This is a genomic window from Streptomyces sp. NPDC107654 (genome assembly GCF_055639035.1).
Window position 1 is genome coordinate 1 of record NZ_JBVKBI010000018.1, and the last position, 55,982, is coordinate 55,982.

The 55,982-nt window shown below is 72.6% G+C and carries 51 protein-coding genes (1 of these 51 running past the window's edge); 23 read left to right on the forward strand and 28 right to left on the reverse strand.

What is annotated here, in order from left to right; translation table 11 throughout:
- Positions 1-520: 520 nt before the first annotated feature.
- Positions 521-1,546 carry a tryptophan--tRNA ligase gene (trpS, locus tag ACZ7N4_RS27225; RefSeq protein ID WP_471362597.1) on the forward strand — a complete coding sequence of 342 codons (1,026 nt, stop codon included), beginning with the start codon at positions 521-523 and terminating at the stop codon, positions 1,544-1,546.
- Positions 1,547-1,606: 60 nt separating this feature from the next.
- On the opposite strand, the gene proC is transcribed toward trpS, so the two are convergent.
- The 3 genes from proC to ACZ7N4_RS27240 all read right to left on the reverse strand — a co-directional run bounded on the left by proC (position 1,607) and on the right by ACZ7N4_RS27240 (position 3,531).
- Positions 1,607-2,419 carry a pyrroline-5-carboxylate reductase gene (gene proC / locus ACZ7N4_RS27230; RefSeq protein WP_471362600.1) on the reverse strand — a complete coding sequence of 271 codons (813 nt, stop codon included), beginning with the start codon at positions 2,417-2,419 and terminating at the stop codon, positions 1,607-1,609.
- Positions 2,420-2,519: 100 nt separating this feature from the next.
- Positions 2,520-3,062: an EamA/RhaT family transporter gene (locus tag ACZ7N4_RS27235; protein ID WP_471362603.1), complete on the reverse strand. Its 543-nt coding sequence runs from the start codon at positions 3,060-3,062 to the stop codon at positions 2,520-2,522.
- 151 nt (positions 3,063-3,213) lie between these two features.
- Positions 3,214-3,531, reverse strand: coding sequence for an SH3 domain-containing protein (locus tag ACZ7N4_RS27240; protein ID WP_471362605.1), 318 nt, complete (start codon positions 3,529-3,531; stop codon positions 3,214-3,216).
- 153 nt (positions 3,532-3,684) lie between these two features.
- Between ACZ7N4_RS27240 and ACZ7N4_RS27245 the strand changes: the two genes are divergently transcribed.
- Positions 3,685-5,829, forward strand: coding sequence for a serine/threonine-protein kinase (locus tag ACZ7N4_RS27245; RefSeq protein WP_471362608.1), 2,145 nt, complete (start codon positions 3,685-3,687; stop codon positions 5,827-5,829).
- 88 nt (positions 5,830-5,917) lie between these two features.
- Here the strand turns inward: ACZ7N4_RS27245 and ilvD are convergent, their stop codons facing one another.
- From ilvD to ACZ7N4_RS27265, 4 genes are all read right to left on the reverse strand, one after another.
- On the reverse strand, positions 5,918-7,771 hold the full coding sequence (gene ilvD / locus ACZ7N4_RS27250) for a dihydroxy-acid dehydratase (protein WP_471362611.1): 1,854 nt from the start codon (positions 7,769-7,771) through the stop codon (positions 5,918-5,920).
- Positions 7,772-7,866: 95 nt separating this feature from the next.
- Positions 7,867-8,604: a TetR/AcrR family transcriptional regulator gene (locus tag ACZ7N4_RS27255; protein WP_471362613.1), complete on the reverse strand. Its 738-nt coding sequence runs from the start codon at positions 8,602-8,604 to the stop codon at positions 7,867-7,869.
- On the reverse strand, positions 8,601-9,425 hold the full coding sequence (locus ACZ7N4_RS27260; protein ID WP_471362616.1) for a sugar phosphate isomerase/epimerase family protein: 825 nt from the start codon (positions 9,423-9,425) through the stop codon (positions 8,601-8,603). Before ACZ7N4_RS27260 ends, ACZ7N4_RS27255 begins: the two co-directional genes overlap by 4 nt.
- Positions 9,426-9,569: 144 nt before the next feature.
- Complete coding sequence (locus tag ACZ7N4_RS27265) at positions 9,570-10,502, reverse strand: Ppx/GppA family phosphatase (RefSeq protein WP_471362619.1); 933 nt, start codon at positions 10,500-10,502, stop codon at positions 9,570-9,572.
- 71 nt (positions 10,503-10,573) lie between these two features.
- Between ACZ7N4_RS27265 and ACZ7N4_RS27270 the strand changes: the two genes are divergently transcribed.
- Positions 10,574-11,449: a DUF3109 family protein gene (locus tag ACZ7N4_RS27270; protein WP_471362622.1), complete on the forward strand. Its 876-nt coding sequence runs from the start codon at positions 10,574-10,576 to the stop codon at positions 11,447-11,449.
- Between the two features lie 112 nt (positions 11,450-11,561).
- Here ACZ7N4_RS27270 and ACZ7N4_RS27275 read toward each other — a convergent pair whose 3' ends face one another.
- Complete coding sequence (locus ACZ7N4_RS27275; RefSeq protein WP_471362625.1) at positions 11,562-13,460, reverse strand: BACON domain-containing protein; 1,899 nt, start codon at positions 13,458-13,460, stop codon at positions 11,562-11,564.
- Between the two features lie 241 nt (positions 13,461-13,701).
- On the opposite strand from ACZ7N4_RS27275, the gene radA reads away from it, so the two are divergent.
- Together radA and disA are read left to right on the forward strand one after the other, a co-directional pair.
- A complete protein-coding gene (gene radA / locus ACZ7N4_RS27280) occupies positions 13,702-15,111 on the forward strand; it encodes a DNA repair protein RadA (protein ID WP_471362627.1) in 1,410 nt (469 codons plus the stop codon).
- Between the two features lie 80 nt (positions 15,112-15,191).
- Positions 15,192-16,316, forward strand: a complete 1,125-nt coding sequence (gene disA / locus ACZ7N4_RS27285; RefSeq protein ID WP_471362630.1) for a DNA integrity scanning diadenylate cyclase DisA — start codon at positions 15,192-15,194, stop codon at positions 16,314-16,316.
- 88 nt (positions 16,317-16,404) lie between these two features.
- Here the strand turns inward: disA and ACZ7N4_RS27290 are convergent, their stop codons facing one another.
- On the reverse strand, positions 16,405-17,247 hold the full coding sequence (locus tag ACZ7N4_RS27290; RefSeq protein WP_471362633.1) for a hypothetical protein: 843 nt from the start codon (positions 17,245-17,247) through the stop codon (positions 16,405-16,407).
- 147 nt (positions 17,248-17,394) lie between these two features.
- On the opposite strand from ACZ7N4_RS27290, the gene ACZ7N4_RS27295 reads away from it, so the two are divergent.
- The 5 genes from ACZ7N4_RS27295 to cseC all read left to right on the forward strand — a co-directional run bounded on the left by ACZ7N4_RS27295 (position 17,395) and on the right by cseC (position 21,923).
- Positions 17,395-18,303, forward strand: coding sequence for an HhH-GPD family protein (locus tag ACZ7N4_RS27295; RefSeq protein WP_471362636.1), 909 nt, complete (start codon positions 17,395-17,397; stop codon positions 18,301-18,303).
- Positions 18,304-18,579: 276 nt separating this feature from the next.
- A complete protein-coding gene (locus ACZ7N4_RS27300; RefSeq protein WP_055703482.1) occupies positions 18,580-19,119 on the forward strand; it encodes a SigE family RNA polymerase sigma factor in 540 nt (179 codons plus the stop codon).
- Positions 19,107-19,760: a hypothetical protein gene (locus ACZ7N4_RS27305; RefSeq protein ID WP_471362639.1), complete on the forward strand. Its 654-nt coding sequence runs from the start codon at positions 19,107-19,109 to the stop codon at positions 19,758-19,760. Before ACZ7N4_RS27300 ends, ACZ7N4_RS27305 begins: the two co-directional genes overlap by 13 nt.
- A gap of 80 nt (positions 19,761-19,840) precedes the next feature.
- On the forward strand, positions 19,841-20,545 hold the full coding sequence (gene cseB / locus ACZ7N4_RS27310; protein WP_471362642.1) for a two-component system response regulator CseB: 705 nt from the start codon (positions 19,841-19,843) through the stop codon (positions 20,543-20,545).
- A 13-nt stretch (positions 20,546-20,558) separates the two neighbouring features.
- On the forward strand, positions 20,559-21,923 hold the full coding sequence (gene cseC / locus ACZ7N4_RS27315; protein WP_471362645.1) for a two-component system sensor histidine kinase CseC: 1,365 nt from the start codon (positions 20,559-20,561) through the stop codon (positions 21,921-21,923).
- Between the two features lie 284 nt (positions 21,924-22,207).
- On the opposite strand, the gene ACZ7N4_RS27320 is transcribed toward cseC, so the two are convergent.
- Entirely contained in the window at positions 22,208-23,779 is a 1,572-nt protein-coding gene (locus tag ACZ7N4_RS27320) for an MDR family MFS transporter (RefSeq protein WP_471362646.1), read from the reverse strand.
- 129 nt (positions 23,780-23,908) lie between these two features.
- On the opposite strand from ACZ7N4_RS27320, the gene ACZ7N4_RS27325 reads away from it, so the two are divergent.
- Positions 23,909-24,505 (forward strand): TetR/AcrR family transcriptional regulator, encoded by a 597-nt coding sequence (locus ACZ7N4_RS27325; RefSeq protein WP_471362649.1) that lies wholly within the window; start codon positions 23,909-23,911, stop codon positions 24,503-24,505.
- A gap of 26 nt (positions 24,506-24,531) precedes the next feature.
- Here ACZ7N4_RS27325 and ACZ7N4_RS27330 read toward each other — a convergent pair whose 3' ends face one another.
- Positions 24,532-25,083, reverse strand: coding sequence for a M23 family metallopeptidase (locus ACZ7N4_RS27330; RefSeq protein ID WP_471362652.1), 552 nt, complete (start codon positions 25,081-25,083; stop codon positions 24,532-24,534).
- Positions 25,084-25,545: 462 nt separating this feature from the next.
- Here ACZ7N4_RS27330 and ACZ7N4_RS27335 point away from each other — a divergent pair, with 462 nt between their 5' ends.
- The gene (locus ACZ7N4_RS27335; RefSeq protein ID WP_471362655.1) at positions 25,546-26,181 is read left to right on the forward strand and encodes an HAD family acid phosphatase; all 636 of its coding nucleotides are present in this window, start codon (positions 25,546-25,548) and stop codon (positions 26,179-26,181) included.
- Positions 26,182-27,115: 934 nt separating this feature from the next.
- On the opposite strand, the gene ACZ7N4_RS27340 is transcribed toward ACZ7N4_RS27335, so the two are convergent.
- Positions 27,116-29,641: an ATP-dependent Clp protease ATP-binding subunit gene (locus ACZ7N4_RS27340; protein WP_471362658.1), complete on the reverse strand. Its 2,526-nt coding sequence runs from the start codon at positions 29,639-29,641 to the stop codon at positions 27,116-27,118.
- A 448-nt stretch (positions 29,642-30,089) separates the two neighbouring features.
- Here ACZ7N4_RS27340 and ACZ7N4_RS27345 point away from each other — a divergent pair, with 448 nt between their 5' ends.
- Entirely contained in the window at positions 30,090-30,743 is a 654-nt protein-coding gene (locus ACZ7N4_RS27345; RefSeq protein WP_471362660.1) for an SCO3374 family protein, read from the forward strand.
- On the opposite strand, the gene ACZ7N4_RS27350 is transcribed toward ACZ7N4_RS27345, so the two are convergent.
- The 10 genes from ACZ7N4_RS27350 to ACZ7N4_RS27395 form a co-directional block, all read right to left on the reverse strand.
- The gene (locus ACZ7N4_RS27350; RefSeq protein WP_059251614.1) at positions 30,722-31,057 is read right to left on the reverse strand and encodes a histone-like nucleoid-structuring protein Lsr2; all 336 of its coding nucleotides are present in this window, start codon (positions 31,055-31,057) and stop codon (positions 30,722-30,724) included. The genes ACZ7N4_RS27345 and ACZ7N4_RS27350 overlap by 22 nt on opposite strands.
- 203 nt (positions 31,058-31,260) lie before the next feature.
- Positions 31,261-31,794, reverse strand: a complete 534-nt coding sequence (locus tag ACZ7N4_RS27355) for an amino-acid N-acetyltransferase (RefSeq protein ID WP_467930839.1) — start codon at positions 31,792-31,794, stop codon at positions 31,261-31,263.
- A gap of 9 nt (positions 31,795-31,803) precedes the next feature.
- Complete coding sequence (locus ACZ7N4_RS27360) at positions 31,804-32,226, reverse strand: BlaI/MecI/CopY family transcriptional regulator (RefSeq protein WP_471362931.1); 423 nt, start codon at positions 32,224-32,226, stop codon at positions 31,804-31,806.
- Between the two features lie 183 nt (positions 32,227-32,409).
- Positions 32,410-32,586, reverse strand: coding sequence for a hypothetical protein (locus ACZ7N4_RS27365; RefSeq protein WP_471362664.1), 177 nt, complete (start codon positions 32,584-32,586; stop codon positions 32,410-32,412).
- Positions 32,587-32,739: 153 nt separating this feature from the next.
- Positions 32,740-33,393 carry a hypothetical protein gene (locus tag ACZ7N4_RS27370; RefSeq protein ID WP_471362933.1) on the reverse strand — a complete coding sequence of 218 codons (654 nt, stop codon included), beginning with the start codon at positions 33,391-33,393 and terminating at the stop codon, positions 32,740-32,742.
- A 160-nt stretch (positions 33,394-33,553) separates the two neighbouring features.
- Complete coding sequence (locus ACZ7N4_RS27375) at positions 33,554-34,351, reverse strand: type III pantothenate kinase (RefSeq protein WP_467930836.1); 798 nt, start codon at positions 34,349-34,351, stop codon at positions 33,554-33,556.
- Between the two features lie 5 nt (positions 34,352-34,356).
- Positions 34,357-35,343: a carboxylating nicotinate-nucleotide diphosphorylase gene (nadC, locus tag ACZ7N4_RS27380; RefSeq protein WP_471362667.1), complete on the reverse strand. Its 987-nt coding sequence runs from the start codon at positions 35,341-35,343 to the stop codon at positions 34,357-34,359.
- A gap of 25 nt (positions 35,344-35,368) precedes the next feature.
- Positions 35,369-37,066 carry an L-aspartate oxidase gene (locus tag ACZ7N4_RS27385; protein WP_471362669.1) on the reverse strand — a complete coding sequence of 566 codons (1,698 nt, stop codon included), beginning with the start codon at positions 37,064-37,066 and terminating at the stop codon, positions 35,369-35,371.
- Complete coding sequence (panC, locus tag ACZ7N4_RS27390) at positions 37,063-38,055, reverse strand: pantoate--beta-alanine ligase (protein WP_471362671.1); 993 nt, start codon at positions 38,053-38,055, stop codon at positions 37,063-37,065. Before panC ends, ACZ7N4_RS27385 begins: the two co-directional genes overlap by 4 nt.
- Complete coding sequence (locus ACZ7N4_RS27395) at positions 38,052-39,026, reverse strand: Rossmann-like and DUF2520 domain-containing protein (protein WP_471362673.1); 975 nt, start codon at positions 39,024-39,026, stop codon at positions 38,052-38,054. Before ACZ7N4_RS27395 ends, panC begins: the two co-directional genes overlap by 4 nt.
- Before the next feature lie 183 nt (positions 39,027-39,209).
- Between ACZ7N4_RS27395 and ACZ7N4_RS27400 the strand changes: the two genes are divergently transcribed.
- Entirely contained in the window at positions 39,210-40,409 is a 1,200-nt protein-coding gene (locus ACZ7N4_RS27400; protein ID WP_471362674.1) for a threonine aldolase family protein, read from the forward strand.
- Here ACZ7N4_RS27400 and ACZ7N4_RS27405 read toward each other — a convergent pair.
- Positions 40,406-40,612 (reverse strand): hypothetical protein, encoded by a 207-nt coding sequence (locus tag ACZ7N4_RS27405; protein WP_471362676.1) that lies wholly within the window; start codon positions 40,610-40,612, stop codon positions 40,406-40,408. The genes ACZ7N4_RS27400 and ACZ7N4_RS27405 overlap by 4 nt on opposite strands.
- A gap of 162 nt (positions 40,613-40,774) precedes the next feature.
- On the opposite strand from ACZ7N4_RS27405, the gene ACZ7N4_RS27410 reads away from it, so the two are divergent.
- The gene (locus ACZ7N4_RS27410; RefSeq protein WP_471362677.1) at positions 40,775-41,878 is read left to right on the forward strand and encodes a DUF5937 family protein; all 1,104 of its coding nucleotides are present in this window, start codon (positions 40,775-40,777) and stop codon (positions 41,876-41,878) included.
- Between the two features lie 325 nt (positions 41,879-42,203).
- On the opposite strand, the gene ACZ7N4_RS27415 is transcribed toward ACZ7N4_RS27410, so the two are convergent.
- Together ACZ7N4_RS27415 and ACZ7N4_RS27420 are read right to left on the reverse strand one after the other, a co-directional pair.
- On the reverse strand, positions 42,204-42,875 hold the full coding sequence (locus tag ACZ7N4_RS27415; RefSeq protein ID WP_356151294.1) for a response regulator transcription factor: 672 nt from the start codon (positions 42,873-42,875) through the stop codon (positions 42,204-42,206).
- Between the two features lie 71 nt (positions 42,876-42,946).
- Positions 42,947-44,152, reverse strand: coding sequence for a sensor histidine kinase (locus ACZ7N4_RS27420; RefSeq protein WP_471362679.1), 1,206 nt, complete (start codon positions 44,150-44,152; stop codon positions 42,947-42,949).
- Between the two features lie 118 nt (positions 44,153-44,270).
- Here ACZ7N4_RS27420 and ACZ7N4_RS27425 point away from each other — a divergent pair, with 118 nt between their 5' ends.
- Positions 44,271-45,557, forward strand: a complete 1,287-nt coding sequence (locus tag ACZ7N4_RS27425; RefSeq protein ID WP_471362681.1) for an SAM-dependent methyltransferase — start codon at positions 44,271-44,273, stop codon at positions 45,555-45,557.
- 45 nt (positions 45,558-45,602) lie between these two features.
- Here ACZ7N4_RS27425 and ACZ7N4_RS27430 read toward each other — a convergent pair whose 3' ends face one another.
- Positions 45,603-46,754: an NADH-quinone oxidoreductase subunit D gene (locus ACZ7N4_RS27430; protein ID WP_471362683.1), complete on the reverse strand. Its 1,152-nt coding sequence runs from the start codon at positions 46,752-46,754 to the stop codon at positions 45,603-45,605.
- Between the two features lie 31 nt (positions 46,755-46,785).
- Here ACZ7N4_RS27430 and ACZ7N4_RS27435 point away from each other — a divergent pair, with 31 nt between their 5' ends.
- Both ACZ7N4_RS27435 and ACZ7N4_RS27440 read left to right on the forward strand, forming a co-directional pair.
- Positions 46,786-47,301, forward strand: a complete 516-nt coding sequence (locus ACZ7N4_RS27435; RefSeq protein ID WP_471362686.1) for a PH domain-containing protein — start codon at positions 46,786-46,788, stop codon at positions 47,299-47,301.
- Positions 47,298-48,635 (forward strand): PH domain-containing protein, encoded by a 1,338-nt coding sequence (locus ACZ7N4_RS27440; RefSeq protein WP_471362689.1) that lies wholly within the window; start codon positions 47,298-47,300, stop codon positions 48,633-48,635. Before ACZ7N4_RS27435 ends, ACZ7N4_RS27440 begins: the two co-directional genes overlap by 4 nt.
- Before the next feature lie 85 nt (positions 48,636-48,720).
- Here ACZ7N4_RS27440 and ACZ7N4_RS27445 read toward each other — a convergent pair whose 3' ends face one another.
- Both ACZ7N4_RS27445 and ACZ7N4_RS27450 read right to left on the reverse strand, forming a co-directional pair.
- The gene (locus ACZ7N4_RS27445) at positions 48,721-50,034 is read right to left on the reverse strand and encodes a hypothetical protein (protein WP_471362691.1); all 1,314 of its coding nucleotides are present in this window, start codon (positions 50,032-50,034) and stop codon (positions 48,721-48,723) included.
- Positions 50,035-50,131: 97 nt separating this feature from the next.
- Positions 50,132-51,259, reverse strand: a complete 1,128-nt coding sequence (locus ACZ7N4_RS27450) for an alpha/beta hydrolase (protein WP_471362693.1) — start codon at positions 51,257-51,259, stop codon at positions 50,132-50,134.
- A gap of 225 nt (positions 51,260-51,484) precedes the next feature.
- Between ACZ7N4_RS27450 and ACZ7N4_RS27455 the strand changes: the two genes are divergently transcribed.
- The 5 genes from ACZ7N4_RS27455 to folK all read left to right on the forward strand — a co-directional run.
- Positions 51,485-53,293 carry a phosphatidylglycerol lysyltransferase domain-containing protein gene (locus ACZ7N4_RS27455; protein ID WP_471362696.1) on the forward strand — a complete coding sequence of 603 codons (1,809 nt, stop codon included), beginning with the start codon at positions 51,485-51,487 and terminating at the stop codon, positions 53,291-53,293.
- A gap of 137 nt (positions 53,294-53,430) precedes the next feature.
- Entirely contained in the window at positions 53,431-54,405 is a 975-nt protein-coding gene (gene folP / locus ACZ7N4_RS27460; protein ID WP_471362699.1) for a dihydropteroate synthase, read from the forward strand.
- The gene (locus tag ACZ7N4_RS27465; protein ID WP_471362702.1) at positions 54,402-54,938 is read left to right on the forward strand and encodes a nuclear transport factor 2 family protein; all 537 of its coding nucleotides are present in this window, start codon (positions 54,402-54,404) and stop codon (positions 54,936-54,938) included. Before folP ends, ACZ7N4_RS27465 begins: the two co-directional genes overlap by 4 nt.
- 227 nt (positions 54,939-55,165) lie before the next feature.
- Positions 55,166-55,525, forward strand: coding sequence for a dihydroneopterin aldolase (gene folB / locus ACZ7N4_RS27470; RefSeq protein ID WP_471362704.1), 360 nt, complete (start codon positions 55,166-55,168; stop codon positions 55,523-55,525).
- Positions 55,522-55,982: the 5' portion of a 2-amino-4-hydroxy-6-hydroxymethyldihydropteridine diphosphokinase gene (gene folK, locus ACZ7N4_RS27475; RefSeq protein WP_471362707.1), read on the forward strand. Its footprint extends 151 nt past the window's final position; 461 of the gene's 612 nt are visible here — the first part of the coding sequence; it begins with the start codon at positions 55,522-55,524; the stop codon falls past the right edge of the window. The genes folB and folK overlap by 4 nt, the downstream gene beginning before the upstream one ends.

A 55,982-nucleotide genomic window follows, 5' to 3' on the forward strand; every position in this document is an offset into this window, starting at 1 on the left:
CCTTCGGTCTTGCGTTTCCGACTCTATCAGACCCTTTCGGCGTCCGATCCCCGGTCGGCGGGGTTTGTCTTCCCGGCTGTTGGGCCGTTCCGACGAGTGAGACTTTAGCGGATTCCTGGCTCCCGAGCTAATCGGGGGCCGGCGTCCTTTCGAACGTGGATTCCTCATTTCGCTAATACGCACGCCAAAGCATTCGACACCAGGGTGTCGATTCAGTGGGTGGTACTTGCGGAATGGCTGTCCGGGGACCGACCGGGGTCGGCGCTCACGTCGGACAACTCGGAGAACACTACGCACGGGCATGGGGTGTGTCAACTCAGCCCCACGAAGCACTCCGGAGGCGTACTGTGGAGGACGTGATGACGCGTACGTGCACCCAGCTCTGGTGGGCCGCCTGACGGCGGCCGGACTCACGTATGCACTCAACGGCCGCCGCTTCGGCGGCCGTTCTCGTACCTCCCTCCGGATCTGAGGGGGCCGGCCGCAGGGGCGGCGGTCCCAACCAGAAGGTGGAGTGGAGATGACTCGGGTCTTCAGCGGGATTCAGCCGACCGGGCACCTGACCCTCGGCAACTACCTCGGGGCCATGCGGCGCTGGGCCGAGACGGACCAGCACCGGGCGGACTCGCTGTTCTGTGTGGTGGACCTGCACGCGCTGACCGTGGACCACGACCCCGCGCGGGTGCGCAGGCTCAGCCGGCAGACGGCGACGCTGTTGCTAGCGGCCGGGCTCGACCCCGACGTGTGCACCGTGTTCCTGCAGAGCCATGTGGACGAGCACACCCGGCTGTCGTACCTGCTGGAATGCGTCGCGTCCGACGGGGAGATGCGGCGGATGATCCAGTACAAGGAGAAGGCCGCCAAGGAGCGGGAGCGCGGGGGGAGCGTGCGTCTGTCGCTGCTGACCTATCCGGTGCTGATGGCGGCGGACATCCTGGCGTACGGCGCGGACGAGGTTCCGGTCGGGGAGGACCAGGCGCAGCACGTGGAGCTGACCCGGGATCTGGCGGTGCGGTTCAACCAGCGGTACGGGCACACGTTCGTGGTGCCGAGGGCGACGCTGCCGCCGGTGGGGGCGCGGGTGATGAACCTGCAGGAGCCGACGCGGAAGATGGGGAAGTCGGACGACTCGGGGGCGGGGGTCGTCTACCTGCTGGACGAACCGGACGTGGTGCGGAAGAAGGTGCTGCGGGCGGTGACCGACAGCGGCCGTGAGGTCGTCTACGACCGGGAGGAGCGGCCGGGGGTCGCGAATCTGCTCGACGTCCTCGCCGCGTGCACGGGCGGGAACCCCGAGTCGCTGGCGGGCGTTTACGACTCGTACGGCTCTTTGAAGAAGGACACCGCGGAGGCGGTGGTGGAGGTGCTGCGGCCGTTGCAGGCCAGGCACCGGGAGCTGTGCGCCGATCCGGCGTATGTGGAGGGGGTGCTGCGGGATGGCGCGGAGAAGGCGCGGGCGGTGGCTCGGCCGACGGTCGATACGGCTTACCGGGCGATCGGGCTGCTGCCACCCGTGGCGGAGCCTTCGCTGAGCGCCGCGCGTTAGCCGGGCGGCGCTCGGCGGGGTCGGTCGGGCCGGTCCTCCTTGCCTCAGTCCTGCCTGGTGTCAGTCCTTCTTGCCGGAGGCGAGTTCGCGGCTGCGGTCGCGGGCGGCTTCGAGGGCGGCGATGAGGGCGGCCCGTACGCCGTGGTTCTCCAGTTCGCGGATGGCGTTGATCGTGGTGCCGGCGGGGGAGGTGACGTTCTCCCGGAGTTTGACGGGGTGTTCGCCGCTGTCGCGGAGCATCACGGCGGCGCCGATCGCGGACTGGACGATAAGGTCGTGGGCCTTGTCGCGGGGCAGGCCGAGCAGGATGCCGGCGTCGGTCATGGCCTCGACCAGGTAGAAGAAGTACGCGGGGCCGGAGCCGGAGAGCGCGGTGCAGGCGTCCTGCTGGCTCTCGGGGACGCGGAGGGTCTTGCCGACTCCGCCGAAGATCTCCTCGGCGTGCGCGAGGTGCTGCTCGGTGGCGTGGCTGCCGGCGGAGATGACCGACATGGCCTCGTCCACGAGGGCGGGCGTGTTGGTCATGACCCGGACGACGGGGGTGCCTGCGGCCAGGCGCTCCTCGAAGAAGGAGGTGGGAATGCCGGCGGCTCCGCTGATGACCAGTCGGCCGGCGGGGACGTGCGGGGCGAGTTCGTCCAGGAGGGTGCCCATGTCCTGCGGCTTGACCGTGAGGATCAGGGTGTCGGCGGTCTTGGCGGCCTCGGTGTTGCCGACCGGGGTGACTCCGTAGCGGCTGCGGAGTTCTTCGGCGCGTTCCGGGCGGCGGGCGGTGACCAGGAGGTCGGCGGGCGACCAGCCGGCCCGGATCATTCCGCTGAGCAGGGCTTCGCCGATCTTGCCGGTGCCGAGGACTGCGACTTTCTGGCTCATGCGGTTAAGTCTGGCACCGGCGTGTGGCGGGCGGGGCGGCTGTCCGGTGGGCGGAACGGGGCCGGGCGAGCGGACTTCGGTGGCGTGCGCGTGCGGCGTTCTACCGGCGGCGCTTCTTCTTCGACGGGTTGCCGGTGCGGCGGGTGGTGCGGCGGGCGTGGGCCTCGCGGGCCTTCTCGTACTCCTCGCGGTGGAGCTTCTCGCCCGGTGCCTCGGTGAGGGCGCGGAAGAAACAGGCGAGGAGGGAGCCGACGAAGCCGATGGCGAGGAGGCCGCGCAGGCCGGCCTGGCTCTGGGGGTCGTGGCGCTTGCCGAAACCCTCCCAGGTGTTGCGGAAGGCGAGCGCGCTGCAGATCGCGAACATCGCGACGACCAGGACGGTCACGAAGGACCCGGTCTCGGCGATCCGGATGCCCTCGTAGGCGAAGCGGAGCACCAGGCAGGAGGCGGCGGCAGCGGCCAGGGAGCCGGCGGCGACACCGGCGCGGCGGGCGGCGTAGCCCTGGTCGTGGTTCACCCAGGACGTGCCGAAGAAGCGCAGGGGCTCGGGGCGGGGGCCACCGGCCCGGGGTGCTCCGTCGTCCTCGGCCGCGTGGCCGACGGAGCCCGCCGAGGTGTCCGGGGTGCCGGTTTCGTCGCTCACGGGACGATTATCGCGCCGGGGGGCGGCGGGCCGGCGCGTGGGGCGGGTGCCGGGCCCCGGGGAGCTTGCGCCCCCGCGAGCACCGGACCGCCCCCGGGCCCGGTCCGCTCCCACCGGGGTGGGACGGGTCCGGCGTGGTCGTGGGGCCGGGTCAGCCGCAGCGAGGGGCGATGTAGCCGTCGCTTCCCGTGTGGACGTAGGCGTCCGAGACGTACTCGCCGCTGTCGATGAGGTCCCAGATGCCGGTCGTGCCGTAGGGGCCCGACACCGTCGTGCCCGGTGTCTGGCAGTAGATCGGCACCCGGACGCCCTCCGGCAGGACGCGCACCAGGTTGTACTGGGTGCCCGGGCCGCTGCGGACGTTCAGCCGGACGCCGGGGGCGACGGCGTAGGTGCGGACGGCTGCCGCCGCCTGTACCGCCGTGCCCTCGTCGGTGGGCCCGGCCTCCTGTGCGCGGTCGACTGACATGATCGTGCTCCTCCCCCGTGACGACACTGGAACTCGGCGCGAAACGCGTGCGCGCGACTCGCTCGCAGACGCTAGCAAGCCGCCTCTGTCTCGTACGAGTCATCGACTAGGCTCCGTGCGTCGCGCGCACGGACGAAGAGCACGGGGGGGTCCATGTCGCCACAGCGCAACACCGGAGCGGGCGCGGAAGCGGAACTTCCCGAGTACGCCGGTCACTATCGGCTGGAGTCCTGCCTGGGGTCCGGTGGCATGGGGGTCGTACACCTCGCCCGGAGCACGTCGGGGATGCGGCTCGCGGTGAAGGTGGTACACGCCGAGTTCGCGCGGGACCCCGAGTTCAGGGGCCGTTTCCGGCAGGAGGTGGCCGCGGCGCGCAGGGTCAGCGGTGCCTTCACGGCGTCCGTCGTGGACGCCGACCCGGAGGCCGGACGGCCCTGGATGGCGACCCTGTTCATCCCCGGTCCCACCCTCTCCGACCAGGTGAAGCGGAAGGGGCCTCTGCCGCCCGGGCAGTTGCGCCGGCTGATGGCCGGGCTCGCGGAGGCACTGCGGGACATCCACCGGGTCGGGGTCGTGCACCGGGACCTGAAACCCAGCAACGTGCTGCTCGCCGAGGACGGGCCGAAAGTCATCGACTTCGGCATCTCGCGGCCGAAGGACAGCGAACTGCGCACGGAGACGGGCAAGTTGATCGGCACACCGCCGTTCATGGCGCCGGAGCAGTTCCGCCGCCCGCGTGAGGTGGGTCCGGCGGCCGACATCTTCGCGCTCGGTTCGGTCATGGTGCACGCGGCCACCGGGCGTGGGCCGTTCGACTCCGACAGCCCGTACGTCGTCGCCTACCAGGTGGTCCACGACGAGCCGGACCTGACCGGCGTACCGGAGGGTCTGGCGCCGCTGGTGCGGCGGTGTCTCGCCAAGGAGCCCGGGGACCGGCCGACCCCGGACGAGCTGATGCGGGAGCTGCGCTCGGAGGCGGCGTCGTACGACACGCAGGCGTTCATACCGGCGCAGCGGACGAGTGCGGAGCGGTCCGCTGGGGGGTCCGCACCGGAAGCGGCACCCGTGTCGCCGTCGGAGCCGGTGGCGGGCTCCGTGTCCGCGGGGCGGCTCCGCCGTCGGCGGGCGGTGGCGCTGGGGGCGGGGGCGCTCGGGCTGGCACTGGTGGGCGCTGTGGCCGCGGTGTGGGTGTCCGGCGGAAACGATCAGTCTCCCGGGGGTGAGCGTGCGCCGGTGCTGACGGCGGCTTCCGGCGGTACGTGGTCGGCGCGGCCGGCGGTCGGCGGCGAGGGCATGCCGCAGTGCGCGTACGGCGCCGGGAAGCTGCTCTGTGCGCGGCCCGGGGTCGTCTTCGCACTCTCGCCGGACGGCGGCGAACTGCTGTGGCGGCGCTCGGTCGACACCCGGTCCACGAGCGCGCCGCCGGCCGTCTCCGGTGGTCTGGTGCAGCCGTACACGGACGGCGGCTCACGGCTCGCGGGGCTCGATCCGGCCACGGGCGGGCAGGTGTGGCAGCGCCGGCTGCCCTCGGGGACGACGGTGCGGTACGCCGGCGGTACGGCGCTGCTCGTGGGTGCCGACGGGACGGTCACCGGGGTGGACGGCGCGACCGGCGGCACGCGCTGGCACGGGACGGTGCCCGGTCGGGGGGTGCCTTCCTTCGCCGCGTTGCCGAAGGACGCGTCCACCGGCGACGCGTCGGCGTACGCGACCCGTACGTCCGCCGACGGGGCGAGCACCCAGGTGACCGCCGTGGACCCGGAGACCGGGCGGGTGCGGTGGGACGTCCGGCTGCGCGGCTGGCTCAAGCCGTTCGCCGCACAGGGCGGGTCGGTGTTCTTCCTGGGCGTGGACGACGCGTACGGCGCGAAGGAGGTCGTCCGCTACACGCCCGCGACCGGTGCGACCCGGCGCGTGGCGCTGCCCGCCGTGCTCGACGGCGCGCACGCGACCGTACGCGGGAACGTGGTGTACGTGCTGGCCACCGGGGGCTCACTGGACGCCGTGGACCTGGGGTCGGGCCGGCGCCTGTGGCACCTGGAGTCGTCGGTGAGCCGTGGTTCGCAGCCGGTGGTGGTGGACGGGCGGGTGTTCTTCACCGCGAGCGACGGGCGGCTGCTGGCCGTGGACGCCGGGAAGGGCCGGCTCGTCGGGCAGACGCGGGCGCGCCTCGGCGCGAACTCCGCGCGGGTCGTGAGTACACCGCCGGCTCCGGTGCCGGTCGGCGACCGGGTCCTCGCCGCCGCGCCCGACGGGACGGTGTTCGCCGTGGACGGCCGGAGACCGTCGGCGTGGTGACGCCGTCGCGGACAGGGCGGAGGGGCCGCCCCCGTCACAAGGCGACCCCTCCCACGATCCCTCGGCCCGCTCGGGGCGTGCCGGTCCGTCAGCCCAGGCGGGACACGTCGCGCACCGCGCCCCTGTCCGCGCTCGTCGCCATCGCCGCGTAGGCGCGGAGGGCGGCGGAGACCTTGCGGTCGCGGTTCTTCGGGGCGTAGACGCCGTTCAACGCCTGTCGGCGGCGGGCCAGTTCGGTCTCGTCGACCAGCAGCTCGATCGTACGGCCCGGGATGTCGATGCGGATGCGGTCGCCGTCCTGGACCAGGGCGATCGTGCCGCCGGAGGCCGCCTCGGGGGAGGCGTGGCCGATGGAGAGACCGGAGGTGCCGCCGGAGAAGCGGCCGTCGGTGATCAGGGCGCAGGTCTTGCCGAGGCCCCGGCCCTTCAGGTACGAGGTCGGGTACAGCATCTCCTGCATGCCGGGGCCGCCCTTCGGGCCCTCGTAGCGGATGACGACGACGTCGCCGTCCTTGACCTCCTGGGTGAGGATCCGCTGGACGGCCTCTTCCTGGGACTCGCAGACCACGGCCGGGCCTTCGAAGGTCCAGATCGACTCGTCCACGCCGGCCGTCTTGACCACGCAGCCGTCGACGGCGAGGTTGCCGCGCAGGACCGCGAGGCCGCCGTCCTTGGAGTAGGCGTGCTCGGCGGAGCGGATGCAGCCGTTCTCCGCGTCCTCGTCCAGGGCCTCCCAGCGCTCGGACTGGGAGAAGGCCTCGGCGGAGCGGACGCAGCCGGGGGCCGCGTGCCACAGCTCGACGGCCTCGGGGGACGGGGAGCCGCCGCGGACGTCCCAGGTCTTCAGCCAGTCGGAGAGGGAGGGGCTGTGGACGGCGTGCACGTCCTCGTTGAGCAGGCCGGCTCGGTGCAGTTCGCCGAGGAGGGCGGGGATGCCGCCGGCGCGGTGCACGTCCTCCATGTAGTACGTGCGGTCCTTGGCGACGTTCGGGGCTACCTTCGCCAGGCAGGGCACGCGGCGCGAGACGGCGTCGATCTGGTCCAGCCCGAACGGGACGCCCGCCTCCTGGGCGGCGGCCAGCAGGTGCAGGATCGTGTTGGTGGAGCCGCCCATCGCGATGTCCAGGGCCATGGCGTTCTCGAAGGCCTGGAAGGTGGCGATGTTGCGGGGCAGGACGGTGTCGTCGTCCTGCTCGTAGTAGCGGCGGGTGAGGTCCATGACCGTGCGGGCCGCGTTCTCGTACAGGGCGCGGCGGGCGGTGTGGGTGGCGAGGACCGAGCCGTTGCCGGGCAGGGAGAGGCCGATGGCCTCGGTCAGGCAGTTCATCGAGTTGGCGGTGAACATGCCGGAACAGCTGCCGCAGGTCGGGCAGGCGTTCTCCTCGATGCGGAGGATGTCCTCGTCGGAGATCTTGTCGTTGACGGCGTCGGAGATCGCGTCGACCAGGTCGAGGGTGCGGACCGTGCCGTCCACGAGGGTGGCGCGGCCGGACTCCATGGGGCCGCCGGAGACGAACACCGTGGGGATGTTCAGCCGCAGGGCGGCCATCAGCATGCCCGGGGTGATCTTGTCGCAGTTGGAGATGCAGACCAGGGCGTCGGCGCAGTGGGCCTCGACCATGTACTCGACCGAGTCCGCGATCAGGTCGCGGGAGGGCAGGGAGTACAGCATGCCGCCGTGGCCCATGGCGATGCCGTCGTCGACGGCGATCGTGTTGAACTCGCGCGGGATGCCGCCCGCCTCCCTGATCGCCTCGCTGACGATCCGGCCGACCGGCTGCAGGTGCGTGTGGCCCGGCACGAACTCGGTGAAGGAGTTGGCGACCGCGATGATCGGCTTCCGGCCGATGTCCGCACCGGGTACACCGGAGGCGCGCATAAGGGCGCGGGCGCCCGCCATGTTGCGGCCGTGGGTGACTGTGCGGGACCTCAGCTCGGGCATCGTCGCTCGCTCCTTCAGACGGGTCTGACTGATGTCGAGCGTACGCCGGTCATCCAGGTGGCGGGACACGGTGTCCGAATTGCGGGACGCTCGTTTCACGGAGCCGTCAGGTGGCCCTGGACGACGGGTGCGACGCGGGCGATGATCTGCTCCAGGTCCGCCGAGGCCAGCGGCTCCAGTCTGATCACGTAGCGCATCATCGCCGTGCCCACGATCTGGGCGGCCGCCAGCTCGGCGCGCAGCTCGGCGTCCGGCAGGTCGAGCCGGGCGGCGACCCGGCGCAGCAGCTGGGCGGCGACCAGGCGGCGGAAGACGGCGGCGGCGGTCTCGTTGTTCACTGCGGAGCGGAGGATCGCCAGGAGGGGCGCACGGGTCGTGGGGTTGTCCCAGACCCCGAGGACGAAGCGGGTCAGCCGCTCCCCCACGCCCTCCACCGGGCCGTCGGCCACCGCGTGCGGGGCGTTCAGCGCGGGTGCGAAGGCGACCTCGACGGCCGCCTCGAAGACCTGCTCCTTGGTGCCGAAGTAGTGGTGGACCAGCGCGGAGTCCACGCCGGCCGCCTTGGCGATGCCGCGTACGGACGTCTTCTCGTAGCCGCGCGCGGAGAACTCCTCGCGGGCGGCGGCGAGGATACGGTCCCGGGTGCGGGCGGACTCGGTACGCGGGGGGCGGCCACGGCGGCGGCCCCGGGGGGCGGGCGCGGAGTCGGTGGCGTCTCCTGCCGGGGGCCCGGGCGTCGAGTCGGTGCCGTCCCCCGCGGGTGGCCCGGGAGCGGGGTCGTCCGTCGCCGGGGGCGGGGTGTCGTCCGGCGCCGGGGGCGGGGTGCCGGTCATCGGCGGGGGGCCCGTACGGCCGCCGCGGTCAGGTGCTTGCGCGTGAATTCGAGGGCGTCGGCGAGGTCGGCCTCGCGCTCGGCTCCGGACATCGCCCGCCGTGTGTTGACCTCGATCACGACGTGGCCGTCGAAGCCGGTGCGCACCAGACGCTCCAGCAGCTCGGCGCAGGGCTGGGTGCCGCGGCCGGGGACCAGGTGCTCGTCCTTGGCCGAGCCGCGGCCGTCGGCGAGGTGGACGTGCCCGAGCCGGTCCCCCATGCGGTCGACCATGTCCAGGGCGTCGGTACGGGCCGTCGCCGTGTGGCTGAGATCGATCGTGAAGTGCCGGTAGTCGTCGTGGGTGACGTCCCAGTCGGGTGCGTAGGCGAGCATCTCGCGGTCGCGGTAGCGCCAGGGGTACATGTTCTCGACGGCGAACCGTACGTCCGTCTCGTCGGCCATCCGCCATATCCCGTCGACGAAATCGCGGGCGTACTGGCGCTGCCAGCGGAACGGCGGGTGCACGACGACGGTGGAGGCGCCCAGCTTCTCCGCCGCCGCCCGGGCCCGCTGGAGCTTCACCCAGGGGTCGGTGGACCAGACCCGCTGGGTGATCAGCAGGCAGGGGGCGTGGACGGCCAGGATCGGGACGCCGTGGTAGTCCGACAGGCGGCGCAGTGCCTCGACGTCCTGGCTGACCGGGTCGGTCCACACCATGACCTCGACCCCGTCGTACCCGAGGCGCCCGGCGATCTCGAAGGCCGTCGCCGTCGACTCCGGGTAGACGGAGGCGGTCGACAGAGCGATGCGCACGTCCGTTGGTTCAGCCACGTCCGTCACCTTACGGCGTTGGGTGGTGCCGGTGTTGGGTGCCTATGCGCCGTTGTGAGGTACGCCATGTGCGCGGCCGCGGACGCGTGGTCGCCTCCCGCGCCCCGGCGGCGGAGCGGCGTATCGGCACAGCCGCCGCGCTCCTTCGGGGCGCTATGCGGAACCCATGTGGTCCAGGCGCCGGAGGATCACGCCCTCCCTCAGGGCCCAGGGGCAGATCTCCAGGCTCTCCACGGCGAACAGGTCCATCGCGCCCTCGGCGACCAGGGCGCCCGCGAGGAGCTGGCCGGCCCTGCCGTCGGACACCCCGGGGAGTTCGGCGCGCTGGTCGATCGTCATGCCGGCCAGCCTCGGGACCCAGGCCTCCAGGGACTCGCGCTTGAGTTCGCGCTGGACATAGAGGCCCTCGGCGCTGCGGGCGGCGCCGGCGATGCGGGCGAGCTGCTTGAAGGTCTTGGAGGTGGCGACCACGTGGTCGGGGGCGCCGAAGCGGCTGAACTCGCCGACCGTGCGGGCGATCTCCGTGCGGACGTGCCGGCGCAGGGCGCGGACGTCCTCCGGGGCGGGCGGGTCGCCGGGCAGCCAGCCGGCGGTGAGGCGGCCGGCGCCGAGCGGGAGGGAGACGGCCGCGTCCGGTTCCTCGTCGATGCCGAAGGCGATTTCCAGGGAGCCGCCGCCGATGTCCAGGACCAGCAGCTTTCCGGCGGACCAGCCGAACCAGCGGCGCACGGCGAGGAAGGTGAGCCGGGCCTCCTCCGCGCCGGTGAGCACCTGGAGCCGTACGCCGGTCTCGTCGGCCACGCGCGCGAGGACCTCGTCGGCGTTGGTGGCCTCGCGGACGGCGGAGGTCGCGAACGGCAGCAGGTCCTCGACGCCCTTGTCCTCGGCGGCCTGGAGGGCGTCCCGTACGACGGCGATCAGCTTGTCGATGCCTTCGTCGCCGATGGCACCGCTGTCGTCGAGGAGCTGGGCGAGCCGGAGGTCGGCCTTGTGCGAATGCGCGGGCAGCGGGCGCGCGCCGGGGTGGGCGTCCACCACCAGCAGATGCACCGTGTTCGAACCCACGTCCAGGACACCGAGTCTCATACACGGAACGCTACTGCCAGAAGGTCCGTGCTCGGTCCCCGGAGCGGCCCCGGGCCACTTACCCTGGACGGGTGCCAAAGACGAAAAAGGCGAAGGTCGACAAGACGGACAAGACCGACGGAACCGTCAAGACGGGCAAGGCGAACAAGGTCGGCAAAGTGCGTGAGGCCGGCACGATCTCCAGGGAGGCGGAGATGAGCGACGAGAAGGGGCTCGACTTCGCCCGTGCCTGGGTGGAGTTCCCGGATCCGGCGGACGACGAGCAGGTGTTCCGCTGCGATCTGACATGGCTGACCTCTCGCTGGAACTGCATCTTCGGCAGTGGCTGCCAGGGCATCGAGGCGGGCCGGGCGGACGACGGGTGCTGCACACTGGGGGCGCACTTCTCGGACGAGGACGACGAGAAGCGGGTCGCCGAGCACGTGGCGCGGCTCACGCCGGACGTCTGGCAGCACCATGCGGAGGGCACGCGGAACGGGTGGATCTCGGAGGACGACGAGGGCTCCCGGCAGACCCGGCCCTTCCAGGGCTCGTGCATCTTCCAGAACCGGCCCGGGTTCGCGGGCGGCGCGGGCTGCTCGCTGCACATCCTGGCGCTGCGGGAGGGGCGGGAGCCGCTGGAGACCAAGCCGGACGTGTGCTGGCAGCTGCCGATCCGGCGGACGTACGACTGGATCGACCGCCCCGACGACACGCGCGTCCTCCAGGTGTCCATCGGCGAGTACGACCGCAGGGGCTGGGGTCCCGGCGGCCACGACCTGCACTGGTGGTGCACCTCGGCGACGTCGGCGCACGGCGCGGGTGAGCCGGTGTACGTGTCCTACCGGGCCGAGCTGACGGAGCTGATGGGCAAGGCGGGCTACGACCGTCTGGTCGAGCTGTGCGAACAGCGCCTGGCGTCCCGGCTCCCCCTCCTGGCCCCCCACCCCGCCGACCCGGCTCCCTGACCCCGCTTCACCGGCCCGCACCGCTTCACCGGCCCGCACCGCTTCACCGGCCCGCCCCCGTGCGCCAGGCGGTCCCCGCCGCGCGGCCGGAGGCACGGCCGCCTCTTCGCTCCTAGGTGTCCGACGGGCTCGGGTCCTCCGTCGTGGTGGGGGTCGGAGTCGACGGCGGGGTGTCGGAGGGCGACGGGGTGCTGGGGGTCGGGGTCGGGTCCGTGGAGGGTGGGGTCTGGGTCGGGCTCGGCTCGGTGGGGGGTGTGCTGGGGGGCGGAGAGGGGGATGCGGAAGGGGCCTGGGGGGTCGGACGGGTGGGGGCCGTGCCGTAGCCGTCGATCGTGACCACCGCTCCCGCCGGAGCCACCGCCACCCGCGCGCGCCAGTGGCCGGACGGCTCGCGCAGATGGTCCACGTACACCCTGACCGTCAACGTCTGCCCGGGGGCGAGGGTTCCCCCGGACTGGCTCAGGTAGAGCCACGCGGCCGACGTGGACACCGACCAGCGCACCTCCGACGCACCGGACGCCGTCAAGGTGATCAGCGTGGTGTCGCCGTCGTTGGCGGCGCTGACCGCCAGCCGCCCCGCGCCCTTCTCGCCCGCTCCGCCCACGCTGACGACCTCGACGGACACGTCCGCCTTGCCGTCCTTGGCGAAGCGGGCGCCCGGTCGCACGCTGGCGTTCCCCGCGTTCTCGTAGCCGCCGGTCGTGTCGCCGCCCAGCGCCTCGGGGCCCTGCGCCTCGCGTGCGGTGGCGGAGCGGCCGTCGTCGTCCCCGGCCGGCCCGCCCCGGTACGCGGCCCAGAGGGCCAGCACGGGCGCCGCCACCACCGTGGCCACGACCGTCGTCGTGACGGCACGCGCGCGCAGGCGGTCGCGGCGGGCCGCGCGGTCCTTGGGGTCCATCGGGAAACCGCGCCGGTCGAAGCGGGGTACGGTCCCGCCCCGCACGCGCGTGTGGTGGGTCAGGGCCATGTGGAGGGCCGCGCGGGGGGCCTGGAGGACGGGCAGCTCGGCGGGGGTGACCGTGGCGCCGGGCCAGCGGTCGGGGGCGGTGCGCTCGGCGCTGCGGCGGCAGCGCGGGCAGTCGTCGACGTGCCGGACCAGCTCGCGGCGCAGAGCGGTGCTGAGGACCAGCCGGCTGTCTCCCGTGAGGTGGGCCACGCTCGGGCAGCCGCCCGTCCGGACCACGGCGAGGGCCGCGCGCGTGCGCTCGACCTCGCAGGCGGCGGAGGCGAGCAGCTCCCGCGTGGCGGCGGGTTCCATGCCGAGGACGGCGGCGACCTCGTGGGCGGTCAGGTGGTGGCGGACGGCGAGTTCCAGGGCCTCGCGCTGCTCGGGCGTCGTACCGGCCGCCTCCGGCCAGGCGAGCAGCGCGAGTTCCCGGCGCCGCTGCTCCTGGGCCTCCGGGGAGAGGGGGAGGGCGGCGGACGCGTCAGGGGCCGCTTTCCCGGTGTCGCCGTTGTTGCCCGTGCTGCCGGTGTCCACGGCGGCGTGCCTGGGGTTCCCGGCGTGCCGGCCGGCCTGTGTCCCGGCAGCCGCTCCAGGTCCTGCTCCCGGTCTCGCCCCGGACCCTCCCCCGGTCGCCGTCCCCGCCCCCCGCCCGGCTCCCGTGCGGCCCGCCGCGTGCGTGGCCTGACGTTTCTGCTTGGCCTCGGCCAGCTTGCGCAGGCATGCCCAGCGGGTGAGGGCGTACAGCCAGGCGCGGCGGTCGCCGGCGGCCACGGGGAGCCGGTGGCCGCGCCGTTCGGCCAGGGCGAGGGCGTCGCCGAGGGCGGCGGTGGCCGTGTCGTGGTCGCACAGGACCGACAGGCAGTAGGTGAACAGCCCGTCCAGGTACGGCTCGTAGCGCGCCGGCGGCTGCTGGGCGACGGTGCGCGCGGCGGCGCGGTCCCGTGCCTCCCTCGCCTCGCGGGCCTCTCGCGCCTCACGCCGTGCTTCACGTGCCTCGCGTCCCTCGCGATGCGCCCGATGCGCGCCGGTCGTGCGGGTCGTGGTCTCCGGGCTGCTGCTCATCACCCGTGCGACCGTAGGCGGCGGCGGAGTGCCCGTTCTGGAACCTTGAGCACTTTTAATCCGTACGGGTGAAACGATCCCTCATAAGGGGACAGGAACCTCTTATTCCGCGGCTGGATCCGCCCGGGTCACGGCCGAGAACGGATCACTCTCCCGTGTTCCCCGGTCCCTCGCCCCTGCCCGCCGGCCCGTCCCGCCCGGTCCCGCGGCCCCCGTTGTCAGTCCCCCGGGCTACGGTTTCCGCATGGCTGCCCGTACCAAGACGACCAAGGACCGTCCGTCCTACCGCTGCACCGAGTGCGGCTGGCAGACGGCCAAGTGGCTCGGCCGCTGCCCCGAGTGCCAGGCCTGGGGCACGGTCGAGGAGTACGGCGCGCCCGCGGTCCGGACCACGGCCCCGGGCCGCGTGAGCACCTCCGCGCTGCCCATCGGCCAGGTCGACGGCCGGCAGGCCACCGCCCGCACGACCGGTGTGCCCGAGCTGGACCGGGTGCTCGGCGGCGGCCTGGTACCGGGCGCGGTCGTCCTGCTCGCGGGCGAGCCCGGCGTCGGCAAGTCCACCCTGCTGCTGGACGTCGCCGCGAAGTCGGCGAGCACCGAGCACCGCACCCTCTATGTGACCGGCGAGGAGTCGGCGAGCCAGGTGCGACTGCGCGCCGACCGCATCGGCGCCCTCGACGACCACCTCTATCTGGCGGCCGAGACGGACCTGGCCGCCGTCCTGGGCCATCTGGACGAGGTGAAGCCGTCCCTGCTGATCCTCGACTCGGTGCAGACGGTGGCCTCCCCGGAGATCGAGGGCGCGCCCGGGGGCATGGCGCAGGTCCGGGAGGTGGCGGGTGCCCTGATCCGCGCTTCCAAGGAGCGGGGCATGTCCACGCTGCTCGTGGGCCATGTCACCAAGGACGGCGCGATCGCCGGACCCCGTCTGCTGGAGCACCTGGTGGACGTCGTGCTGCACTTCGAGGGCGACCGGCACGCCCGCCTGCGCCTGGTCCGCGGTGTGAAGAACCGCTACGGGGCGACGGACGAGGTCGGCTGCTTCGAGCTGCACGACGAGGGCATCACGGGCCTCGCCGACCCCAGCGGCCTGTTCCTGACCCGCCGCGCCGAGCCGGTCCCGGGCACCTGCCTGACCGTCACACTGGAGGGCCGCCGCCCGCTGGTGGCCGAGGTGCAGGCGCTGACCGTCGACTCCCAGATCCCCTCCCCGCGTCGTACGACATCCGGTCTGGAGACCTCCCGGGTGTCGATGATGCTGGCCGTCCTGGAGCAGCGCGGCCGGATCAGCGCGCTGGGCAAGCGGGACATCTACTCGGCGACGGTCGGCGGCGTGAAGCTGTCGGAGCCGGCCGCCGACCTCGCCATCGCGCTCGCCCTGGCCTCCGCCGCCAGCGACACCCCGCTGCCGAAGAACCTGGTGGCGATCGGCGAGGTGGGGCTCGCGGGCGAGGTCAGACGGGTCACGGGCGTGCAGCGCAGGCTCTCCGAGGCGCACCGGCTGGGCTTCACGCACGCGCTCGTACCGGCCGACCCGGGGAAGGTGCCGCCCGGCATGAAGGTCCTGGAAGTCGCCGACATGGGGGAGGCGCTCCGGGTTCTGCCGCGCTCACGTCGCCGAGAGGCCCCACGGGAGGCGGAGGAGCGCCGGTAGACTTTGCCCTGGTCTCGCCCGTCCGTACGAACCGAGTGCGGGGAGGGGGGCGCGTCAGAACCTGCGACCGGAGGAGTGCAGTGGCAGCCAACGACCGGGCAGCAGCTCCCGGAAAGTCCGGTGGGAGTGCCGGTTCCGATCGCCTGATGCGCGCCTCGCTGAGCGCCGTGGCTCCCGGTACGGCGCTGCGGGACGGCCTGGAGCGGGTCCTGCGCGGCAACACCGGCGGGCTGATCGTGCTGGGCTCCGACAAGACGGTCGAGGCGATGTGCACGGGCGGTTTCGTGCTGGACGTGGAGTTCACCGCGACCCGGCTGCGCGAGCTGTGCAAGCTGGACGGCGGCATCGTGCTGTCGTCGGACCTGTCCAAGATCCTCCGGGCGGGCGTGCAGTTCGTGCCGGACGCGACGATCCCCACGGAGGAGACGGGCACGCGGCACCGCACGGCGGACCGTGTCAGCAAGCAGGTCGGCTTCCCGGTGGTCTCGGTCTCCCAGTCGATGCGGCTGATCGCGCTGTACGTCGACGGGCAGCGCCGTGTCCTGGAGGACTCGGCGGCGATCCTGTCCCGCGCGAACCAGGCCCTGGCGACACTGGAGCGGTACAAGCTGCGGCTGGACGAGGTCGCGGGCACGCTGTCGGCGCTGGAGATCGAGGACCTGGTGACGGTCCGGGACGTGTCGGCGGTCGCGCAGCGTCTTGAGATGGTCCGCCGTATCGCCACCGAGATCGCCGAGTACGTGGTCGAGCTGGGCACGGACGGCCGGCTTCTCGCACTTCAGCTGGAGGAGTTGATCGCCGGGGTCGAGCCCGACCGGGAGCTGGTGGTCCGGGACTACGTGCCCGAGCCGACGGCCAAGCGGTCCCGCACGGTCGACGAGGCGCTGGCCGAGCTGGACGCGCTGACCCATGCGGAGCTCCTCGAACTCGGCACCGTGGCGCGTGCGCTGGGCTACACCGGGTCCCCGGAGACGCTCGACTCCGCGGTGTCCCCGCGGGGCTTCCGCCTCCTGGCCAAGGTCCCGCGGCTTCCGGGCGCCATCATCGACCGGCTGGTGGAGCACTTCGGGGGCCTGCAGAAGCTGCTGGCCGCGAGTGTGGACGACCTGCAGACCGTGGACGGGGTCGGCGAAGCCCGGGCGAGGAGCGTGCGGGAGGGGCTGTCCCGCCTGGCCGAGTCGTCGATCCTGGAGCGGTACGTCTGAGGCGCCCGGAAGCCCGGGGGCGCGTGCCGTACGGCGGCTGCGGCCGCGTTGCGGCTGCGGCCGACGGCGGACCGCGCCGCCCCGGTCCTCAGTCCGCCGACAGCACGAACGAAGCCTGCGCCTTGCCGAACCCGGGGGTCTTCGCCTCCAGCAGATACGTACCCGGCTTCGCCGAACTCCCGGAGGGCTTCGCGCACTTGGGAGCGCTCGGTCCCCGGTCCCACCGCACGGTGTAGGTGATGCTCTGGCCCGCGGGCACCCGGAAGACCAGGTTGCGTGCACCCTTGGGGCAGTCGGCGGAGGACCAGAAGGTGTCGTCCCCGTCCGCCGGCGTGATCGTCAACACCGCGTTCTTCGGGCCGAGGTCGACCTTGCAGTCGGCCGACGAGCTGTTCTTCGCGGTGAGTTCGAAGGTCGGGGTCTGGTCCGGCGAGTAGGAGTTGTGCGCGCTGCGCAGGCTCAACGCCACCGCGCCGGAGGTGCAGTCGGGCAGCGTGGAGGAGGCCGGGAGCGCGTCGCCCGTACCGACGGCGCCGCCACCGGACGCCGCACCCGAGCCGCCGCCCGCACCGGAGGAACCCTCGGTCGAGCCGCCGCCCCCGCCGGAGGCCGTACCGGAACCGGAAGCGCTGCCGCTCCCGGCGTCACTCCCGCCGCCCGTCCCGCTGCCGCTGGAGTCGCCGCCGGACTCCTCGCGACCGCCGGGGTGTTGGCTGATCGCCGACCCGGACGGAGTCGGTCCGGGCGTGATGGTGTGCGTGGGGTTCTTGCCGTTGGACCCGTCGGCGTCCTTCTTGCCGCCCCCGCCGCCGGCGGTGACGATCCATGTGACCACCAACGCCAACAGGGCGACCACGGACAGCAGTACGGCCCTCCGACGCCAGTAGATGGTGGAGGGAAGCGGCCCGACCGGATTGCGCAGAGATCCCACGGCGCAAACTGTACGAGAGATCTCCGCGCTCGCCCGCGTCACCCGCCGCGCCGACGTCAACTTTTCCGGATCATCATCCCGGTAACTGCCGCGAGCGGCACGGTTCTTCACTTTCCGCCACGCTCGGTGAACGCGCGGTCACCGGCGATGCCCGCCAACCCGTGGCAGGATCGGAAGGCCATGACTGAGATGCTGCACGCCCCCGTGATCGCCTGGTTCGAAGCCCACGCCCGCGACCTCCCCTGGCGCCGCCCGGAGGCGGGCCCATGGGGTGTGATGGTCAGCGAGTTCATGCTCCAGCAGACCCCGGTGAACCGGGTGCTGCCCGTCTACGAGGAGTGGCTGGCCCGCTGGCCGCGCCCGGCCGACCTCGCGAAGGAGGCGCCGGGCGAGGCGGTGCGCGCCTGGGGGCGGCTCGGCTATCCGCGCCGCGCACTGCGCCTGCACGGTGCCGCGGTCGCCATAACGGAACGGCACGGCGGGGACGTGCCGACGGATCACGCGCAGCTGCTGGCGCTGCCCGGCATCGGCGAGTACACGGCCGCCGCGGTGGCCTCCTTCGCGTACGGGCAGCGGCACGCGGTGCTGGACACCAATGTCCGCCGGGTGCTGGCGCGGGCGGTGACCGGTGTGCAGTACCCGCCGAACGCGACCACGGCCGCCGAGCGGCGGCTGGCACGTGAGCTGCTGCCGGAGGACGAGCGGACCGCAGCGCGGTGGGCCGCCGCCTCGATGGAGCTGGGCGCGCTGGTGTGCACGGCGAAGAACGAGGGGTGCCCGCGGTGCCCGATCGCCGCGCAGTGCGCGTGGCGGCTCGCGGGCAAGCCGGAGCACGCGGGCCCGCCGCGCCGCGGGCAGACGTACGCCGGCACGGACCGGCAGGTGCGCGGCAAGCTGCTGGCCGTGTTGCGGGAGGCGCACGCGCCGGTGCCGCAGGCGGTGCTGGACCGGGTGTGGCACGAGCCGGTGCAGCGGGCCCGGGCGCTCGACGGTCTGGTCGCGGACGGTCTGGTGGAGCCGCTGCCGAGCGGGCTGTACCGGCTGCCGCTGGGCTGACGCACAGACAGGTCACAGTCGCTGAAGCTCTGTTACGGAGCATCCAGCACCGACAAAGCACCTCATAAAGGGACATTCACCCCGTCCGCCTTACCCCTCCCCTGCTTCCGTTACACAACCGACGGATAGCCGATTGCCAGCCGCAGGCTGGTGCGCACAGCCTCGTGACAACCACTCCGTAACTTCTTCTCCGTGCCCGGCGGACCACCGGGCGCGGGGACAGCGGAACTTCAGGCAGTGAGCCGGAAGCACAACGGGGAACGGAGGCGGTTGGTCATGGCGCAGGGCGAGGTGCTCGAATTCGAGGAGTACGTCCGCACCCGGCAGGACGCGCTGCTGCGCAGCGCCCGCCGACTGGTGCCGGACCCGGTCGACGCCCAGGACCTGCTGCAGACCGCGCTGGTGCGGACGTACGGCCGCTGGGAGGGCATCGCGGACAAGCGGCTCGCCGACGCCTACCTGCGCCGCGTCATGATCAACACGCGCACCGAGTGGTGGCGGGCGCGCAAGCTGGAGGAGGTGCCGACCGAGCAGCTGCCGGACGCCTCCGTGGAGGACTCGACCGAGCAGCACGCCGACCGGGCCCTGCTGATGGATGTCATGAAGGTGCTCGCACCGAAGCAGCGCAGTGTCGTGGTGCTGCGACACTGGGAGCAGATGTCCACAGAGGAGACGGCCGCTGCCCTCGGCATGTCGGCCGGTACGGTCAAGAGCACGCTGCACCGGGCGCTCGCCCGGCTCCGCGAGGAGCTGGAAGCCCGCGATCTGGACGCACGCGCGCTGGAGCGTGAGGAGCGGGAGCGTTGCGCGGCCTGACCGGGGCCCGGCCCGTACGGGTCCGAGGGAGTTCGCAGGCGGTGATCGCGGTGGGGGCCGCGCTCGCCGCCCTCGCCCTTTTCGTCGCCGCGTGCGGCAGCGGGGGCACGGGCGCGCGGGACGAGGGCCCGGCGCACGCCTCGGCGGTGGCCGGGGCCGTCGCCTCCCCTTCCCCGAGCCGGTCGGGGAAGTACCACCGGGTGGATCCGGTGGCGCTGGTCATGAACGACCCCAAGGTGTCGGGCGCGGTGAAGCGGCTGCTGCAGCCGTGCAACGGTGACGAGTACCCCGTCGACGTCTCCTACGGCGACCTGACCGGCGGACCGGTGGACGACGTCGTCGTCAACGTGCTGACCTGCGCCGACGCGGTCGGTATCGGCTCGTACGTGTACCGGGACGACGACGGCACGTTCCGGAACGTCTTCAAGAGCGAGGAGTCCCCGGTCTACGCCGAGATCGACCGGGGCACCCTGTCGGTGACCAGGCAGTTCTACGAGAAGGGCGACCCGATCTCCAACCCCTCCGGTGAGATCGTGACGCCCTACCGGTGGAAGGCGGGACGGTTCGCCGAGGGGAAACCCACCCGCAACGAGTACAGCAAGTCCGCCGGCGGGGGGCCGACGCCCGTACCGGACAGCTGACCGCGTCCCTACCCGTACCCCTGTAGAACCGGTGGCATCACCCGTCACCACGAGTCACCACGAGGACTGAGAGCACCGGGATGGCAGACCAGACCCACGTCCTGTTCGTCGAGGACGACGACGTCATCCGCGAGGCCACCCAGCTGGCGCTGGAGCGGGACGGCTTCGCGGTCACCGCCATGCCCGACGGGCTGTCGGGCCTGGAGGCGTTCCGTGCGAACCGCCCCGACATCGCTCTGCTGGACGTCATGGTGCCGGGCCTGGACGGCGTCAGCCTGTGCCGCCGGATCCGGGACGAGTCGACCGTGCCGGTGATCATGCTGTCCGCGCGGGCCGACTCCATCGACGTCGTCCTGGGCCTGGAGGCCGGCGCCGACGACTATGTGACCAAGCCCTTCGACGGTGCCGTGCTGGTCGCCCGCATCCGCGCGGTGCTGCGCCGCTTCGGGCACGCCGGCGGGGCCGCGCAGGCCGAGGACTCCGCGTCCGGGGCCGGCGGCGGCACGCTGACCTTCGGCGACCTGGAGATCGACACCGACGGCATGGAGGTGCGCCGGGCCGGACAGCCGGTGGCGCTGACGCCGACCGAGATGCGGCTGCTGCTGGAGTTCTCCTCCGCGCCGGGCACCGTGCTCTCCCGGGACAGGCTGCTGGAGCGCGTGTGGGACTACGGCTGGGGCGGTGACACCCGGGTCGTGGACGTGCATGTGCAGCGACTGCGGCAGAAGATCGGCCAGGACCGGATCGAGACGGTCCGCGGCTTCGGCTACAAGCTGAAGGCCTGAGCGGGGCGACGGCATGCGGGGGATTCTGCGGCACCCGGTCCGGCGCATGGAGCGCGCGGGCCTGCGCACCGGACTCAGATGGAAGGTCAGCGCGGCGATCGCACTGGTGGCGGGTCTGGTGGCGATCGTTCTGAGCCTGGTCGTGCACAACGCGGCCCGCGTCTCGATGCTGGACAACGCGCGCGACCTGGCCAACGACCGGATCCTGATAGCCCAGCGCAACTACGAGCTGAACCGGGGGCCGGTCTTCCCCTACATCCAGGTCGACGACCCGGATCTGCCGGCCGCGCTGCGCGAGAAGGTCGAGCGGAGCCGGCGGGCCAGCGATGTCTCCGAGCACGACGGGGAGACGGACATCTGGGCGGCCGTACCGGTGAAGGACGGGCATGTGCTGTCCCTGCACACCCATCTGCCGGACCGCAGCACCGACATGCTGCGGGACCTGGACCAGGCACTGGTCATCGGCTCGGTCGCGGTCGTGCTCGGCGGGAGCGCGCTGGGCGTGCTGATCGGCGGACAGCTGTCCCGCCGGCTGCGCAAGGCGGCCGCCGCCGCGAACCAGGCCGCGGCCGGCGAGACCGACGTCCGGGTGCAGGCGGCCATCGGCGGGGTCGTACGGGACGAGACCGACGAACTCGCGCGCGCGGTGGACGCCATGGCGGACACACTGCGGCAGCGGCTGGAGGCCGAGCGCCGGGTCACCGCGGACATCGCGCACGAGCTGCGCACCCCGGTGACGGGGCTGCTGACGGCCGCCGAGCTGCTGCCGCCCGGCCGGCCCACGGAACTGGTCCTGGACCGGGCCAAGGCCATGCGCACCCTGGTCGAGGACGTGCTGGAGGTGGCCCGGCTGGACAGTGCCTCGGAGCGGGCGGAGCTGCAGGACATCATGCTCGGCGCGTTCGTGACGCGGCGGGTGGCGGCCAAGGATCCGGACGTCACCGTGCGCGTGGTGCACGAGTCGGAGGTCACGACCGACCCGCGGCGGCTGGAGCGGGTGCTGTTCAACCTGCTCGCCAACGCGGCCCGGCACGGCCGGCCGCCCGTCGAGGTGAGCGTGGAGGGCCGGGTCATCCGGGTCCGCGACCACGGCCCCGGCTTCCCGGAGGAGCTGCTCGCCGAGGGGCCGAGCCGCTTCCGCACCGGCAGCAAGGACCGCGCCGGACAGGGGCACGGGCTCGGCCTCACCATCGCGGCGGGCCAGGCCCGCGTCCTGGGCGCCCGGCTGACCTTCCGCAACGTACGCCCCGCGGGCACCCCCGCCCACCTCCCCGCCGAGGGCGCGGTCGCCGTCCTGTGGCTACCGGAACACGCGCCCACCAGCACCGGCAGCTATCCCATGCTGCCGACGTCCGGCGGGAACGCGGGGTCCGCGTAGGACCGCTGCGGCTGCCCGCTCCCCCCGCGCCGGACAGGCCTCGCGGACCCGAACCGGCCGAAGGACACCGACCGCCCGACCTGCCGACCGGCAGGAGGTCGAGGCCCGGGCCGCCCGGTCCCGGACGCCCCGGCTGCCCGTCAGCGCGGTGCGCCGGGTGTCTCGCCGTACGCCTCCCGTGCAGGCGCGCAGGAAGAAGTGGTGCCTCGGGCCGGCCTGCGAGGAAAGGGCCGAAGGCCCCGGTGCGGCGGACACGCACCGGGGCCTTCGTACCGACGAAGACGTCAGACAGCCTCGACCACGGCCGGCGGCGTCGCGTCCGCACCGTCGGCGGAGGGCTTCTGCGGCCCGCCCTTCAGCGGGACCTCCTTGACGAACAGCGACGCGATCAGCACCAGCACCGCGATCACGGCACCCAGCAGGAACGCGGAGTGCGTACCGGAGGACACCGCGTGCTGGTAGGCCTCACGGGCCGCCGCGGGCAGCTTCTCCAGGCTCTTCGCGTCCAGCTGCGCCGACTTCTCGGTGATGTTCTTGCCCAGCGCGCCGGCCCGCTCCGCCATGACGTCCTGGACCCGGTGGTTGAACAGCGCACCCATGATGGCCACACCGAAGGAGGAGCCGAGGGTACGGAACAGGGTGGCCGAGGACGACGCCACACCCATGTCCTTCATCTGCACGCTGTTCTGCGCCACCAGCATGGTGATCTGCATCAGGCAGCCCATGCCGGCGCCGACCACGGCCATGTAGACCCCGGACGTGAGCCGGGTGGTCCCGGTGTCCATCGTGGACAGCAGGTACATGCCGACGATCATCAGGGCACCGCCGGCGATCGGGAAGATCTTGTACCGGCCGCTGTTGGTGGTGACCCGTCCGGCGACCATCGAGGTCACGAGCATCGCGCCGAGCATCGGCAGGAGCAGCAGGCCGGAGTTGGTCGCGGAGGCGCCCTGCACGGCCTGCTGGTACAGCGGCAGGAACAGGGTGGCGCCGAACATCACGAAGCCGGTGATGAAGCCGATGACCGACATCAGGGTGAAGTTGCGGCTCCTGAAGATGTGCAGCGGCAGGACCGGCTCGGCGGCCTTGGTCTGCCAGAACACGAACCCGATCAGCGCGGCCACGCCGATGCCGATCAGCTCCATGATCCGCGCGGAGGTCCAGGCGTACTCGGTGCCGCCCCAGGTGGTGACCAGGACGATCGCGGTGATGCCGACGGTCAGCAGGACGACGCCCAGGTAGTCGATGCCCGCCTTGGACCGCTTCCTCGGCAGGTGCAGCACGGCGGTGACCAGTGCGAGGGCGACCGCGCCCAGCGGCAGGTTGATGTAGAAGGCCCAGCGCCAGCCCCAGTTGTCGGTGATGGTGCCGCCGACCAGCGGACCGCCGATCATGGCCAGCGCCATGACGCCGGCCATCATGCCCTGGTACTTGCCCCGCTCCCGCGGCGGGATCAGGTCGCCGATGATCGCCATGACGCCGACCATCAGACCGCCGGCGCCCAGACCCTGCACGGCCCGGAAGCCGATCAGCTGGCCCATGTCCTGGGCCATGCCGCTCAGCGCGGAGCCGATGAGGAAGATGACGATCGAGCTCAGGAAGGCGCCCTTGCGCCCGAACATGTCACCGATCTTGCCCCAGACCGGGGTGGAGGCCGCGGTGGCCAGGGTGTAGCCGGTGACGACCCAGGAGAGGTGCTCCAGGCCGCCCAGTTCGCCCACGATCGTGGGCATCGCCGTACCCACGATCATGTTGTCCAGCATCGCGAGCATCATCGCGATCATGAGTGCGAGCAGCACTACTCGCACACTCTTGGGCTGTTTGCCCGCTATCTCGTTTTCGACCTTGTCCGCCATCGTCTTCCCGTTTCCCCCTGCGGCGACTACTTACTTGCCGCCCGGCTAGCCGTCACTACACTGTGGAAGGTAGACGCGCTACTAGCCGGGCGTCAAGTAAGTTTCCGCGGGAGCGCGAGGAGTACGAGGATGGGCGTCACGATGGACGGCACCAAGCAGCAGCGCCGCGGCAACACCCGCCAGCGCATCCAGGACGTGGCACTCGAACTCTTCGCGGACCAGGGGTACGAGAAGACCTCCCTGCGCGAGATCGCCGAGCACCTCGACGTCACGAAGGCGGCTCTGTACTACCACTTCAAGACGAAGGAAGAGATCATCGTCAGCCTCTTCGAGGATCTGACGAAGCCGATCGAGAGCCTGATCGAGTGGGGCAGGCGGCAGCCGCACACCCTGGAGACCAAGCAGGAGATCATCCGCCGCTACAGCGAGGCGCTCGCGGGCGCCGAGCCGTTGTTCCGCTTCATGCAGGAGAACCAGGCGACCGTCCGTGAACTGCGCATCGGCGACACGTTCAAGGACCGGATGCGCGGACTGCGGGACATCCTGATCGACCCGGAGGCGGAGCTGGTCGACCAGGTGCGCTCCGTCAGCGCGCTGTTCACGCTGCACGCCGGGATGTTCGTGATGCAGGACCTGGTGGGCGACTCCGGGAAGAAGCGCGATGCCGTTCTCGAAGTCGCCCTGGACCTGATCTCACAGGCGCACGAACACGCCCGCAGGGAGTAGACCCCCCGGCGTGGACCGCCGGACGGTCAGACGGTCACGCCCTTGGCGCGCAGGAACGCGACCGGGTCGACGGCGGAGCCGTAGTTCGGGGTCGTACGGATCTCGAAGTGCAGGTGCGGACCGGTGGAGTTGCCGGTGGAGCCGGACAGGGCGATGTGCTGGCCGGTCGCGACCACCTGGCCGACCCGGACGTCGATCCGGGACAGGTGCGCGTACTGCGAGTAGGTGCCGTTGCCGTGCTGGATGACGATGGCGTTGCCGTAGGCGGGGCCGTCACCGGCGCCGTTGGGGCCGGCCTTGACGACGGTGCCGCCGTGCGCGGCGATGACCTCGGTGCCGGTCGGCACGGCGAAGTCCTGGCCGCTGTGCTTGGCGACCCAGTGGCTGCCGGCCTGGGCGAAGCTCGCGGAGAGCGTGTACTTCTTCACCGGGTCGACCCAGGCGGCGGGGGACGCGGTGGCGGCGCTCGCGACCCCGGTTCCCAGCACGGCCGTGGCGCCGATTCCGGCAGCCAGAACGGTCATGCGGGCACGGAGCGAGGACGTACGGGCGGAGCGGGACGTGAAGCGTCGGAACATCGGGACCTCGTGAACTCGGGAACAGGTCGGCCACCCGGCGTACGGACGTCCACGGAGACGCCCACCGAAGCGGCTGTTCTTTGGTAACCGACCAGCACATCGAGCCCAAAACGGCCTATCTACGGCATCCGCTAGTAGCACACCGCAAAGCCGGCGACTTTCTTGACAGTCGCGCCCCTCGCGGACCCGGCCACTGACGACGGCCTTCGCCCTGGTGGAATTCCGACCCCAAGGTCCGATTTATCGCCGTATATCCAGTTTTGCTGCCTTAGTGGATCCCACTATCACGCCTAGTACCGGACATTTCGCCTGTGCCCCTTATCACCGGTGACCCCGGCCGACGATCACAGAAATGTGACGCAGGCCTCTAGGCACCTACCGTCCAGTAACCCTACGGTTCCCCTCGCGCCATCCTCGCCTCAGATCATGCCCCTGACATTAAGACGCGAGAGGAACCCACCGATGACCAGACGCCCCTGGGCGCGCCGCATCTCCGTCACCGCCGTCTCCGTGGCCGCCCTGGCCGCGATGGCCGCCCCGGCCGAGGCCGCGACCACGAGCACCTCCTCCGCGACCGGCGCCTCCGCGAGCAGCTCCTTCGCGAAGGTCGACTACGCGACCTGGCAGAAGGACTGCCAGGCGGTCATGGACCAGGCCCTGCCGTACCTCGAGGACCGCATCGCCGCCGCCGAGCCCGGCGAGAAGCCGGCGATCGTCCTCGACATCGACAACACCGCGCTGGAGACCGACTTCGGCTTCAGCTACCCCCAGCCGGCCAACAAGCCGGTCCTCGACGTCGCCCGGTACGCCCAGGAGCACGGAGTCGCCCTCTTCTTCGTCACCGCCCGCCCCGGCGTCCTGTACTGGCCCACCGAGTACAACCTCGAACACGACGGCTACGACGTCTCCGGCCTCCACGTCCGCGGCCTGCTCGACCTCTTCAAGGACGTCGCCGCCTACAAGACCGCCCAGCGCGCCGGCATCGAGAACGACGGCTACACGATCATCGCCAACATCGGCAACAGCGCCACCGACCTGTCCGGCGGGCACGCCGAGAAGACCTTCAAACTGCCGGACTACGGCGGGCAGTTGTCGTAACGCGCGGAGCAGGCGCCGGCTGGGCTCCTTCCGTACGCCGTACGCACACGCGGGTGGCGGATGGAGCCGGCCGTACGGGGCGGCAAGCCGGCCTCCGTTTGCTCGGCCCGCTGGTGAGGAGGCTGTTCACGCAGGGCGGCCCGGGTGCGGTCCCGGTGGACCGGCCGGTACGGCTTGTCGGCGCGGGTGTCGCTCCGGGGTGAGGTGCACCGGCTCGCCGGCCGGCTGGTGGAGGAGTCCCTGGCCTCGCCGGGCGAGCGGCCGTTCCCCCGCCCGACGAGCGTACGGCCGTCACCGACGCCCTGGGCGGCCTGGGCGGCTGGACATGGACGGTGCACAGGCCGTGCGCCTCGGCAGCGGGGGACTCGCCCGACAGCTGCCGCGTCACGCACCGCCCTGACGGCCTGCCCGCCGACACCGTGCCGTGCTCGGACTCGGCGACCCAGCAACACCCCGGTCCACGCCGGCCGCCTTCCTTGCAGCGATGAGCTGCCCGCTGCCCCCGCCGGAGGACCGGGCCGAGCGCGCCCTGGCCGCGGGCCGGGGACCTGGTGCTGGTGCTGGTGCTGGTGCTGGTGCTGGTCGACGGCCTGGACGAGTCGCCCGCCGCCGAGCGCGACCGTACCGGGACCGGCTGCGCTCGCTCCTCACGGCCTGCCCCGGCAACGCCGTGCTGACCTCCCTCCCGCCCGACCGCCGTACGCCCCGACCGGCCGGGCCCAGGAGGGCTCCCGGGAACCGACCCTGGCCCCGGGCACCGGAGAGCAGCCGTGCCCTGCAGCGAGCACGCCGGTCTCGCCGCCGGCCGCAAGGAGCTGTACGACGCCGCCGGGCGACTCGGTTGCCGGGGCTGCGCTCGCTGTTCCCCACGAACGCCGGAAGGGGCCGGTGCCCGAAGGCACCGGCCCCTTCCGTCGGTCGAACCGCCGGAGGCTTACGCGTCCTTGCTCAGGTTGGGACCAGCCCCACCCGCGGCCTGCTCGATCGGCGGGACGTCGGGCAGCGCCGACTTCTCCTCGCCGCGGAAGGTGAAGGTCTGGGACTCGCCCTCGCCCTCGGTGTCCACGACCACGATGTGACCGGGACGCAGCTCGCCGAAGAGGATCTTCTCCGACAGCGAGTCCTCGATCTCGCGCTGGATCGTACGGCGCAGCGGCCGGGCGCCCAGCACGGGGTCGTAACCCTTCTTGGCCAGCAGTTCCTTGGCGGACTGGGACAGCTCGATGCCCATGTCCCGGTCCTTCAGGCGCTCGTCCACCTTGCCGATCATCAGGTCGACGATCCGCAGGATGTCCGCCTGCGTCAGCTGCGGGAAGACGACCACGTCGTCGACGCGGTTGAGGAACTCGGGGCGGAAGTGCTGCTTGAGCTCGTCCGACACCTTGTTCTTCATGCGCTCGTAGTTGGTCTTCGTGTCACCCGAGGCGGCGAAGCCCAGGTTGAAGCCCTTGGAGATGTCCCGGGTGCCGAGGTTGGTCGTCATGATGATGACCGTGTTCTTGAAGTCCACGACCCGGCCCTGGGAGTCGGTCAGGCGACCGTCCTCCAGGATCTGCAGCAGCGAGTTGAAGATGTCCGGGTGGGCCTTCTCGACCTCGTCGAAGAGGACGACCGAGAACGGCTTGCGGCGCACCTTCTCCGTCAGCTGGCCACCCTCCTCGTAGCCCACGTATCCGGGGGGCGAACCGAAGAGACGCGACACCGTGTGCTTCTCGCTGAACTCCGACATGTCGAGGGAGATCAGCGCGTCCTCGTCACCGAAGAGGAACTCGGCGAGCGCCTTGGACAGCTCGGTCTTACCGACACCGGACGGACCGGCGAAGATGAACGAACCACCCGGACGCTTCGGGTCCTTCAGACCGGCGCGGGTACGGCGGATCGCCTTCGACAGCGCCTTGACGGCGTCGTTCTGGCCGATGACCCGCTTGTGGAGTTCCTCCTCCATGCGCAGCAGGCGGGAGGACTCCTCCTCGGTCAGCTTGAAGACCGGGATGCCGGTGGCCGTGGCGAGGACCTCGGCGATCAGCTCGCCGTCGACCTCGGCGACGACGTCCATGTCGCCGGCCTTCCACTCCTTCTCCCGCTTGGCCTTGGCGGCGAGGAGCTGCTTCTCCTTGTCGCGCAGGGAGGCGGCCTTCTCGAAGTCCTGCGAGTCGATCGCGGACTCCTTGTCCCGGCGGACGGCGGCGATCTTCTCGTCGAACTCGCGCAGGTCCGGCGGAGCGGTCATCCGGCGGATGCGCATCCGGGAGCCGGCCTCGTCGATCAGGTCGATCGCCTTGTCCGGCAGGAAGCGGTCCGAGATGTAGCGGTCGGCCAGGGTGGCAGCCTGGACCAGGGCCTCGTCCGTGATGGAGACGCGGTGGTGCGCCTCGTAGCGGTCGCGCAGGCCCTTGAGGATCTCGATGGTGTGCGGCAGGGACGGCTCGGCGACCTGGATGGGCTGGAAGCGGCGCTCCAGGGCCGCGTCCTTCTCCAGGTGCTTGCGGTACTCGTCCAGGGTGGTCGCACCGATGGTCTGCAGCTCACCGCGCGCCAGCATGGGCTTCAGGATGGAGGCCGCGTCGATGGCGCCCTCGGCGGCACCCGCACCGACCAGCGTGTGCAGCTCGTCGATGAACAGGATGATGTCGCCGCGGGTGCGGATCTCCTTGAGCACCTTCTTCAGGCGTTCCTCGAAGTCACCGCGGTAGCGGGAGCCGGCGACCAGGGCGCCGAGGTCCAGCGTGTAGAGGTGCTTGTCCTTGAGGGTCTCGGGCACCTCGCCCTTGACGATGGCCTGGGCGAGGCCCTCCACGACGGCGGTCTTGCCGACGCCGGGCTCACCGATCAGCACCGGGTTGTTCTTCGTACGGCGGGACAGCACCTGCATGACCCGCTCGATCTCCTTCTCGCGCCCGATGACCGGGTCGAGCTTGGACTCACGAGCGGCCTGGGTGAGGTTCCGGCCGAACTGGTCCAGGACGAGGGAGGTCGAGGGGGTGCCCTCGGCCGGGCCGCCCGCGGCGGCGGTCTCCTTGCCCTGGTAACCGGAGAGCAGCTGGATGACCTGCTGCCGCACCCGGTTGAGGTCTGCACCCAGCTTGACCAGGACCTGGGCGGCGACGCCCTCGCCCTCGCGGATCAGGCCGAGCAGGATGTGTTCCGTGCCGATGTAGTTGTGGCCCAGCTGAAGGGCCTCGCGGAGCGACAGCTCCAGGACCTTCTTGGCACGGGGGGTGAAGGGGATGTGCCCGGACGGGGCCTGCTGGCCCTGGCCGATGATCTCCTCCACCTGCTGGCGGACCGCCTCAAGCGAAATGCCGAGGCTCTCCAGGGCCTTAGCGGCGACACCTTCGCCCTCGTGGATGAGACCCAGGAGGATGTGCTCGGTGCCGATGTAGTTGTGGTTGAGCATCCGGGCTTCTTCCTGAGCCAGGACGACAACCCGCCGCGCGCGGTCGGTGAACCTCTCGAACATCGTTAATCGCTCCTCAGAGCGGTCAGGCAGTGGGGGGAACTTCCCCTCCCTGTCCTTCCGCAGCTTAGTCCCGCAAGCGGGGACCGCTCATTCCAACTGCCGACACCGTCGATGGCCTCCTGACCCGTGACGCCGACATCTGCTCCAACCCGATGGTGCGAGACGATGTTCCCGCAGGCCAGGCAGTTACCCCAGTCGCCAGTACGCCGATGGCGAACGCGAGACGGCCTTTCCTGCGTGTCGCCCCCTCCCACTAGGCATGTCTTACCCGCAGGGACTGACACTCCATGCGGCGCGCACCGGTTCCCTCCGCTATGGGCGAACAACCTTGCGCCTCTCCGGACCCCCGAGCGCCCCCTTTTCCGGCACGGAGCGCATTCGACAATGCACCCAGCGTAACCCGAAGGGGGTCCGGGCGGTTGGACGGGGCATGGCCCGCTCGGTCCCCATGACCTCCACGGTCCCCCTTCCCCGCCGGCCCCTCGATCCGGACGCACCGGCCGCCGGTGATTCCTCCGCCGGCCCCGAGGCCCGGGTCCGGCACTGGTACGAGAACGAATTGGGCTGGCCGACAGTGCCCGGGCCGCCCGGACGGCTGCCACGGCTGCTCACGGGGGTGCTGTTCGACGTACTGGACGTTCCGGCCGAGGCGGGCGCCGAGGCGCTCCGGCATCTCGCACCGGGCTCACCGGTGGCCCTTCGGGGCGACCGGATGGAGCTGCTGCTGGCCGCGGGCAGCGCGGAGGAGCTGCCGGGGCTGCTGGACTGGCTGGAGTGGGGCGCCCTGCCCCTGGACCTGCGGGTACTGGGAGCGGGCGGCACGCTGGAGGCGCCGAGGCCGCCCGCCGGGGCCGCCGGAGCGCCAGGATCCGTGCAGGGGGCCGCCGTGTGGCTGCGGCCCCCCGGGCCGGGGCGCGGGGTCGAGGCTTCGCTGCCGGCCATGCCGGCCGGACCGGCCACTCCCGTGGGACGCGAGGGGAGCGCCCCCGATCTCGTACGACTGGTGGACACGGTGGCAGCACGGTGTCACCGGGTCCGGCTGCGGCGCGTGTGCGCCGGACACCCCGCCGGCCGACGGGATCAGCCGTTGGCCTTCTCGTAGGCCTCGCGGATGGACGCGGGAACGCGGCCGCGGTCGTTGACCTCGTAACCGTTCTCCTTCGCCCAGGCGCGGATCGCCGCGGTGTCCTGGTTGCCGCCGGAAGCGGCACGCGCCTTTCCACGCCCACCGGAAGCACGGCCACCGGTACGCCGGCCGCCCTTCACATAGGGATCAAGAAGGCTGCGCAGCTTGTCCGCATTGGCAGTCGTGAGATCGATCTCGTACGTCTTGCCGTCCAGCGCGAACGTCACGGTCTCGTCCGCCTCGCCGCCGTCGAGGTCGTCGACAAGAAGGACCTGAACCTTCTGTGCCACCGCATTTCCTTTCATCGATAACGTTGAGGGCCAGGGGTGTGCGGCGTCCGCCGTTTCGCCGCCCCTGTTATATGCAGTACTGCAGTACGTCGGAAAGCAAACCGCTTTTGCCGGAAAAACACAAACCCTCGGGAGTGGGCCGACGGAGCGCCCACCTCCGGAAACATGCGCGTTTCGGACATAGGGAACCGGGGCAATGGCGATCACAGATGCAGAAGCATCCGGCTGTTGCCCAAGGTGTTCGGCTTCACTCGTTCGAGACCCAGGAACTCGGCGACGCCCTCGTCATAGGAACGCAACAGCTCCGCGTAGACATCGGTGTCGACCGGCGTCTCGCCGATCTCCACGAAGCCGTGCTTCCCGAAGAAGTCCACTTCGAAGGTCAGGCAGAAAACGCGCCGAACGCCGAGCCAGCGCGCGGTCTGGAGCAACTTCTCCAGCACCTGATGTCCGACGCCGGCGCCCTTGAGGCCGGGCTTCACCGCCAGGGTCCGGACTTCCGCGAGGTCCTCCCACATGACGTGCAGCGCGCCGCAGCCGACCACCTCGGCGTTGTCGTCGCGTTCCGCGACCCAGAACTCCTGGATGTCCTCGTAAAGCGTGACCGTGGCTTTGTCGAGCAGGATGCGGTCACGGGCGTAGGCGTCGAGGAGCCGGCGCACGGCGGGGACATCGCTGGTCCGGGCCCGGCGGACGGTGATGGCTTTTGCGGGGACTTCGGGACGCTCTGCTGACATGAGCGGACGCTATCGCCCGTCCGCGCCCTCCGCCGAGCCGGGGTTCTCCTCTTGGCGTGCTTCCGGGGCTTCCTGTCGGCGGGGTTCGGGGGCTTCCCGGGTTTCTTCCGGACCCTGCACGATGCGTACGGCGTCCCTGAGGGCCTGTCGCTGTTCCTCGCTCATCATGCCGAAGAAGGCGACGAGTGCGGCGGCGGGGTTGTCGCTCTGCGACCAGGCGTCGTTCATGAGGGCGGCGGCGTACGCAGCACGAGTCGACACGGCTTCATATCGATAGGCCCGGCCTTCCGCCTCGCGGCGCACCCAGCCCTTCTGATGGAGATTGTCCAAAACCGTCATCACGGTGGTGTACGCGATGGAGCGTTCCTGCTGGAGGTCTTCCAGGACTTCTCGAACGGTCACCGGGCGGTTCCACTTCCACACTCGCGTCATGACCGCGTCTTCGAGTTCTCCCAATGGGCGAGGCACACCTCAGAACAATAGTGGGAGATCCCGGCAATGGCGTGCCGGACGTGCACTAGGGCTACAAACGCGAACAAAAAGGGCGTACGACCGCGGGGCGAGCGGCCCGTCGCGCCGCTCGGGGACCGCTCGGGCCTCGCTCCCGGAAGTCGCTCAGGCGTCGCCCGCGGAGGTCTTCGGCGCGGTCTCCGCGCGCGCGAGGGCGGCGTCGACGGCCGCGTCCTCCTTGGCCTTGGCGGCCCCGCCCTGGGTCTTCACGATCACCCTGACCACACCGATGAAGAACACGGCCATGACGACCGGGGGCACGAGCGCGGAGACATAGTCCATGCCTCCAGAGTAGCCAGGCCGAAAGCCCCGAAAGGTACGGGGTGCACCCGATCGCCGGAGCCGGGGAGGCCACACGGGTGAGCGGGCCGTGCGGCCGCCACCGGGGCTCGGAAGCCGCACGGTGTGCGGGTCGGCGGGCGCGTCCGGCGTGGGCTAGCCCGCGGCCAGCCGGCGGGGCTCCGGGTCGGACGGCGGGGCCGGCTTGCCGCGCGGGAAGACCTCGCCCGGGGTGGGGATGGGGCGCCTCGGGGCCGGACGCTCCCCGGGGGCGGGGGCCGGCTGGGGGCCGGGCTTCTCCGCGGGCTCCTGCGGGGCCCTGGACGGCTCCTCGGCCTCTCCCTCGCCCAGGCGGACCCCGGGGTCCCCCGCGCCGCCCGCAAGGGCCAGCAGGCGGGTCCGCGCGGGCGGTACGGCGGGCGCCGGCACCTTGCGGGCGCCCTGCGCGAACCGGGCCCGTACGTCCTGCTCGGCCAGCGTCCGGCAGCGGTCCAGCAGGGCCGCGGCCGCGGGGTTCCCGCGCAGCGCCCGGAGCGCGGCGAGGTCGTCCGGCGTCGGCCGGTGCCCGGCGCCGAGCGCCTCCTCCAGAAGGCTCAGGTAACCGGCGGCGGTGCCCGGCAGGGCGGCCCGGTAGCGGCCCAGGTCGGCCACCAGGAAGGCGCGCAGCCTGGCCCCCTCGCACATCGCCTCGTCGAGCGACTCGGCGAGCCGGAAACAGTCCTGCACGTCCTCGGCGGAGGCGTGGCCGGGGTGGAGGGCGAGGGCGAGGGCGCGGCGGAGCACACGCAGCTCCTCCACGCCGAACGCCATGCCGCCGCGGGATCCGTATGGCGTGGGCATGCGGCGACGCTACCGAACTAATCGGACAAAAGTGTCGAATCCGGATGCTGTTGTGCCGCGTGTCGTTCCGGGTTTCCCTCGTCCGGTGCCACCGGCGGGGGCCGGTGCCCGAGCGGGCACCGGCCGTCCCTCACAGCCGCGACACGTTCCGCTCGTAGACCAGGCGCAGCCCGATGAGCGTCAGCCACGGCTGGTGCTCGTCGATCACCGAGGACTCCCCCAGCACCACCGGCGCGAGCCCGCCCGTGGCGATCACCGTGACGTCGTCGGGATCGTCGGCCAGCTCCCGGGCCATCCGGCCGACCACCCCGTCGACCTGCCCGGCGAAGCCGAACACGACGCCCGACTGCATGGCCTCCACGGTGTTCTTGCCGATCACGTTCCGCGGCCGGGCCACCTCGATCTTCCGCAGCTGCGCGGCCCTGATGCCCAGGGCCTCCACCGAGATCTCGATGCCGGGGGCGATGACCCCGCCGACGTACTCCCCGCGCGCGGAGACCGCGTCGAAGGTGGTCGCCGTGCCGAAGTCGACGACGATCGCCGGGCCGCCGTACAGCTCGTTCGCCGCGACCGCGTTGATGATGCGGTCGGCGCCGACCTCCTTGGGGTTGTCGAACTGGATCGGCACGCCCGTCTTCACGCCCGGCTCCACGAGGACGGCGGGCACGTCGCCGTAGTACCGCCGGGTGACCTCGCGCAGTTCGTGCAGGACCGAGGGGACGGTCGCGCAGATCGCGATGCCGTCGATGCCGTCGCCCAGTTCCTCGCCGAGCAGCGGGTGCATGCCCATCAGGCCCTTGAGCAGCACCGCCAGCTCGTCCGCCGTCCGGCGCGCGTCCGTGGAGATGCGCCAGTGCTCGACGATGTCCTCGCCGTCGAACAGGCCGAGGACGGTGTGTGTGTTGCCGACGTCGATCGTGAGCAGCATGGCCGTTACTCCGCCTCGCGCAGGTCCAGGCCGATGTCCAGGATCGGCGAGGAGTGCGTGAGGGCGCCCACGGCCAGGAAGTCCACGCCGGTCTCGGCGTACGCGCGCGCGGTGGCGAGCGTCAGCCGGCCGGAGGCCTCCAGCAGCGCCCGGCCGCCGACGATGCCGACGGCCTCCTCGCACTCGCCGGGGGTGAAGTTGTCCAGCAGGATCAGGTCGGCACCCGCGTCCACGACCTCGCGCAGCTGGTGCAGGGTGTCGACCTCCACCTCGATCGGCACCTCCGGGAAGGCCTCCCGTACGGCCTTGAAGGCCTGCGCGACGCCGCCGGCGGCGACCACGTGGTTGTCCTTCACCAGGGCCGCGTCCGAGAGCGACATGCGGTGGTTGACGCCCCCGCCGCAGCGGACGGCGAACTTCTCCAGCGAGCGCAGGCCCGGGGTCGTCTTGCGGGTGTCGCGCACGCGCGCCTTGGTGCCCTCCAGCACGTCCGCCCACGCGCGCGTGGCGGTCGCGATGCCGGACAGCCGGCACAGGATGTTCAGCGCGCTGCGCTCCGCGGTGAGCAGGTCACGCGTGCGCGTGGTGACCGAGAGCAGCTTCTGCCCGGCCTCGATCCGGTCGCCGTCCTCGACGTGCCGCTCGACCTCGAACTCGTCCGTGCAGACCACGGAGAGCACGGCCTCGGCGATCCGCAGGCCGGCCACGACGCCCGCCTCGCGCGCGGTGAAGTCGGCGGTGGCCACCGCGTCCTCGGGGATGGTGGACACGGTCGTCACGTCCACACCGCCGTCCAGGTCCTCCTGGATGGCGACGTTGGCGATGTCCTCGACCTCCACGGGGTCGAGTCCGGCAGCTGCCAGCAGCTCGGCGAGCGCGGGGTCGAGCCCGCACTCCGCGTACTCTGCGGCTTCCTCGTCACTCTCCGCGCCGCAGGCGCAGCCGTCGCCGCAGCCGCCGGTCGGGGCGAGGGGAAGGTCGTCGGTGCTCACGTCTGTCACTGCTCCTGGGGCGCTGTTACCGGATAGGGGGGAAGTCTGCGGTGTCGGTGGTGCGGACGGCCAGCGACCGGTCCGGGTTGAGCCGTACGACGATGTGGCGCCGCCAGTCGGTGTCGTCCCGCTCGGCGTGGTCCTCGCGCCAGTGGCAGCCGCGGGTCTCCTCGCGCAGCCGGGCCGCGGCGACCAGGACCCGGGCCACGCACAGGAGGTTCGTCGCCTCCCAGGTGTCCACGCCGGGCTCGGCGGTCTTGCCGTTCTCCCGGAGAGCGTCGCGGGCCTCGGTGTGGAGCTTCTGGAGCTGGTCCGCGGCCCTGGCGAGGGACCCTTCGGAGCGCAGCACACCGGCGCCCTCGGTCATGATCCGCTGGATGGCGAACCGGGTCTCGGGGGCGAGCAGCGGGTGCGCGGGCTTCCCGGGGTCCGGGACCGCTGCGGGCACGCGCGCGTGGAGGCCGCCGTCCGCGTGGGCGGCGGCGATGTCGGCGGCGATCCGCTCGGCGTACACCAGCCCTTCGAGGAGGGAGTTGGAGGCGAGCCGGTTGGCGCCGTGCACGCCGGTGCAGGCGACCTCGCCGCACGCGTACAGGCCGGGCACGGTGGTCCGGCCCCGCGCGTCGGTGCGGACGCCTCCGGAGGCGTAGTGGGCGGCCGGGGCGATCGGGATGGGCTCGGTGACCGGGTCGATGCCGTGGGCCCGGCAGGCGGCCAGGATGGTCGGGAAACGGTGCTCCCACATGTCCGCGCCGAAGTGCCGCGCGTCGAGGAACATGTGCTCGGCGTCCTGCTCCAGCATCCGCCGCAGGATGCCCTTGGCGACGATGTCGCGCGGCGCCAGCTCCGCCAGCTCGTGCTGGCCGACCATGAAGCGCACGCCGTCCGCGTCGACCAGGTGGGCGCCCTCGCCCCGCACCGCCTCGGAGACGAGCGGCTGCTGCCCCTCGGCATCCGGGCCGAGGAAGAGCACGGTCGGGTGGAACTGCACGAACTCCAGGTCGCTGACCTCGGCGCCCGCCCGCAGCGCCAGCGCCACTCCGTCGCCGGTCGACACCGACGGGTTGGTGGTCGCGGAGAACACCTGGCCCATGCCGCCGGTCGCGAGGACCACCGCGGGGGCGTGCACGGCGCCCACGCCGTCGTGCTGGCCCTCGCCCATCACGTGCAGGGTGACACCGGCCGTACGGCCCTCGGCGTCCGTCAGCAGGTCCAGCACCAGGGCGTTCTCGATCGTGCGCACCCCGCGCGCGTGGACGGCCCCGACGAGCGCCCGGGAGACCTCCGCGCCGGTCGCGTCGCCGCCCGCGTGCGCGATCCGGCGCCGGTGGTGGCCGCCCTCGCGGGTGAGGTGGATGTCGCCGCGGTCGTCGGTGTCGAAGTGTGCGCCGGTGGAGATCAGCCGCCGTACCGCGTCGGGGCCCTCGGTGACGAGGATCCGTACGGCCTCCTCGTCACACAGGCCCGCGCCCGCGACCAGGGTGTCGCCCAGGTGCTGCTCGGGGGTGTCGCCCTCGCCGAGGGCGGCGGCGATGCCGCCCTGCGCCCAGCGGGTGGAGCCGTCGTCCAGGCGGGCCTTGGTGACGACGACCGTGCTGAGGCCGGCCGCCTCGCAGCGCAGCGCCGCGGTCAGGCCGGCCACGCCGGAGCCGACGACGACCACGTCCGCGGAGATGGCCCAGCCGGGTGCGGGTGCGTGCAGTCGTATGCCTGTGCTGGTCACGAGGCGGCTCCGAAAGTGAGAGGGAGGTTGTCGATCAGCCGGGTCGTGCCGACCCGGGCGGCGACGGCGAGGACGGCCTCGCCGGTGAAGCCGTCGCCGATCTCGGTGAAGTCGGCGGGGTCGACCAGTGCGAGGTAGTCCAGCCGCAGCGGCGGGTCGAGTCGCACGGCCTCGTCCAGCACCTGGCGGGCGGCGGCGCGGACGGCCGCGGGGCCGCCGGGCGCGGCGGTGGCCACCGCGTGCGCGTCGGCCGCCGCGCGGGACTCCCCTATGGCGCTCAGCGCCTCGGCACGCGCGCGCGTGGAGGGCACTTCGCGGGCCCGCGCGCGCAGCGCCTCCTGTGCCGCGTGCCGGTCCCGGCCGGCGAACAGCGCGCGGGACAGCGCGAGCGCGGTACGGCGCTCGTCCGGCGAGAGGTAGCGGTTGCGGCTGGACAGGGCGAGCCCGTCCTCCTCGCGCACGGTCGGTACGGCGACGATGTCGACGCCGAAGTTCAGGTCGCGCACCATGCGCCGGATCAGGGCCAGCTGCTGGGCGTCCTTCTGCCCGAACAGGGCGGCGTCCGGGCGGGTGAGGTGCAGCAGCTTGGCGACGACGGTGAGCATCCCGTCGAAGTGCCCGGGCCGCGAGGCTCCCTCCAGGCGCTCGCCCATGGGGCCCGCGGAGACGCGCACCTGGGGTTGGCCGCCCGGGTAGACCTCGTCGACGGAGGGTGCGAACACCGCGTCCGCGCCCGCCTGCTCGGCGAGTTTGAGGTCGGCGTCGAGGGTGCGCGGGTAGCGGTCGAGGTCCTCCCCGGCGCCGAACTGCAGCGGGTTCACGAAGACCGTGACGACGACCTCGCCGTCCGGGCCGGCGGTCTCCCGCGCGGTGCGGATCAGGGTCGCGTGGCCCTCGTGCAGGGCGCCCATGGTCATCACGACGGCACGGCGGCCGTGGCGCACGCGCGCGTGCAGCTCCGCGGCGGTGCTGAGCAGGGCGGTGGTCATCGGTCGTTCCCCTCGGTGCCGGTCGTGCCGTCGGTTCCCTCGTCTCCCCGGCGTGCGTGGCTCGCGTGGCCTCCGTCGGCGAGTACCCCCAGGAGGTCCTCGGCGAGTTCCGGCTTCAGCAGGCCCTGGGCGAGCGCGCGGTCGGCGGTCGCGCGGGCCATCGCCAGGTAGCCCGCCACGGCCTGCGGGGCGTGCCTGCGCAGCTCGGTGACGTGCGCGGCGACCGTACCGGCGTCCCCGCGCGCGACGGGCCCGGTCAGGGCGGCGTCGCCGGAGCGCAGGGCGTTGTCCAGGGCGGCGCCGAGCAGCGGGCCGAGCATCCGGTCAGGTGCCTCCACACCGGCCGTGCGCAGCAGCTCCATGGACTGGGCGACCAGGGTCACCAGGTGGTTGGCGCCGAGGGCGAGGGCCGCGTGGTACAGCGGGCGGTTCTCCTCGCTGATCCACTCCGGCTCGCCCCCCATCTCGATGACGAGGGCCTGGGCGGCCAGCCGCAGCTCCTCGGGCGCGGTGACGCCGAACGAGCAGCCGGCCAGGCGCTGCACGTCGACCGGGGTGCCGGTGAAGGTCATCGCCGGGTGCAGGGCCATGGGCAGCGCGCCCGCGCGCAGGGCCGGGTCCAGCACCTTGGTGCCGTACCGGCCGGAGGTGTGCACGAGCAGCTGTCCCGGCCGTACCGCGCCGGTCTCGGCGAGGCCGGCGACCAGGCCGGGCAGGGCGTCGTCGGGGACGGTGAGCAGCACCAGGTCGGCACGCTGGAGCACCTCGGCGGGCGGCACCAGCGGGACGTCCGGGAGCATGGCCTCGGCGCGCCTGCGAGAGGCGTCGGAGACTCCGGAGACGGCGACCGGGCGGTGCCCGGCGAGCTGGAGGGACGCGGCCAGCGCGGGGCCCACGCGACCGGCGCCGACGACACCGACGGTGAGCCGCGCGGGGCGGTCCTTGAGGTCTGGCTGGTGGACTGTACTCACGCGACGGCGGCCTTCCCGTTCCAGTCCGCTCTGGGTACCGGACGATTTCTCGTCATGTTAACGCTATCGGGTGGGGCGGCGGCCGGCCGTCCACAGGCTGTGGGTTACGCCACGCCGGCCCGACGGTGCCGCCGGGCGCTTATCCCGGTGCCCCGGTCACTCCGGCACGGCATGATCCACGGCATGACCGACACGGCTGAACAGCGCACAGAGCACGACGGGCAGGACGGGCAGGACATGGAACAGGCGGCGCGGAAACGGTTCGAGCGGCGCCGGGCGGCCCAGCGGCAGGCGCGGCGCACGCTGTCCCGCGGGGGCTGGACGGGCACGCTCCGCGAACGCCTCACGGAGCTGACGGAGGCGGCGGACGGGGTCTACGACCTGGACGAGCCGGCCGACGTCTACGGCGACCGCGTCGTGGCCGCCCTGGAGGAGCGGGTCGCCGCGCTGCTCGGCGCCGAGGCCGCCGCGTTCTTCCCGACGGGCACCATGGCCCAGCAGGTGGCCCTGCGCTGCTGGGCGGCCCGCACCGGCAACCCGGCGGTGGCCCTGCACCCGGCGGCCCACCCGGAGGTGCACGAACGGCAGGCGTTCAGCCAGGTCAGCGGGTTGCGTCCGGTCAGGGTGGGCGGTGGGCGCCGGCTGCCCACGGCCGCCGAGATACGCGACCTGGAAGAGCCCGTCGGGGCGCTGATGCTGGAACTGCCCCTGAGGGACGCCGGTTTCGTGCTGCCCACCTGGGAGGAGCTGACCGAGGCCGTCGAGGCGGCGCGGGAGCGCGACGCGGTGGTGCATTTCGACGGCGCGCGCCTGTGGGAGTGCACCGAGCACTTCGGGCGCCCCCTGGCGGAGATCGCCGGCCTCGCCGACAGCGTCTACGTGTCGTTCTACAAGTCCGTCGGCGGCTTCGGCGGTGCCGCGCTCGCCGGTCCGCGGACGCTGGTGGAGGAGGCGAAGACCTGGCGGCACCGGTACGGCGGCATGGTCTTCCAGCAGTTCCCGACCGTCCTGTCCGCGCTCGTCGGCCTGGAGCGCGAAGTGCCCCGGCTGCCCGAGTACGTACGGCACGCGCGCGTGGTGGCCGCCGCGCTGCGCGAGGGCTTCACGGCGGCCGGGCTGCCCTGGGCCCGCGTCCACCCGGAGGAGCCGCACACCCACCAGTTCCAGGTCTGGCTGCCGTACGAGCCGGAGGTGGCGGCCGAGGCGGCCGTGCGCCAGGCCGAGGAGACCTCGGTGCTGCTCTTCGCGAACGCCTGGGACGCCGGCGGGCCCGGGCTCGCGTTCACGGAGGTCGGCGTCCAGGCCGCGGGACTCGAGTGGACGGCGGACGACGTGCGCGCGGCCGTACGGGACTTCGTGGACCGCCTGCCCGGGAGGTCCTAGAGGGCGCGGGGGCCCAGCCAGCGGCTCAGGGTGCGCCGGAGCCGCCCGCGCACCGGGCGTCCGGCGATGACCGCGCGGAAGCGCCGGTGGTCGCGCACCTCGCGGACGAGGCGCAGGTCGTGGTGGCCCGGCGCGGGCGGCCCGGGCTCGCCGTGCACGCGGGCACGGTAGCTGTCGAGGAGGTACTGCTGGGTGATGCTCATGGCGAACGGCCTTCTCGGGACGTGGCTGATCGGTGACTGCTCGGGCTCCGCGGCTGCCCCGGTGTCCTCAACGCTGCCCCTGGTCGGCGCGGATGTCCCGTGGATTGACGGCTGCCGTCAATCCACGGGGGCGCTGTCGGTGGCCCGGTGCACCATGGGGGCATGAGCGTGACCATCGACATCACCGGTCTGCCCCCGGAGAGGGTCTCCGTCGTGCCCTCCCCGCTGGCGGAGCTGGGGATGGCGCTGCACGCGCTGAGCGAGCCCGGACACCACCCGGAGCTGCAGGGCTGGGCCACCGCCGTGTCCACCCGGCTGGACCCGGGGCTGGCCGACCGGTTGTGCGAGGCGGACTTCCTGTGGCGTTCGACGTTCTCGGACGTCTTCGCCCCCTTCGCCGGCATCCCGGGCGGGCGCGCGCTGCCCGGGGCCACGCTCGCCGAGGAACTGGACCAGCTGGACAAGCTGACGGACGAACAGTTCGTCAACGCCGCCCTCGAGTTCACCTGCCAGCTGCGTTACGACGTACAGGAGCCCGGCCCGCTGGACGACCCGGAGCTGCGCCGGCGCTCCCTGGAGCTGGCCGCCGCGCGCGGTGCCGTACAGGAGCGGTTCACGCGCCGCCTGCTGGCGGACCCGCCCGTCGTGCGCGCCTGGTTCCGGCAGTTGATGCGCGACTGCGAGGACGCCTTCTTCGCCGACACCTGGGCCCGCATCCAGCCCCAGCTGGCCGCGGACGCCCGGCACAAGACCGAACTGCTGCGCCGCAAGGGGCTCGGCGAGGCCCTCGCGTCCCTGTCCGGAGCCATCTCGCTGGACGAGGAGGCCGGGCTCGTCACGGTCGACAAGCTGTTGGTGGGCCGCACCGCCACCGGTGACGGAGGTCTGGTGCTGGTGCCGACCAGCCTCGGCTGGCCGCACGTGCTGGTCCTGCACCGGTACGGCTGGCAGCCCTCGATCACCTACCCCGTGAGCGGTTCCCGGCCGCAGGCCCCGTCCGTGGAGCAGCTCACCCGCCGGCTGGAGGCGCTGGCGCACCCGGTGCGGATACGGCTGTGCCGGCACCTCGCGCGCGCCCCGCACACCACCAGCGAACTGGCCGACGCACACGGCATGTCGGCGCCCGAGATCTCCCGGCACCTGAGCGTGCTGAAGAAGGCGGGCCTGATCACCGACTGCCGGCGCGGCCGGTACGTCCAGCACCAGCTGAACCTGTCCGCGGTGGCCCGGCTGGGCAGCGACTTCATCGAGGGCGTCCTGCGCTGAACGGGGGCCGGGAGGCAGCCGTCGGAGCCGGCATCCGGGCGGCGGCCGTCCGAGCCGGAGCCCGGACGACAGCCGTCGGAGCCTGAGCCGACACCGGGGCGTCAGCCGTCCCCACCGGGGCCCGGGCGTCAGCCGTTCGACCCAAGGCCCGGGCCAGAGCCGTCGGAGCCGGAACCGGAACCAGGGCGCCAGCCGTCCCCACCGGAGCCCGGGCGGCAACCGTCAACCGTTCGACCCGTGGCCCGGGCGGCAGCGGCCAGCCGTCCCGGAGCAGGGCCCGCGCGGCAGCCGTCAGCCGTCCCGGAGCAGGGCCGCGCGGTCGTCGTCAGCCGTGTCCGCCCGCCCGTACCAGTCCCGTCTCGTACGCCAGCACGACCACCTGCACCCGGTCGCGCAGTCCGAGCTTGGTCAGGATGCGGCCCACGTGGGTCTTCACGGTCGCCTCGCTCAGCACCAGCCGGGCCGCGATCTCGCCGTTGGACAGGCCCTGCGCGACCAGCACCATCACCTCGCGCTCCCGCTCGGTGAGCCGCCCCAGCTCCTTGTGCTGGGGCTCCTTGCCGGCGGAGGGCAGCATCGGCGCGAAGCGGTCCAGCAGCCGCCGGGTGGTGGAGGGCGCCACGACCGCGTCCCCGCTGTGCACGGCGCGGATGGCGGCGAGGAGATCGCCGGGCGGGACGTCCTTGAGCATGAAACCGGAGGCGCCCGCCTTCAGCCCGGAGAAGGCGTACTCGTCCAGGTCGAAGGTGGTCAGGATGAGGACCTTCGGCGGGTTCGGGTCCGCGCAGATGCGGCGGGTGGCCTCCACGCCGTCGAGTTTCGGCATGCGGACGTCCATCAGGACCACGTCGACGGCGGTGGACCGCAGCACCTGGAGCGCCTCCACGCCGTCGCCCGCCTCCGCGACGACCTCCATGTCCGGCTGGGCGGCGAGCACCATCCGGAATCCGGTGCGCAGCAACGCCTGGTCGTCCACGAGCATCACGCGGATCGTCATCGGGTCTCTTCCGTTCGGGGTTGGTGAGGGTCAGGGAAGGTCGGGGAGGACCGGGGAGGGACAGGGGTCGGTCAGTGCGCCGGTTTGAGCGGCAGCAGGGCGCTGATGCGGAATCCTCCGCCGGGGCGCGGGCCGGCGTCCAGGGTGCCGCCGACCATGCCGACACGTTCGCGCATGCCGATCAGACCGTGGCCCTGTCCGTCGGCGCCCCCCTCCTCGTACAGCTCGTGCGGGGCGCCCTTGCCGTCGTCCTCGACCAGCAGGCCGAGTCCGTCGTCGAAGTAGACCAGGCGCACGCTCGCGCCCGCGTTCGGCCCGCCGTGCTTGCGCGTGTTGGTGAGCGCCTCCTGCACGATCCGGTACGCGGTCAGCTCCACGCCGCTGGGCAGCGGGCGCGGGGTGCCCTCCACCTTGAAGTCGACCGGCAGGCCGGAGCTGCGGCACTGCTCGACGAGGTCGTCGATCTGCTCGACGTCGGGCTGCGGGACGTACTCCCCGCTCTCCTGGTGCTCACCGGTGCGCAGCACGCCCAGCAGGCGGCGCATCTCGGCCAGCGCCTGGCGGCCGGTGGAGGAGATCGTCTCCAGGGCCTTCTTCGCCTGGTCGGGCGCGGCGTCCATGACGTAGGCGGCGCCGTCGGCCTGCACCACCATCACCGACACGTTGTGCGCGACGACGTCGTGCAGCTCGCGTGCGATCCGGGCGCGCTCGGCGGCGACCGCGACCTTCGACTGCGCCTCGCGCTCCTTCTCCAGGCGGGCCGCGCGCTCCTCCAACTGGGCGAAGTAGGCGCGCCGGGTGCGCATGGAGTCGCCCAGCACCCAGGCGAGGGCGAAGGGCACCGTCTGGAACACCGCTATCGCGACCTGCCCGGGGAGGCTGGCCTGCTCCTCCGGCCAGCGCATCTGGGCCACCGTCGCCGCGCAGAGGCTGACGACGAGGGCGAGCCGGGAGGCCCAGCGGGCGCCGACCGCCGCGACCGTGTAGGTGATCACGAGCATGGCGAAGTCGGCGACGGTCGTCTCGACGTCCAGGACCAGCTGGGCCAGTCCGATCACGAGCGCGACCAGCAGCATCGGCTCCGGGAAGCGGCGGCGCAGCGCCACGACGGCGGACAGGGCCGCGGACACCGCCATGCCCTCGGGGACCGTCCCCTGGTGGCCGGGGGTCCCGTCGAGGTTGACCACGCTCACCGCGGACACCCCGAGCAGGACGACGGCCCAGAAGGCGTCGACCCAGGCCGGGTGGCGGCGGAGGAAGTCATAAAGGCGCTGCACGTAACCCAGAGTAGGGAAACCGGATGCGTGCATGGGTCAACCGTTGGGCCGATCCGTGCTCGGCGCGCGTACTCCCCAAGGTGGATACCGTGATCATCGGTGCGCCTAGTCTGGTCCGGTGACGGATGAGACGACGGCGGAGGGCGGCCGCGGGAATCCCGGCCCGCGCGGCTGGCGCGCGGCGGCCGAGGCGGCCCTGTACGGCCCCGGCGGGTTCTACCGGCGCCCGGAGGGCCCGGCTGGTCACTTCCGTACGTCCGTGCACGCCTCCGCGCTGTTCGCCCGGGCCGTGGCCGGGCTGCTGTGCCGGGTCGACGCGGCGCTCGGCCGGCCCGAGGTGCTGGACTTCGTCGACATGGGGGCCGGGCGGGGAGAGCTGGCCGGCGGGGTGCTCGCCGCGCTGCCGGCCGACGTGGCGGCACGCGCGCGCGTGTACGCCGTGGAGATCGCCGGCCGCCCGGCCGGCCTGGACGACCGGATCACCTGGCGGAGCGACCTCCCGGACGCGGTCACCGGGCTGCTGTTCGCCAACGAGTGGCTGGACAACGTCCCGGTGGACGTCGTGGAGGTGGACTCCGCGGGCGTGCCCCGGCTGGTGCTCGTGGCGGAGGACGGCTCCGAGCGGCTCGGGGAGCCCGTGAGGGGCCCGGCGGCCGACTGGCTCGCGCGCTGGTGGCCGCTGCCGCCCGAGGAGGGGCTGCGGGCCGAGATCGGGCTGCCCCGGGACCGGGCCTGGGCGGCGGCCGTGGACCGGGTGGCGCGGGGGCTCGCGGTGGCCGTGGACTACGCCCACACCGTGGACGCGCGCCCCTCGTTCGGCACCCTCACCGGGTTCCGGGAGGGTCGCGAGACGGCACCCGTGCCGGACGGGTCGTGCGACATCACGGCCCACGTCGCCCTGGACGCGTGCGCTGCGGCGCCCGGTACGGGCCGGGCGCCCTCGGGCACGGCGCGCACGGCGTACGGCACGGGATGCGCTTCCATCCGGGAGCCGTCCGACACGGCGTGCACGGCGTCCGACACGGCGCGCGCTTCCTTCCAGGCGCCGCCCGAACCGGCGTACGCGCTGCCCAGCACGGCACATGATCTCTCTCTCGCGCCTCAAGACGCGGCGCACGCACCTCCGGTCACGGCGCACGGGACGCGCACACCAGCGCGCGCACTTCCTCCTGCGCGTCTGCTCACGCAACGCGCCGCTCTACGCGCCCTGGGTCTCACCGGCGTACGCCCCCCGCTGGCGCTGGCCTCCACGGATCCGTCCGCCTACGTCCGCGCCCTGGCGAGCGCCGGCGAGGCCGCCGAGCTGACGGCTCCGGGTGGTCTCGGCGACTTCGGCTGGCTGCTCCAGCCGGTGGGCATCACGGACCCCCTGGGAGAGGACCCGCCGGCCCCGCAGGACCGGTGAACCGCGCCCCCACAACCGGTGAACCGCGCCCTGGGCCCCCGCCGCCTACTTGTCGATGTCTCCGACCACGAAGAACATCGAGCCCAGGATCGCCACCATGTCCGCCACCAGCGTCCCCGGCAGCAGCTCGGTGAGCGCCTGGATGTTGTTGTACGAGGCGGAGCGCAGCTTCAGCCGGTACGGGGTCTTCTCGCCCTTGCTGACCAGGTAGTAGCCGTTGATCCCGAGCGGGTTCTCGGTCCACGCGTACGTGTGTCCCTCGGGCGCCTTCAGCACCTTCGGCAGCCGCTGGTTGATCGGTCCGGGCGGCAGTTCGGCGATCCGGTCCAGGCAGGCGTCGGCGAGGTCCAGCGCGTTGTGGGTCTGCGCCAGCAGCACCTCGAAACGGGCGAGGCAGTCGCCCTCGGTCCGGGTCTCCACCTTCAGCGTGTCCTGAAGCTCGCCGTAGGCCAGGTACGGCTCGTCGCGGCGCAGGTCGAAGTCGACGCCCGAACCGCGCGCGATGGGCCCGCTCACGCCGTAGGCGTGCACGGTCTCCGGTGCCAGCACGCCCACGTCCCGGGTGCGCCCCCGGAAGATCTCGTTGCCGATGACGAGGTCGTCGAAGACGTCCATGCGCGAGCGCACGTCGGCGACGGCGGCACGCGCGCGTGCGGTCCAGCCGGCCGGCAGGTCCTCCTTGAGGCCGCCGACGCGGTTGAACATGTAGTGCATACGGCCGCCGGAGACCTCCTCCATGACGTTCTGGAGCACCTCGCGCTCCCGGAAGGCGTAGAACACCGGCGTGATCCCGCCCAGCTCCAGCGGGTAGGAGCCGAGGAACATCAGGTGGTTCAGCACCCGGTTCAGCTCCGCGAGCAGAGTGCGCGTCCACACCGCCCGCTGGGGGACCTCCATGCCGAGCATCCGCTCCACGGCGAGGACCACGCCCAGCTCGTTCGAGAACGCCGACAGCCAGTCGTGGCGGTTGGCTAGCACGATGATCTGCCGGTAGTCGCGGGCCTCGAAGAGCTTCTCGGCGCCGCGGTGCATGTAGCCGATCACCGGCTCCGCGCGCACGATGCGTTCCCCGTCCAGCACGAGCCTGAGCCGCAGCACGCCGTGCGTGGACGGGTGCTGGGGTCCGATGTTGAGCACCATGTCGGTGCTCTCCGCCGCGCCGCCGATGCCGACCGTGGTCTCCGTCGTAGGAGTCATGGCCCCAGTTTCCCCTACGTACGCTGGCCTCATGGAAACGGGGAGCGGAACGGAGAGCCCGGCAGGGGCCGGGGCGCCGGCGCAGCAGCCGGTGTGGCGCGGGCTGGAGCCGGGGCTGCTGAGGGTGCGCCGGCTGCTGCTGGTGGTGTGGACCGGGGTGCTCGCGGTCGCCGCGGGGGTGCTGCCGGGGCTTTTCGCGGGGCCCGCGTGGGCGGCCTGCGCGCTGCTTCCGCCGGCCTTCGCCGCCTGGGGCTGGTGGTTGCTGGAGCGCAACTGGCGGTCCTGGCGGTACGCCGAGCGCGCGGACGACCTGCTGATCAGCCGCGGTGTGCTGTGGCGTGAGGAGACGGTGGTGCCGTACGGGCGGATGCAGCTGGTGGAGGTGACCTCCGGGCCGTTGGAGCGGCGCTTCGGGCTGGCCACCGTGCAGCTGCACACGGCCGCCGCCGCGACCGACGCGACCGTCCCCGGCCTGGACCCGGCCGAGGCGGAACGTCTGCGCGACCGGCTCACCGAGCTGGGCGAGGCACGATCGGCAGGCCTGTGACGACCCCCGGACACGCCGACGACGGCATACCGCAGCGCCCGCCCGTCACCGAGCGCCGCCTGCACCCGGTCACGCCCTTCCGGCGGGCGTGGGCACCGCTCGCCGTGCTGGCCGGCTGGGTGGTGCACGACCCGAACGGCGCCCAGGAGCAGCTGACCCGGCTGACCGGCACGATGCTCCTGCTGGGCGTCGCGGTCCTGGTGCCGGCGGCCGGCCTCTACGGCTTCCTGTCCTGGTGGTTCACGCACTACGCCGTCACCGACACGGAGCTGCGCATACGGACCGGGCTGCTGTTCCGGCGGACCGCGCACATCCGGCTGGAGCGGATCCAGGCCGTGGACGTCTCCCGGCCGCTCCTCGCGCGCGTGGCGGGGGTCGCGAAGCTACGGATCGACGTCGTGGGGACCGACGACAAGGACGAGCTGGCGTTCCTGGGCGAGCGGGAGGCGCGTGCCCTGCGCGCGGAGCTGCTCGCGCGCGCGGCGGGCTTCGCGCCCGAGACGGCGCGCGAGGTCGGAGAGGCGCCGGCGCGGGCACTGTTGCGCGTGCCGCCGCGCGAGCTGGCGCACTCCCTGGTGCTGACGGGCGCCACCTGGGGTTCGCTGTGCGCCGCGCTGGTCGTCCCGACCGTGCTGTGGCTGGCCACCGGCAACCCGTGGACGGTCGTCGCGAGCGCCGTGCCCCTGCTCGGCACGGCCGGCGCGAGCAGTGCCGGGCGGTTCGTCACCGAGTTCGACTGGACGGTGGGCGAGTCCCCGGACGGGCTGCGCATCGACCACGGGCTGCTCGACCGGACGCACGAGACGGTGCCGCCCGGGCGGGTGCAGACCGTGCGGATCGTGGAGCCGCTGCTGTGGCGGAGGCGCGGCTGGGTGCGGGTGGAACTGGACGTGGCCGGCTCCGAGAACTCGGTCCTGGTACCGGTCGCCCCGCGCGCGGTCGCCGAGGAGGTCGTCGCGCGCGTACTGCCCGGTGTGACCGTGCCCCGGGAACTGTCGCGGGTGCCGCGCCGGGCGCGGTGGTGCGTGCCGGTGTGGTGGCGCGGGCACCGGCTGGCGGTCACCGGCACCGTGTTCGCCGCCCGGAGCGGTCTGCTGCGCCGCCGGCTCTCGCTCGTCCCGCACGCGAAGGTGCAGAGCGTACGGCTCACCCAGGGGCCCTGGCGGCGCCGCTGGGGCCTCGCCGACGTCCATGTGGACACCGGGGCCGGCAAGACGGTGACGGCCCGGCTGCGGGACGCCCAGGACGCCGCCAGGCTCCTGACCGATCAGGCGGAGCGCTCCCGCACAGGCCGCCGTCAGGCCCTCCCCGACCGCTGGATGACCACCGACTGACCGACGTCCGCCCGTCGAAGACGCCACCGGCCCGGCTCCCTCTCGGGAAGGCCGGGCCGGTGCCGGTGTCCGGGGCTGACGGGTCTCAGGAGGCCGCGGTGCGCAGGCCGTGGACGTCGATCTGCTCGGTCTCGTCGTGTGCCGTCAGGTCGATGACCTGGCCGACCTCCCGGGACCGCGCGTCGGCCGGCTTGAACCCGGCCTCCGACTCGGCCTTGTGCACGGCGAGCGCCTCCGCGCCGACCACGTCGGCGAGGTCCTCGTTCTGCACCGAGTCCAGCGTGGCCTTCGGCGCGCCCTTCTGGGTGCCGAAGAAGTCGAACCCGCCCTCGACCACCGGGCGCCGCGCGGGCGCGGCCGGTACGACGGCCACCGCGGTCGGCACCGTGAAGTGCCCGGCGGGCGGCTGCCCCGCGGGGTGGGCGGCCCCGACCGCCCGGGAGGCGTCCGCGCCGTCCGTCACGGCTGCCGCGGCGTGCTCTCCTTTGGCGACCGCCTCGCCCCCGGCGGCGGCGCTCTCCGCACTCTCCGGCTCGGATGCCTCCGACGGCTCGGCCGCTTCCGACGACTCGGACGCCTCCGGCCGGCCCGACGCCTCCGACCGCTCAGCCGTGAGCGCGAGCACGCCCTCGGTGTCCGCGACGCTCTCGACGCCCTCGGCACCCTCGGAGTCCGCCACCGGCTCAGCCGTCCCCGAGCCGACGCATCCGGACTCAGCCTCCGCCTCGGCAGCCTCCGCAGCATTCACCTCGGCCTCGGAATCCGCCTCGGCCTCGGCCCCGCCGGCAGACCCCCCGTCGAACCGGGCCAGAGCCCTCAGCGCCCGCCCGTACAGCCGGGCGCCCTCGGGGGAGAACACCGTCGGCCGCTCCTCGGTACCGCGCTCCTCCGGCGTCCCGGGCGCCGGCGGTTCCGCGCTCCGCGCGGGCGGCAACGCGGGCACCGACGACTCGATCTCCAGCAGCCGCCGCCCCTCCAGGGCGCTCGCGCGCTCGGTCTCCGCGGTGGCGTACCGACGCAGCAGGGCCGCGTGCTCGTTGCGCAGGCCGGCCAGCTCCGCCCGCTTGGCGCGCAGCCGCTGCTCCAGCTTGGCCCGCAGTTCGCGGGACTCCTCCAGGTCGGTCTCCAGTTCGGCGACCCGTTCCTCGTGCCGCCACTCGTCACCCGCACGCGCGCGCGTGAGTTCGGCGACCTGCTTGCCCGCCTGCGCGTCCCAGCGGCGCATCACGACCGCGCCGACGACCGCCGTCGCGGCGGCCGCCGCGGCCAGCGCGCGCAACACGGTGGCCTCGGAGAACACCCATGGACCCAGCGCGCAGACGACGGAGACCCCGGCGATCGCCGAGGGGGGCAACAGCCGGTGCAGAGGCGGGGAATGGCGGTGGCGTCCACGTGGCATGGCCAGAAACTTACCGCGCGTAGGCGAATCGTGGGCCCCCGCCCCGTAAAAACACAGCCATCCGCAAGGCTTCACGGGGTGTCAGGACGCCACCGGGTCAGCGGTCGGACAGCCGGCCGCTGACCCACTGGAGGGTGGGCGGGATCTCGCGCCGCCAGGTGTTGAAGTTGTGGCCGCCGCTCTCCAGGATGATCGAGGAAATCCGGGTCAGGTTCGTGGCCTGCACCCGCTCGATGAACTTCATCGTGGACGTGTAGTTGTGTTCGCCGACCCTGCTGCTGGTGACGAGCAGAGAGGTGTCCGGCGCCTCCTCGTGCTCCAGCAGCCAGAACAGGTCGGAACGGTTCTGCAGCTTCTTGTCACCGCGGAAGAGGTCACCGGTGGTGGGGTCGATCGGCGCCTTGTAGTACGGCGAAAGGCCCGCGCCGGCCGTGTACACGTTCGGGTGGTGCATGGCGAGCTTGAGCGCGCAGTAGCCGCCCGTGGAGTCGCCGATGACGCCCCAGCTGCCCGGCCGCTTCCCGGCCCGGTAGTGGCTGAGGACGGCGTCCGGCAGATCTTTGGCGAAAAACGTTTCCGCCTGCGGCCCGCCCGGCACGTCCACGCACTCGGTGTCCCGTGGCGGCGCCACGGTCGGGCGCATCATCACCAGGATCATCGGCTGCATCCGCCCGTCCTTGGCCAGCCGCTGCGCCGTGCTCGGGTAGTTCAGCTTGTCCACCAGCGACCGCGCGGTGCCCGGGTAACCGGTCAGCACGACCGACACCGGGAACGTACGGGTCCGGTACTGCGGCTGGAAGTACTCCGGCGGCAGGTACACGTACGCCGGCGTGACCATGCGGGTCGTACGGCCCACGATGTCGACCTTCTGGATCTGCCCGCCCGTCTCCGGCCGCGAGGCGCGCACGCCCGGCACGTCGGAGGTGGAGACCACCTGGAGCGGGCCGCCGGAGCTGCCGTGGGCCGAGTGGTCGACGACCACGCCCTGGTCGGTCTCCCTGCCGAACAGGTCGGCCCAGCTGGCGTAGAAGCCGAACGCCTGGTTGGCGGCGAGCCCGACGCAGGCGAAGATGGCCACCTGGGTGAACAGCAGCAGGCCGACCCGTCCGCTGACGGCCCGCCAGCTCGTGCGCGCCAGGCGCGGCCACAGCCACACCGTGCCGATGAACAGCACGAGGGCGATCAGTATCGCCAGCACCAGCACTTTGTTGCTCGTGAGACCCATGGCTGCTTCCTGCCTGCGCTTTCCGCCCGCGCGCGGCCACGCTTCGTCGCGTGGACTTGCCCGGGGCTTTCCTTGGCCTTTGACCCGACTTTCCGGTGGGGAGTGAACCTCTCTCCCCGTGACACCGTCCTAGAGGGCGCAATGTCGCCGGACGCCCGATCGGGCCCGGGTCCAAGGTCTCTCGCAGAACTACGGGATGCGATGTCTGTCAGGATAGATGGGGAAATGTCGGACGGGGTTCCGCGCCGATCAAGCCGGGCGCGGCACATACTGCGCGGCCCGCGCCCCGAGACCGTCCCCGTGTGGGTCGGCAGAGCGGCCGCGCTCGTGGGCCTCCTGGACATCGCCGCGGGTGTCTTCCCCCGCTTCCGGCACAGCCGTATGCATGCCATCGCCGAGGTGCTGCCGGGCTCCTTCGGCCCGTTCGCGGCGGCGCTCTCGCTCAGCGCCGGCGTGCTGCTGCTGCTGCTCGCGCACGGGCTCAAGCGCCGCAAGCGCCGGGCCTGGCGGGCCGCGGTCGCGCTGCTCCCGGCGGGCGCGGCGGCACAGTTCGCGTACCGGCACTCGCTCGTCGGCGTCCTCATCGCGGTCGCGCTGCTGGTGCCGCTGCTGCGCCACCGGAACCAGTTCGCGGCGCTGCCGGACCCGCGCAGCAGGTGGCGGGCGCTCGCCAACTTCGTGCTCATGAGCGCCGGTTCGCTCGCCCTCGGCCTGGTCATCGTCAGCGTCCACCCGAACCGGACGATCGGCGACCCGAGTCTTGCCGACCGGCTGACGCACGTCATCTACGGTCTGTTCGGCTTCGAGGGCCCGGTCGACTACCAGGGCAACACCTCCTGGACGGTCGCCTTCTCCCTCGGCGCCCTCGGCTGGATCACCGCGGTCACCACCGTCTACCTGGCCTTCCGCCCCGAGCACCCGGCCGCGCACCTCACCGAGGACGACGAGGTGAAGCTGCGGGCGCTGCTGGAGAAGCACGGCCGGCGCGACTCGCTCGGCCACTTCGCGCTGCGCCGCGACAAAGCGGTCGTGTTCTCGCCGAGCGGCAAGGCCGCCGTCACCTACCGGGTCGTGTCCGGCGTGATGCTCGCCAGCGGCGACCCCATCGGCGACGTCGAGGCCTGGCCCGGTGCCATCGAGCGCTTCATGGACGAGGCCCGGGCCCACTCCTGGACGCCCGCGGTCATGGGCTGCTCGGAGACGGGCGGTGAGGTCTGGACCCGCGAGACCGGTCTGGACGCCCTGGAGCTGGGCGACGAGGCGGTGGTCGACGTGGCGGATTTCTCGCTCGCCGGACGCGCGATGCGCAACGTGCGCCAGATGGTCAAGCGCATCGAGCGGGCCGGCTACGAGACCCGGGTGCGGCGTGTCCGTGACCTCGGCGAGGCCGAGCTGGAGCGGATCCGCCGGGCGGCGGAGGACTGGCGCGGCACGGACACCGAGCGCGGCTTCTCCATGGCGCTCGGCCGCGTCGGCGACCCCTCCGACGGTGACTGCCTGATCGCCACCGCTCACAAGGCCGACGACGCGTCGGACGAGTACGGCGACCTGAAGGCGATCCTCCATTTCGTGCCCTGGGGCAAGGACGGTGCCTCGCTGGACCTGATGCGCCGTGACCGCAGCGCCGACCCCGGCATGAACGAGCTGCTGATCGTCGCCGCCCTGCAGGCCGCGCCGAAGTTCGGCATCACGCGCGTGTCGCTGAACTTCGCGATGTTCCGCTCCGCCCTCGCGCGCGGGGAGAAGATCGGCGCCGGTCCGGTGCTGCGCGCCTGGCGCGGGCTGCTGGTGTTCCTCTCGCGCTGGTTCCAGATCGAGTCGCTGTACAAGTTCAACGCCAAGTTCCAGCCCCGCTGGGAGCCACGGTTCGTGGTCTACCGGGCCTCCGCCGACCTGCCCCGCATCGGCATCGCCGCGATGCAGGCGGAGGGCTTCGTCAACTTCGCCCTGCCGCGCTTCCTGCGCCGGCGCCGGCCGTCCGCCCAGCGCCCCTGTGCCCACGCGGTGGCCGAACGGGACGTCCGAGCGGCCTGAGCAGCGTGAGCCGTCCCGCACCAAGCGGTACGGCCCCGGGACCGGCCCGGGCGGAAGCCCCCACCCCCTCCAGCACCGGGGGCCTCCGCCCGGGCCGCGGCGCGTTCCGGCGACTCCGCTGGGCCTACGCTGAACGTATGAACAACCTCAGCGGGCGCGGCCGAGTCGCCGGCCTTCCGGCATGGGACCGGTGCGCGGTCATGGGGGTCGTGAACGTGACCCCGGACTCCTTCTCCGACGGCGGCCGCTGGTTCGACACGACCGCCGCCGTCAAACACGGCCTGGATCTCGTCGCCGAGGGCGCGGACCTGGTCGACGTCGGCGGCGAGTCCACCCGGCCCGGCGCCACGCGCGTGGACGAGGCGGAGGAGCTGCGGCGGGTCGTCCCCGTGGTGCGCGGCCTCGCCTCCGAGGGAGTCGTCGTGTCCGTCGACACCATGCGCGCCTCCGTCGCCGAACAGGCCCTCGCGGCCGGTGCCGCCCTCGTCAACGACGTCAGCGGCGGCCTCGCCGACCCCGCGATGATCCCGGTGGTCGCCGCCGCGGACGCCCCGTTCGTCGTGATGCACTGGCGCGGCTTCCTCCAGGGCGGCAACGTGAAGGGCGTGTACGAGGACGTCGTCGGGGAGGTCGTGGACGAACTGCGCGCGCGTGTGGAGGCCGTACTGGCCGGCGGCATCGCCCCGGAGCGCATCGTCGTCGACCCGGGTCTCGGCTTCTCCAAGGAGGCCGGGCACGATCTGGCGCTCCTGGCCCACCTCGACCGCCTGCACGCCCTCGGCCACCCCCTGCTGGTCGCCGCCTCGCGCAAGCGGTTCCTCGGCCGGGTCCTGGCCGGCCCCGGGGGCGCTCCCCCGCCCGCCCGGGAGCGCGACGCGGCCACGGCCGCCGTCTCCGCCCTCGCGGCGCACGCCGGCGCGTGGGCGGTGCGCGTGCACGAGGTACGCGCCACCGCGGACGCGGTCCGCGTGGCGCGGGCCGTGGAGGAGGCACGCGAGGCGGGAACAGGCGGGGACGGGGCGCGCGGGGCAGGAGCCCCCGAACCGGGGGCGCGTGCGACGGGAACGGCGCCGGGGGCCGCAGCCGTGCGCGGGGCGGACGGAGACCGGTGAGCGCCCCCCACACCGACGTGGAGCAGGTGGAGGCCGCCAACACCGCCTTCTACGAGGCGCTCGAACGCGGCGATTTCGAGGAGGTCTCCTCCCTCTGGCTGACCCCCGCCGACCTGGGCGTGGACGAGACCTACCACGACCCCGCGGACAGCGGCGTGATCTCCTGCGTCCACCCCGGCTGGCCGGTGCTCACCGGCCGCGGCGAGGTCCTCAGGTCGTACGCCCTGATCATGGCCAACACCGACTACATCCAGTTCTTCCTCACCGATGTGCACGTCTCCGTGACCGGCGACACCGCGCTCGTGACCTGCACCGAGAACATCCTCAGCGGCGGTCCCGCCCCCGAGGAGGGCGCGGAACTGGGGCCGCTGGTCGGCCAGCTCGTCGTCGCCACGAACGTGTTCCGGCGCACCCCCTCCGGCTGGAAGCTCTGGTCGCACCACGCCTCCCCGGTGCTGGCAGAGACCGACGACGACGGCGATGACGACCAGCACGTGAACGGCGTGGATCCGGACGGCGGCCCCCTCGCCTGAGCCGGGAGTGGTTCGCATCACCTGCCGCGGGGTAGAAGCGGCTACCAGTCCGTGACAGGGCCGGGTTCCCCGGGGGAAACGCGCGGTGAACCCTCCGGGCGGGAGCCGGTGCCGAAGCCCCCGCGGCCCGGCTTTGTCGGTGCCCGCGGGTAGATTCGTCTGAGACCGGCGTGCCGCCCGCACGCGGTACCGGCCGGTCGTTCCCGACGATTGCAGGAGTGATTCGCGTGGATCGTGTCGCGCTGCGCGGCCTCAAGGCCCGCGGGCACCACGGTGTGTTCCCCAAGGAGCGCGAGGAGGGCCAGACGTTCATCGTCGACCTCGTCCTCGGCCTGGACACCCGGCCGGCCGCGGCCGACGACGACCTGGCGAAGACCGTGCACTACGGCATCGTGGCCGAGGAGGTCGTGGCCGTGGTCGAGGGTGACCCGGTGGACCTCATCGAGACCCTCGCCGAACGGATCGCCCGGACCTGTCTCAAGCACGAAGGGGTGCAGGAGGTCGAGGTCTGCGTCCACAAGCCGGACGCGCCGATCACCGTCCCCTTCGACGACGTGACCGTCACCATCACCCGGAGCCGAGTATGACCCGACCTTTCCGCCAGGGTCACAGCGACCCGACCGTCCAGCCGGTGCCCGCCTCGGTCGTCGAGAAGGTGGACGCCGCCGACACGACGCTGAGCAACCCCAAGTGGGCGGTGATCTCCATCGGCTCCAACCTCGGCAACCGCCTGGAGACCCTCCAGGGGGCCGTCGACGCCCTGGAGGACACCCCGGGCGTCCGGGTGAAGGCCGTCTCCCCGGTGTACGAGACCGAGCCGTGGGGCGTCGAGCCCGGAAGCCAGCCGTCGTACTTCAACGCGGTCGTGGTCCTCAAGACCACCCTGCCGCCCTCCTCCCTGCTGGAGCGGGCGCACGCCGTCGAGGAGGCCTTCCACCGCGTCCGGGACGAGCGCTGGGGTCCGCGCACGCTGGACGTCGACATCGTCGCCTACGCCGGCGTCACCTCCGACGACCCCCGGCTCACCCTCCCCCACCCGCGTGC

Excerpts from the sequence above, each read along its gene's own strand:
- trpS (WP_471362597.1), top strand. The coding sequence starts at position 521 with ATGACTCGGGTCTTCAGCGGGATTCAGCCGACCGGGCACCTGACCCTC.
- proC (WP_471362600.1), bottom strand. The coding sequence starts at position 2,419 with ATGAGCCAGAAAGTCGCAGTCCTCGGCACCGGCAAGATCGGCGAAGCC.
- ACZ7N4_RS27240 (WP_471362605.1), bottom strand. The coding sequence starts at position 3,531 with ATGTCAGTCGACCGCGCACAGGAGGCCGGGCCCACCGACGAGGGCACG.
- ACZ7N4_RS27245 (WP_471362608.1), top strand. The coding sequence starts at position 3,685 with ATGTCGCCACAGCGCAACACCGGAGCGGGCGCGGAAGCGGAACTTCCC.
- ilvD (WP_471362611.1), bottom strand. The coding sequence starts at position 7,771 with ATGCCCGAGCTGAGGTCCCGCACAGTCACCCACGGCCGCAACATGGCG.
- ACZ7N4_RS27255 (WP_471362613.1), bottom strand. The coding sequence starts at position 8,604 with ATGACCGGCACCCCGCCCCCGGCGCCGGACGACACCCCGCCCCCGGCG.
- ACZ7N4_RS27265 (WP_471362619.1), bottom strand. The coding sequence starts at position 10,502 with ATGAGACTCGGTGTCCTGGACGTGGGTTCGAACACGGTGCATCTGCTG.
- radA (WP_471362627.1), top strand. The coding sequence starts at position 13,702 with ATGGCTGCCCGTACCAAGACGACCAAGGACCGTCCGTCCTACCGCTGC.
- ACZ7N4_RS27295 (WP_471362636.1), top strand. The coding sequence starts at position 17,395 with ATGCCCGCCAACCCGTGGCAGGATCGGAAGGCCATGACTGAGATGCTG.
- ACZ7N4_RS27300 (WP_055703482.1), top strand. The coding sequence starts at position 18,580 with ATGGCGCAGGGCGAGGTGCTCGAATTCGAGGAGTACGTCCGCACCCGG.
- cseB (WP_471362642.1), top strand. The coding sequence starts at position 19,841 with ATGGCAGACCAGACCCACGTCCTGTTCGTCGAGGACGACGACGTCATC.
- cseC (WP_471362645.1), top strand. The coding sequence starts at position 20,559 with ATGCGGGGGATTCTGCGGCACCCGGTCCGGCGCATGGAGCGCGCGGGC.
- ACZ7N4_RS27320 (WP_471362646.1), bottom strand. The coding sequence starts at position 23,779 with ATGGCGGACAAGGTCGAAAACGAGATAGCGGGCAAACAGCCCAAGAGT.
- ACZ7N4_RS27325 (WP_471362649.1), top strand. The coding sequence starts at position 23,909 with ATGGGCGTCACGATGGACGGCACCAAGCAGCAGCGCCGCGGCAACACC.
- ACZ7N4_RS27330 (WP_471362652.1), bottom strand. The coding sequence starts at position 25,083 with ATGTTCCGACGCTTCACGTCCCGCTCCGCCCGTACGTCCTCGCTCCGT.
- ACZ7N4_RS27335 (WP_471362655.1), top strand. The coding sequence starts at position 25,546 with ATGACCAGACGCCCCTGGGCGCGCCGCATCTCCGTCACCGCCGTCTCC.
- ACZ7N4_RS27340 (WP_471362658.1), bottom strand. The coding sequence starts at position 29,641 with ATGTTCGAGAGGTTCACCGACCGCGCGCGGCGGGTTGTCGTCCTGGCT.
- ACZ7N4_RS27345 (WP_471362660.1), top strand. The coding sequence starts at position 30,090 with ATGACCTCCACGGTCCCCCTTCCCCGCCGGCCCCTCGATCCGGACGCA.
- ACZ7N4_RS27355 (WP_467930839.1), bottom strand. The coding sequence starts at position 31,794 with ATGTCAGCAGAGCGTCCCGAAGTCCCCGCAAAAGCCATCACCGTCCGC.
- ACZ7N4_RS27360 (WP_471362931.1), bottom strand. The coding sequence starts at position 32,226 with ATGACGCGAGTGTGGAAGTGGAACCGCCCGGTGACCGTTCGAGAAGTC.
- ACZ7N4_RS27365 (WP_471362664.1), bottom strand. The coding sequence starts at position 32,586 with ATGGACTATGTCTCCGCGCTCGTGCCCCCGGTCGTCATGGCCGTGTTC.
- ACZ7N4_RS27370 (WP_471362933.1), bottom strand. The coding sequence starts at position 33,393 with ATGGCGTTCGGCGTGGAGGAGCTGCGTGTGCTCCGCCGCGCCCTCGCC.
- ACZ7N4_RS27375 (WP_467930836.1), bottom strand. The coding sequence starts at position 34,351 with ATGCTGCTCACGATCGACGTCGGCAACACACACACCGTCCTCGGCCTG.
- panC (WP_471362671.1), bottom strand. The coding sequence starts at position 38,055 with ATGACCACCGCCCTGCTCAGCACCGCCGCGGAGCTGCACGCGCGCGTG.
- ACZ7N4_RS27400 (WP_471362674.1), top strand. The coding sequence starts at position 39,210 with ATGACCGACACGGCTGAACAGCGCACAGAGCACGACGGGCAGGACGGG.
- ACZ7N4_RS27405 (WP_471362676.1), bottom strand. The coding sequence starts at position 40,612 with ATGAGCATCACCCAGCAGTACCTCCTCGACAGCTACCGTGCCCGCGTG.
- ACZ7N4_RS27410 (WP_471362677.1), top strand. The coding sequence starts at position 40,775 with ATGAGCGTGACCATCGACATCACCGGTCTGCCCCCGGAGAGGGTCTCC.
- ACZ7N4_RS27415 (WP_356151294.1), bottom strand. The coding sequence starts at position 42,875 with ATGACGATCCGCGTGATGCTCGTGGACGACCAGGCGTTGCTGCGCACC.
- ACZ7N4_RS27430 (WP_471362683.1), bottom strand. The coding sequence starts at position 46,754 with ATGACTCCTACGACGGAGACCACGGTCGGCATCGGCGGCGCGGCGGAG.
- ACZ7N4_RS27435 (WP_471362686.1), top strand. The coding sequence starts at position 46,786 with ATGGAAACGGGGAGCGGAACGGAGAGCCCGGCAGGGGCCGGGGCGCCG.
- ACZ7N4_RS27445 (WP_471362691.1), bottom strand. The coding sequence starts at position 50,034 with ATGCCACGTGGACGCCACCGCCATTCCCCGCCTCTGCACCGGCTGTTG.
- ACZ7N4_RS27450 (WP_471362693.1), bottom strand. The coding sequence starts at position 51,259 with ATGGGTCTCACGAGCAACAAAGTGCTGGTGCTGGCGATACTGATCGCC.
- ACZ7N4_RS27455 (WP_471362696.1), top strand. The coding sequence starts at position 51,485 with ATGTCGGACGGGGTTCCGCGCCGATCAAGCCGGGCGCGGCACATACTG.
- folP (WP_471362699.1), top strand. The coding sequence starts at position 53,431 with ATGAACAACCTCAGCGGGCGCGGCCGAGTCGCCGGCCTTCCGGCATGG.